Here is a 54,961-nt window from a genome sequence, read left to right as displayed (position 1 = left end):
GCGTCTTGTAGATCGTCCTCAGCTCGTCGCGCGTGGTGAGGATCTCCATGCCCCGATCTCCGTGTTACTTGCCGGCGTTCTCTTCCTTGGCTTTTTCCTCCAGCGAATGGCGCATGATCAGCGGCATCTGGCTGAAGGTGAAGAGAAGCGTGATCGGCATGATGCCCCAGACCTTGAAGGTAACCCAGGCGTCGGTGGAAAAATTCCGCCACACCACCTCGTTGACGAGGGCCAGGAAGAGGAAGAACAGGCCCCAGCGGAAGGTCAGCTTTCTCCAGCCTTCGGCATCGAGGCTGAACGCCGAGTCAAAAACATAGCCGAGCAGCGACTTGCCGAAAAAAAGGCCGCCGAGCAGCACGCAGCCGAACAGCGTGTTGACGATGGTCGGCTTCATCTTGATGAAGATGTCGTCCTGCAGATAGAGCGTCAGCGCGCCGAAGATAAGGACGACGACGCCCGACACCAGCGGCATGATCGGCAAGGTGCGGGTGAGCAGCCAGGAGGCGATCAGCGCGATCGCGGTCGCGGCCATGAACAGGCCGGTGGCGACGAAGATCGGGCCGCCGAGCTCGCCCAGCGCCGGAAACTTCTGCGTCAGCCATTCGCCGCGCGCATTGGCGAAGAAGAAGACCAGCAGCGGGCCGAGTTCCAGCACCAGCTTGAGCAGCGGATTGACGCCTTCCTTCTTCTGTTTCTGCGGGTCGGACGGGTCGCGTTCGAGGATGTTCATGAAAGTCCTTGTTGTCCCGAAAGTCGGCGCTTTTGGGATCGTTCAAGCCACGCCGGCGATCGCCCGGGCGAATTCGCTGGCTGAAAAGGGTTCCAGGTCGTCGACCTGCTCGCCGACGCCGATGAAATAGACCGGCAGTCTGTGCTTGGCCGCGATCGCCACCAGAATACCGCCGCGTGCCGTGCCGTCCAGCTTGGTCATGACCAGGCCGTTGACGCCGGCGACGTTGCGGAAGATCTCGACCTGGTTGAGCGCATTCTGGCCGGTGGTGGCATCGACGGTCTGCAGCACGGTATGCGGCGCTTCCGGATCGAGCTTGCCCAGCACGCGCACGATTTTTTCCAGCTCCGCCATCAGTTCGGTCTTGTTCTGCAGGCGGCCGGCCGTGTCGATGATCAGCACGTCGGAGCCTGCCTCCTTCGCCCTCTCGAAGGCATCATAGGCAAGACCGGCGGCGTCGGCGCCAAGCTTAGATGCGATCACCGGCGATTTCGTGCGCTCGCCCCAGATCTTCAACTGCTCGATCGCAGCCGCGCGGAACGTGTCGCCGGCGGCGAGCATCACCGAAAGCCCGCCTTCGGTCAGCTTGGCGGCCAGCTTGCCGATGGTCGTCGTCTTGCCGGTGCCGTTGACGCCGACGACCAGGATGACATGCGGCTTGTGGCTGAGGTCGAGCTCCAACGGTTTTGCGACCGGCGTCAAAACCTTCTCGACCTCCGCCGCCATCACGGCGCGAACTTCGGAATCGGAAACGTCCTTGCCGTAACGGCTGGAGGCGAGCGAATCGGTGACGCGCAGCGCCGTCTCGACGCCGAGATCGGCGCGGATCAGCACGTCCTCCAGGTCCTGCAGCGTGTCTTCGTCCAGCTTGCGCTTGGTGAAGACGCCGGCGATGTTGCCGGTGAGCTCGCGCGAAGAACGGGCAAGCCCGTCCCGCATGCGCTGGAACCAGGAGCGCCGCGGCGCCGGCTCCGGCGCCTTTTGCGGCTCGGCCTTCTGCTCGACCTTTTTCGCCACCGTCACTTTGGCGGCGGAGGGCTTTGGCTCGGGAGCGGGTTGTGGGACCGGCTGCGGTTCGGGCGCGACCTCGGCAGGGATCGGCTGGGTCGCGACCGGCGAAGGCTGGCGAATGGGTGGCGAGATTTCCGCCGACGAAGCAGGCTCCGGTTGCGCCAAATCCTGCGCAGGTTGGCGCTGCTCCTCACCCTCTCCCCGTCTACGTGGAGAGGAGGGCGTCGGCGTTGGAGCTTCCTCCTTCTCCCCGTCCCTGTACGGGGAGAAGGTCCCGGCAGGGGGATGAGGGACGGCGATGACCTCGGAGGTTGGTTGCGCCGGGGACGGAGTCGACGGCGGGATTTCGGGCGCCGGCGTCTCGGTCGGAACCTCGCTCGGCGGTATCGGCACCTCGACCGGCGCTGGCTCAGGTTGCGGTTCCGGCCGCGACGGCACGATATCCGGCTCGGCCGGCGCTGGCGGCGGCACTTCCTGCGGCTTCGGCCCGGGCGCTGGGCCCGGTACGGGCTCTGCCGGCGGCACCGGCACTTCTTCCGGCGCTGGCGGTTCGGGTGTCTTCGGCTCGGGCTGAGGTTCCTCTTCCGGCTTGGGCTCGGGCAGTGGTTCCGGCTCGGAAGGAATGACGGGCTCCGGCGCAGGCGGAATGGCCGGGGCAGGTTCCGGCTTGGGCTCTTCGGGCGCCGGTTGAGTTTCTGGTTCGGCCCCTGCAGGCGGAGGGACCGGCGTGGCTTCCGCAGCAGGTGGCGTTTCCCCGCGCTTCGGCGACTCTTCGGCCTCCGGCTTCAGCGCCTCGAGCGCGTCCCATTTGATCGGCGGCAGCGGCGCGGTCTCGTCGACGCGCTCCTCGACGACCTCTTTCCTGCCGAACGAAAATATCTTCTTGAAGAAACCAGCCATGCTTCTTGCTGTCTCAGGCGGCTTGGGCGGCGAGCGGTGCCGCGATCAGACGGGCGCCGTCATGGCCGGTGACAACCGCATCGACGATCTCGCCCGGCTGTCCGGCGGCAATGGCGGCGAGCGTGAAGCCTTCGGTGCGGCCAAGCCCGTCGCGCTCGACCAGGATCGACTGGCGCGTGCCGCCAAGGGACGCCAGATGACGGCGATAGGCGGCCTCGCCGGCGGCACGCAGCCTTGCGGCGCGCTGCTTGACCACCTCGCGGCGCACCTGCGGCATGCGCGCGGCGGGCGTGCCTTCGCGCGGGCTGAACGGGAAGACGTGGAGATGCGTCAGGCCGCATTCCTCGACGATTTTCTCCGAATTCTCGAACATCGCCTCGGTCTCGGTCGGGAAGCCGGCGATGATATCGGCGCCGAAGACGATGCCGGGGCGCAGCTTGCGCACGTCCTCGCAGAAGCGGATCGACTGGTCGCGCAAATGCCGGCGCTTCATGCGCTTCAGGATCATGTCGTCGCCCGACTGCAGCGACAAATGCAGATGCGGCATCAGCCTGGGTTCCGTGGCGATGGCGTCGAGCAGGTCGTCGTCGGCCTCGATGGAATCGATCGAGGACAGCCTGAGCCGCTTCACGTCGGGCACCTGGCGCAGGATCGTCTTCACCAGCTTGCCGAGCTTCGGGCTGCCGGGCAGGTCGGCGCCGAAGCTGGTCATGTCGACGCCGCTCAGCACGATCTCGGCGTAGCCGTTATTGCTGAGGCGCTTGACCTGCTCGACCACGGCGCCCATCGGCACCGAGCGCGAATTGCCGCGGCCGTAAGGGATGATGCAGAAGGTGCAGCGATGGTCGCAGCCGTTCTGCACCTGCACGAAGGCGCGCGCCCGCCCTTCGATGGCGTCGACCATGTGACTCGCCGTCTCGCGCACCGAGAAGATGTCGTTGACGCGCGCCTTCTCGGTGTCGTTGACGCCGAAATCGGGCAGCGCGCGGTAGGAGTTCGCCTTGAGCTTCTCCTCATTGCCGAGCACGAGATCGACCTCGTCCATGGCGACGAAATTCTGCGGTTCGGTCTGCGCCGCGCAACCGGTGACGATGATGCGCGCCTCAGGGTTCTCGCGGCGCGCCTTGCGGATCGCCTGCTTGGCCTGGCGCACCGCCTCGGCGGTGACGGCGCAGGTGTTGAAGATGACGGCGCCGCCTTCCAGTGTGCCGAGGCCGGCGCTTTCGGCCTCGCGGCGCATCACCTCGGATTCATAGGTGTTGAGGCGGCAGCCGAACGTGACGACGTCGACACCCTTTTGAAGAGCGGACATCAGGCGGCGCTTTCGGTATCGCGGGCCCAGGCGCCGGTCGATGGGTCGAAGCTGCCGGAAAACTCCCATTCGGCAGCGCCCGTCAGGATGACGTGGTCGTCGTCGCGCCACTCGACATGCAGCTCGCCGCCGCCGGGCGTGAGCAGCGACACGCTGCGGCCGGTGCGCTTGGTGCGGGCGGCAGCAACTACAGAGGCGCAAGCGGCCGAGCCGCAGGCCTTGGTCAGGCCGGCGCCGCGCTCCCAGGTGCGGATCACCATGGTTTGCGGCGAGGTGACCTGAGCGATGGTGATGTTGGCGCGCTCGGGGAAGATTGGATGGTTCTCGAGCAGCGGGCCGAAACGGTCGAGCTCATAGGACCAGACGTCGCGGTCGACCCAGAAGATGGCGTGCGGATTGCCCATCGACACAACAGAGGGCGAGTGCAGCACCGGCGCGTCGATCGGGCCGATCTGCAGTTCGATCATGCGCGTGTCGCGGAATTCCTCGGCGAGCGGGATTTCCTGCCAGCCGAAGCGCGGCTTGCCCATGTCGACCGAGATCGTGCCGTCGGCATGTTCCTTTGCGTTGAGGATGCCGGCGCGGGTCTCGAAGGTGAAAATCTTCTGGCCCGTCTCGGCGGCCAAAGCCTGCACCACGCAGCGCATGCCGTTGCCGCAGGCCTGCGCCCCGGAGCCGTCGGAATTCAATATGTCGACATAGTAGGCGGTGCCCGCCGTCCTCGCGTCATGGATCGCCATGATCTGGTCGAACTTCGTCGCGGCATCGGCATTGAGCGCGATCGCGGCGGCCGCCGTCACCCTGTCGGCACGCCCGCGCATGTCGGCGACGATGATCTCGTTGCCGATGCCGTTCATCTTGGCGAAGGGGGCGGTGCCTGCCATCGATCCCGTCATTTCCGTGTCCGTTTGGCGCTATATGGCGGAAACGGGCAGGAATTACCAGTCCGGCGCGGCCTGACGGCGAAGGCGCCGGACCTACGGCGAAGACGCCGAGCCTAGGTTACCGCGAAGACGCCGAGCACGAGCAGCAGGAACAGGATCAGCACGATGCCGATCAAGACGCGCGCGCCCAGGGCGGCGGCACCGGCCAGCGCCGGCATGCCGAGCAGGCTCGCGGCGGCTGCGACAATCAGAAGGATGATGATCCACTTGATCATGAGACGGGCTCCCTGCCGAATTGTGTCAAGAAAGCAACGCAGCCATGCGCTTCGGGTTCCGCTGCCTGGCGGGCTAGGCGGACGGCACATCCCACACTTCGCCCGGGCGCATGGCGCGAAAACGCTCGCGGGAAATGCCTTCGGCGGCCAATGCCTCGGCCAGCTTTTGCTCCGGCTCCTCGATCGGCTCGTCGGTGAGCTGGAAGGTGCCCCAGTGGCAGCCGGCGGCATGGGCGGCGTTGCTCAGCTTCATGCCCTGCACGGCTTCCTCCGGGTTCTGGTGCTGCGGCGCCATGAACCAGCGCGGCTCATAGGCGCCGATCGGCAGGATGGCCAGCCGAAAACCGCCATGCTTTTCCGCCATCTGGCGGTAGTTGGCGCCGCCATGGAAGCCGGTGTCGCCGGCGAAATAGACCTTGCCGCCAGGTGTCTCGATAACGAAGCCCGCCCACAGTGCCATGCGGCGGTCGCGCGCGGCGCGCGCCGACCAGTGGTGCGTCGGCTCGATGTGGATGGCGGCGCCGTTGCCGACTTCGATCCTGTCGCCCCAATCATGCGCCGACGTTCGCATGCCGGGCACGGCGGCGCCGATGATTGCGTCGTTGCCGAGCGGCATGAGCACCCGCGGGTCGTGGCTTTGCTTCAGCCGCTTGAGCGTCGCGAGGTCGAGGTGGTCGTAGTGATTGTGGCTGACCAGCACCAGGTCGATCGGCGGCAAGTCGGAGAAGGCGATGCCAGGCACATTGACCCGCTTCGGCCCGGCGAAGGCGAAGGGCGAAGCGCGCTCCGACCAGACCGGGTCGGTCAGGATGTTCAGCCCGGCCGTCTGGATGAGCAGCGAGGCGTGACCGACCATGGTGAGCCGAAGCGCCGTGCCTTCGGTCCTCTTGTCGGGTTTTGCTTGCGGAAAAGGGCTTGGAAAGGCCGCCGGCCATTTCGATCGTCCGCCGCTCAACTGCCATTTCAAGAGGTCGGCGAAACGCCCGGGCGGCCTGCCGTCGGGATTGAAAAAGAGTGTGCCGTCGAAGTGATCGCTGGGCGGGCCGCTGTAATAGCGGTTGGCTGCTCTTGTTCTTGCGGCCATCGTTCTCCGCCACTCTTCGTCCCTCGCCCTGAGATAAGGACGCCACCGCCTGGCGCAAGCATTTTGCTGGCGAATGCCAAGGGCTAAAGGGCGGCTTCGACTAGGATCGGCATGTGGAGGACACCACCGTGGCAAAGAAGCGGACCAAGACACCGTGGATGAAGGCCGAGGATTTCGGCCGCTCGCTGCCGAGTGGGCTGGGCGTCAACCTTCTGGTCACCGACATGGCGGCGATGGAAGCCTTCTGCCGCGACGTGCTCGACGCCCGTATCATCTACGCCGACGAGGATTTTGCGGCGATCGAGCTGCTGGGCTCGACCTTCATGCTGCATGCCGACCACTCTTATCTCGACAATCCTATGACCGGCGTGACTACAGGCGCCGAAACGCGCGGCGCTGGTATCGAGCTACGTCTCTATGGCACCGATCCGGATGCGGTCGAGAAAAGGGCTGCAGCACTCGGCCACATCGTGCTGGCGGGCTCCATCGACAAGCCGCATGGCTTGCGCGAATGCTATATCGTCGGTCCGGACGGTTATGTCTTCGTGCCCAGCGCGCGGCTGCAAGCCTGAGATTTCAAGAGGTTACGGTCCAGCTTCTCGACCCGACCTGGGTGAGGAAGATGGTTGCGATAAATTTGCAACAGCGGCTCCGAAAACCCTATTTTAACCATATCGGGTTGAAATTCTGCCACCTTCGCCATCTTGGTGAAGCAGGTATTTACGCGGACGGCGCCCCCCACCGGATCCGACGGAGGTTGGAATGACTTTTTCGAAGACTGGCCTTTTGGCCATATCGCTGGCCGCGCTCGTTGCGAGCGGCTGCTCGACCTCGCGCTTCTCGTCGATGGATGACCAGCAGCCGGCGCCGCTCACGCCGGCGCCTTCCGGCACGGTGACGCAGAATCAGCTGCCGCCGCCGGCCGCGCCCGGCACCACCGACCCGTCGCAATTCCCGACCGCGCCGAAGAACAGCCAAGTCGCATCGCTGCCGCCGGACGGCACGGCGCCCGCGGGTGCCGCGGACCTGACCGCGGCCGCCGTCGCCGGCGTCTGGAACGTCAACGTCTCCGGCCAGAGCTGCAAGGTGGCGACGCCGCAGACCAAGTTCGGCGCCGGCTATCGCGCCGGGCCGCTGCATTGCCCGGCTCCGATCGACGGCATCAAGTCGTGGAACGTCGCCGGCAAGCAGCTGACGCTGTACGATGAAAACGGCGGCACGCTGGCCAGGCTCTATTCGTCCGGCGGCGAAAAGTTCGACGGCCAGACTTCCAACGGGCAACCGATCTCGCTTACAAGGTAGGGCGGACCCTTCCTCATTGTTTACGCAGTTCCGGGAAGCCGCTTTTCCCGGAATTGCCCGAGAACGACGTGACCTATGCATCTGCGTGACGGCCTCCAGACCCATGTGACCGTCAGGCAGCGCTACGATCATCTGGTCGAGACGGGCGTGGTCGAACGCGATCCGGCGCAGGAGCGCGTCGTCACCGCGCTCGACCGGCTGACCGACGAGATCTCGGCAAAAAGGCTGGCGCAGAAATCCAGCGCGCTGGGCTGGCTGTTCGCGCGCAGCAGGCAGCCGCGCGAGCAGGTCAAGGGCCTTTATATCCATGGTGGTGTCGGGCGCGGCAAGACCATGCTGATGGACATGTTCTTCGAGCTCTTGCCTGTCAGGCGCAAGCGGCGCGTCCATTTCAACGACTTCATGGCCGACGTGCAGGACCGCATCCAGAAGCATCGGGCGGCGCGCAAGAACGGCGATACCAAGGAAGACGATCCGATCCCGCCCGTGGCGCGAGCGCTGGCCGAGGAAGCCTGGGTGCTGTGCTTCGACGAGTTTTCGGTCACCGACATCGCCGATGCTATGATCCTGTCGCGCCTGTTCTCGGCGCTGTTTGCCAACGGCGTCGTGCTTGTCGCCACCTCCAACGTCGCCCCGCAAGACCTTTATCGCGACGGGCTGAACCGGCAGCTCTTCCTGCCCTTCATCAGCCTGCTCGAGCGCAATACGCATGTGCTGACGCTGGATGCCGAAAAGGACTATCGGCAGGAAAAGCTCAACCGCCGGCCGGTCTATGTCACGCCGGCCGACGCGGCGGCCGACCGCGCGCTCGACGAGGCCTGGAAGACGATGACGCATGGCAGGCCGGCGGAGGCGGTGACGCTGACGCTGAAAGGGCGCCAGATCATCGTGCCCCGCGCCGCCGGCGATGCCGCGCGATTCTCCTTCGCCGATCTTTGCGAAAAGCCGCTCGGCGCGCGCGACTACCTGGCAATCGCCGGCCGCTTCTCGACCATCTTCGTCGACCATGTGCCGGTGCTCGGCGAAGGCAGGCGCAACGAGGCCAAGCGCTTCATCCTTTTGATCGACACGCTCTACGACCAGCGCATGCGGCTGGTGATGAGCGCCGCTGCGCCGCCTGAAGGGCTTTACACCGCCAGGCGCGGCACGGAAGTCTTCGAATTCGAGCGCACCGCCTCACGGCTGGTCGAAATGCAGAGCCGCGACTGGCTGGAAGGCTGGGCGGAGCGGCGGGAGGGTGAGGCCGCGGAGGCGAGGCAGGCGCAGGCGTAAGTCTCTACGCGAAAAAGGCCGATTCATAGCGTTCCGTCACACCCCCCTCTGTCCCTCCGACGCCAATAGGTCTCGAACGTGGTAACGTCCTAAAGCTTATACACATACATCACGAAATCCTCCGTCGGCCCATGCTCCTCCTGCCGCGTTTCATAAAGCGCGCGCGCCGGTGCGTTGTCCGGCTCGGTCCCCACCCAGGCCTCCACGCAACCCTCCTCCCGGCCGATCTCGAACATGGCGTCGAGCATTTTCCGGGCGATGCCCTGCCGCTGGAAAGGCGTCGCCACGCCGACTTCGTCGATGTAGAACTCGCTCACCTTGTCGAGATGGCGGTGGATGACCGCGGCGCACTGGCCAACCACGATTTCGTCAACTATCGCCACGATCATGACATGGCCGGGCGAGGCGAGATAGGCGGCGAGGCGGTCGGGCCGGACCGGCTCGTCGAACACCTCGTCGGCCACTTGCATCACAAGGGCGTCATCGCCGGGATGAAGCCTTCTGATTTCGACGTTCATTGTGTAAATTCTCCCCAGTCGGCTCATGAATTTTGACGTTTACGTAATTCCCAAACCATCTAACCGATTGAAAATGCTAGCTCCAAAATAATCGTTTGAATTTCTTACGCGCCGGAGCTATTGGGTGCGGCGAAATCTCGCGGGTCCTCGCAGCATTCCAGCCTCCTCGACGCCGTCATCAAGTCTGCAAGGATTTGGAGCACGGTCACACACAAGGGAAAACATCCTGACATGGCACGCAACAAGATAGCGCTCATCGGCTCGGGCATGATCGGCGGCACGCTCGCCCATATGATCGGCCTCAAGGATCTCGGCGACGTGGTGCTGTTCGATATCGCCGAGGGCATCCCTCAGGGCAAGGGTCTCGACATCGCCCAGTCGTCGCCGGTCGACGGGTTCGACGCCAGGCTGACCGGCGTCAACGACTATGCCGGCATCGAGGGCGCGGATGTGTGCATCGTCACCGCCGGCGTGCCGCGCAAGCCCGGCATGAGCCGCGACGATCTTCTCGGCATCAATCTCAAGGTCATGGAACAGGTCGGCGCCGGCCTGAAGAAATACGCGCCGAAAGCTTTCGTCATCTGCATCACCAACCCGCTCGACGCCATGGTGTGGGCGCTGCAGAAGTTCTCGGGCCTGCCGACCAGCCATGTCGTCGGCATGGCCGGCGTGCTCGACAGCGCCCGCTTCCGCTACTTCCTGGCGGAAGAGTTCAAGGTCTCGGTCGAGGACGTCACCGCCTTCGTGCTCGGCGGCCACGGCGATTCGATGGTGCCGATGATCCGCTATTCGACCGTGTCGGGCATTCCGCTGCCGGACCTCGTCAAGATGGGCTGGACCTCGAAGGAGAAGCTCGACCAGATCGTGCAGCGCACCCGCGACGGCGGCGCCGAGATCGTCGGCCTGTTGAAGACCGGCTCGGCCTATTACGCCCCGGCGGCTTCGGCCATCGCCATGGCCGAATCCTACCTCAAGGACAAGAAGCGCGTGCTGCCCTGTGCTGCGCATCTGTCCGGCCAATACGGCGTCAAGGGAACCTATGTCGGCGTTCCGGTGGTGATCGGCGCCGGCGGCGTCGAGCGCGTCATCGAGATCGACCTCGCCAAGGCCGAGCAGAAGATGTTCGACAATTCGGTGGCGGCGGTGCAGGGGCTCACCGAGGCCTGCACCAAGATCGCCCCGCATCTCGCCGGCAAGTAATCGTCCCTCTCCGGAGACCAAGCGCATGAACATCCATGAATATCAGGCCAAGGCGCTGCTGAAGTCGTTCGGCGCACCGGTTGCGGACGGCGTTCCGGTGTTCAAGGCAAGCGAGGCGGAAGCCGCCGCCAAGGCGCTGCCCGGCCCGCTCTATGTGGTGAAGAGCCAGATTCACGCTGGCGGCCGCGGCAAAGGCAAGTTCAAGGAACTCAGCCCGGACGCCAAGGGCGGCGTGCGGCTGGCGAAGTCGGCGGCCGAAGTGGTCGCCAATGCCAACGAGATGCTCGGCCACACGCTGGTCACCAAGCAGACCGGGCCGGCCGGCAAGCAGGTCAACCGCCTCTATATCGAGGACGGCGCCGACATCGAGCGCGAGCTCTACCTGTCGATCCTGGTCGACCGCTCGGTCGGCCGCATCGCCTTCGTTGTATCGACCGAGGGCGGCATGGACATCGAGGCGGTCGCGCATGACACGCCGGAAAAGATCCTCACCGTCGCCATCGACCCGGAAAAGGGCGTGACGGCGGATGACGTTAACAAGCTCAACGCGGCGCTGAAGCTCGACGGCGATGCGGCCAAGGACGGCGGCACGCTGTTCCCGATCCTCTACAAGGCCTTCCTCGAGAAGGATATGAGCCTGCTCGAGGTCAACCCGCTGATCGTCATGAAGAACGGGCACCTGCGCGTCCTCGACGCGAAAGTGTCGTTCGACAACAATGCTCTCTTCCGCCATCCGGACGTGATGGAGCTGCGCGACACCACCGAAGAGGACGAGAAGGAGATCGAGGCGTCGAAATACGACCTCGCCTATGTCGCGCTCGACGGCAATATCGGCTGCATGGTCAACGGCGCCGGGCTTGCCATGGCGACGATGGATATCATCAAGCTCTATGGTGCCGAGCCGGCCAACTTCCTCGATGTCGGCGGCGGCGCATCGAAGGACAAGGTGACGGCGGCGTTCAAGATCATCACCAAGGACCCGGCCGTCGAAGGCATTTTGATCAACATCTTCGGCGGCATCATGAAGTGCGATGTCATCGCCGAGGGCGTGATCGCCGCGGTCAAGGAAGTGGGCCTGAAGGTGCCGCTGGTCGTGCGCCTCGAAGGCACCAACGCCGAGCTCGGCAAGAAGATCATCAACGACAGCGGTCTGAATGTCGTGTCGGCGGACGACCTCGACGACGCGGCCAAGAAGATCGTCAAGGCGGTGAAGGGCTGAGCGGATGATTTCGCCCCGCCTTCTGTGTGCGATTTGGTTCGGCAGTGTCGCCGTGCAGGCGCATGCGGAAGAGACTTCGGACGCGATGGTTCTATACAAGGCTATCTGTATCGCATCAAAAGGCGATTTGATGAAAGCCGAGCAATTGACGATCGAAAATGGGTTTTCGATCGACTCTGACGACCATGGCAGAAAGACGTTTGATCGAACTTATACCGGGACGCTCTCGGCACCTTTTGTAACGCTCAAACCTTCGGGATCAAACGGGAACGAGTCTTCACTCGACATCTGTGAGATTTTTGGAACGACCGCTCATATGGCCGACTTTGAAGGTTACGCTCACTCGCAAAGTTTGGTCGAGGTGCCGAAGGACGAGGTTTTTGGCGATCTGGCTGACCAAAACTACATCCGGATTTACGCGAGCAAGGAATGCCGGGCCGATCTGGCCAACAGCACGGGCTGTATTGTTATTGAGACCATCGGCGACAAGCCGACGGGTGACAGTTTTAGTGGGGTCCTTCGTTTCGGAGTTCCTCGGACCCAATCGGGGACTCGTCTGTGACATATCCCCAATCCAAAAGCGAAAAGGGCTGAGCGGATGCCTCCGCGCAAGATAAACCTGGTCGAGGCGGCGGATCGGACGATCACCAAGGTCTTCGATCCGCATATCGCCGGCGATGTCAATGACAGCCAGGCCAAGGTCGCCAAGTTTGGCGAGGTCTTCGACTGGCATGCGCATGACCATGAGGACGAAGCCTTCCTCGTGCTGCGCGGCAGGATCGCCATCGATTTCCGCGACGGGCCGGTCGAGCTCGGCGAGGGCGACTTCATCGTCGTTCCGCGCGGCGTCGAGCACCGGCCGCGCTCGCTGACCAAGGAGCCGGTGGTGCTGATGTTCGAGCCGGCGACGACGCTCAACACCGGCAATGCCAAGAGCGACCTCACCGTCACCGACCTCAAGCGGCTCTGACCCATGAACGCGGCGCCTTTCTCCTCACTCTCGACCGGTCACCAGAGCCTGCAGGCGCTGGTCGGCGCGTGGCGTGGCGAGGAAGAGGTTGCGGCGACGCAATGGACCGATGCCGGCACGGCGACTTCCGAAGTGCTGGCGGAGGCGCAGTTTGGCGGCCTGTTCGTGGTGCAGCGCTATCGCCAGCGCCGCGATGGCACGATCTCTTTCGGTTCGCACAATGTGTTCGGCTTCGATCAGCAAAACGGCGTCGTCACCATGCACCAGTTCGACTCGATGGGGTTTGTCCCCGCTGCGCCGGCTACCGGCAAGCGGAACGGCAGCGAGCTGAGTCTCGAACGGTCGTCGCCACGCGGCGCCGCGCGTGTGAACTATAGTTTTGACGGCGCTGATACCTACCGCATGCGACTGCAGTTCAAGCCCGCCGGCAGCGATGCCTGGCAAGACATGGTAAGCGGCCTCTACCGGCGCGTTTTGCCTTCGGAGGAAGGCTGAACCAATGGAGATCGCGGGCAAGACGGTTGAAGGGCTACACATAATCGCACATATTACCCTGTGTGTTTATGTGGAGACGGGCGATGAAGAACGTCACGCTGGCTATGGATGAAGCTCTGCTCGAAAAGGCGCGCGGCCTCGCCGGGCGTCGCAAGACGACGCTCAACGCCCTTATCCGCTCGCTGCTTGAACATGAGGTCGAGCAGGAAGACAGGATTGCCTGGGCACGGGAGGGCATGCGCAGGCTGATGGCCGAAGCTCCACTCGACCTGGGCCCTGAATACAAATGGAGCCGGGACGATATCTATGCCGAACGAGAGGATAGAATGCTTTCTCGACTCGAACGTCCTCCTATACGCGGCTTCGGAGAGGACAAGTGATCCTCGCCGCCACGATGTCGCGCAACGGCTTGTGCTCGGGACTGTGTTCGGCGTCTCCGGCCAGACCTTGGCCGAGTTCGCAAATGTTGCAAGACGGAAGTCGGTCTTTGCGGATGCTGTGGTTGACCAGTGGCTGGTCTTTCTCGGCACGCTTCCGTTTGTCCCGGTGGACCAGGCCTATGTCATCGCGGGGCTTCGTCTCGCGCGCCGCTATCAACTCAAATATTACGACGCAACGTTGCTTGCGGCCGCAGAGCGGCTCGGCGCGCCGATTTTCTACACCGAAGATCTCAACCACAACCAGGTTTATGGCTCGGTCCGGGCCGTCAATCCTTTCTTGTAATCGCTGAATTCAGAGGCGTTCCCACCCATGTCCATTCTCGTTGACAAGAACACCAAGGTGCTGGTCCAAGGCCTGACCGGCAAGACCGGCACGTTCCATACCGAGCAGGCGCTGGCCTATCATGGCACCAAGATGGTTGGCGGCATCCATCCGAAGAAGGGCGGCGAGACCTGGACCGGCGCCAAGGGCGAGAGCCTGCCGATCTTCGCCACCGTCGCCGAAGGCAAGGCAAAGACCGGCGCCAACGCCTCCGTCATCTATGTGCCGCCGGCGGGCGCGGGCGAGGCCATCATCGAGGCGATCGAGGCCGAGATCCCGCTGATCGTCTGCATAACCGAAGGCATACCGGTGATGGACATGGTCAAGGTCAAGGCGCGGCTCGACCGCTCCTCCTCGCGGCTGATCGGTCCGAACTGCCCGGGCGTGCTCACCCCCGACGAATGCAAGATCGGCATCATGCCCGGCAACATCTTCCGCAAGGGCTCGGTCGGCGTTGTTTCCCGCTCGGGAACGCTTACCTATGAGGCAGTCTTCCAGACCACCAATGTCGGCCTTGGCCAGACCACCGCGGTCGGCATCGGCGGCGATCCGGTCAAGGGCACCGAATTCATCGACGTGCTCGAGATGTTCCTTGCCGACGACGAGACCAAGTCGATCATCATGATCGGCGAGATCGGCGGCTCGGCCGAGGAAGACGCCGCGCAGTTCTTGAAGGACGAGGCCAAGCGCGGCCGCAAGAAACCGATGGCGGGCTTCATCGCCGGGCGCACGGCGCCGGCCGGCCGCACCATGGGCCATGCGGGCGCGGTGATCTCCGGCGGCAAGGGCGGCGCGGAAGACAAGATCGCGGCGATGGAATCGGCCGGCATCAAGGTTTCGCCGTCGCCGGCGCGGCTCGGCACGACGCTGGTCGAGGCGATTAAGGGTTGAAGTGAGTAACTAGTGAATGGTGAATAGTGGTGGCTAGAACGGACGAATAGTGGAGCACGGCCGGCAGGTCGCAACGCTGCCGGCGGCCATTCACTATTCACTACTCACCATTCACTCCAAAAAGGAGACGGAGCCAGGCTCCGCAAACGAAAATGGCACGACACGATCAGGCCAACGACCAATTCTCGCTCACCTCGTTCCTCTATGGCGGCAATGCCGACTATATCGACGCGCTCTATGCCGCCTATGAGGACGATCCTGCCTCCGTCGATCCCGAATGGCAGGATTTCTTCGCGGCGCTGAAGGACGATGCCGGCGACGTCCGCAAGAACGCCAAGGGCGCCTCCTGGGCGAAGCCCTCCTGGCCCATGCAGGCCAATGGCGAGCTGGTTTCGGCGCTCGACGGCAATTGGGGCCTGGTCGAGAAGCACATCGAAAAGAAGGTGAAGGAGAAGGCGGTCGTCAACGGCGCGGCGCTTTCGGACGCCGACGTGCACCAGGCGACGCGCGATTCCGTGCGCGCCATCATGATGATCCGTGCCTACCGCATGCGCGGCCATTTGCACGCCAAGCTCGATCCGCTGGGCATCGCCAATCCGCTCGAGGACTATAACGAGCTATCGCCGGAGAATTACGGCTTCACGGCAGCCGACTATGATCGGCCGATCTTCCTCGACAATGTGCTGGGGCTCGAGTTCGGCACCATCCGGCAGATGCTGGACATTCTCACCCGCACCTATTGCTCGACGCTGGGGGCTGGACATTCTCACCCGCACCTATTGCTCGACGCTGGGCGTCGAGTTCATGCACATCTCCGACCCCGAGGAGAAGGCCTGGATCCAGGCGCGTATCGAGGGCGCCGACAAAGAGATCACCTTCACCGCCACCGGCAAGAAGGCGATCCTGTCCAAGCTGATCGAGGCGGAGGGCTTCGAGCAGTATATCGACGTCAAGTACAAGGGCACCAAGCGCTTCGGCCTCGATGGCGGCGAGTCTCTGATCCCGGCGCTGGAGCAGATCCTCAAGCGCGGCGGCCAGCTCGGCCTGAAGGAGATCGTGCTCGGCATGGCCCATCGCGGCCGCCTCAACGTGCTCTCCCAGGTGATGGCGAAGCCCCACCGCGCCATCTTCCACGAGTTCAAGGGCGGCTCGGCCGCGCCAGACGAGGTCGAGGGCTCCGGCGACGTCAAGTACCATCTCGGCGCCTCGTCGGACCGCGAGTTCGACGGCAACAAGGTGCATCTGTCGCTGACCGCCAACCCCTCGCATCTGGAGATCGTCGACCCGGTGGTGATGGGCAAGGCGCGCGCCAAGCAGGACCAGTTCGCCGGGCGCGAGCGCGGCGAGATCGTGCCGCTGTCCGAGCGCGCCAAGGTGATGCCGCTGCTGCTGCACGGCGACGCGGCGTTTGCCGGCCAGGGCGTGATCGCCGAAATCCTTGGCCTGTCAGGCCTGCGCGGCCATCGCGTCGCCGGCACGCTGCATTTCATCATCAATAACCAGATCGGCTTCACCACCAATCCGCGCTTCTCGCGCTCGTCGCCCTATCCGTCGGATGTGGCCAAGATGATCGAGGCGCCGATCTTCCACGTCAACGGCGACGATCCGGAAGCGGTGGTGCATGCCGCCAAGGTTGCGACCGAATTCCGCATGAAGTTCCACAAGCCGGTGGTGGTGGACATGTTCTGCTACCGCCGCTTCGGCCACAACGAGGGCGACGAGCCGTCCTTCACCCAGCCGATCATGTACCGCAACATCCGCAGCCATAAGACGACGGTGCAGATCTATGCCGACCGGCTGATCGCCGAAGGCCACATCACCCAGGCCGAGGTCGACAAGATGCGGGCCGACTGGCGCGCGCATCTGGAGCAGGAGTGGGAAGTCGGCCAGGCCTACAAGCCGAACAAGGCCGACTGGCTGGACGGCGCCTGGTCCGGCCTGCGCACCGCCGACAACCAGGACGAACAGCGCCGCGGCAAGACCGCGGTGCCGGTCCGGACGCTCAAGGAAATCGGCAAGAAGCTGACCGAGGTGCCGAAGGATTTCGAGGCGCACAAGACGATCCTGCGCTTCCTCGAAAACCGCCGCCAGGCGATCGAATCCGGCGAAGGCATCGACTGGTCGACCGCCGAGGCGCTCGCCTTCGGCGCCATCCTGCTCGACGGCAATCCGATCCGCCTCTCCGGCCAGGATTCCGAGCGCGGCACCTTCTCGCAGCGCCATTCCGTGCTCTACGACCAGCGCGACGAGACCCGCTACATCCCGCTCAACAATCTGTCGGCGGCGCAGGCCGGCTACGAGGTCATCAACTCGATGCTCTCGGAAGAGGCGGTGCTCGGGTTCGAATATGGCTACAGCCTGGCCGAGCCTAAGGCGCTGACGCTCTGGGAAGCGCAGTTCGGCGATTTCGCCAACGGCGCCCAGGTGGTATTCGACCAGTTCATCTCGTCCGGCGAGCGCAAGTGGCTGAGAATGTCGGGCCTCGTCTGCCTCCTGCCGCACGGCTATGAGGGCCAGGGACCGGAGCACTCGTCGGCGCGCCTGGAGCGGTTCCTGCAGCTCTGCGCCGAAGACAACATGCAGGTGGCGAATGTCACCACGCCGGCTAACTATTTTCACATCCTGCGCCGGCAATTGAAGCGCGACTTCCGCAAGCCGCTGATCCTGATGACGCCGAAGTCGCTGCTGCGCCACAAGCGGGCGGTGTCGACGCTGTCGGAAATGGCGGGCGAAAGCTCCTTCCATCGGCTGTTGTGGGACGATGCGCAGCTGTTGCCCAACCAGCCGATCAAGCTGGTGAAGGATTCCAAGATCCGCCGTGTCGTGCTGTGCTCGGGCAAGGTCTATTACGACCTCTACGAGGAGCGCGAGAAGCGCGGCATCAACGACATCTACCTGCTGCGCGTCGAACAGCTCTATCCGTTCCCGGCCAAGGCGCTGATCACCGAACTGTCGCGCTTCCGCAACGCCGAGATGGTGTGGTGCCAGGAGGAGCCCAAGAACATGGGCGCCTGGTCGTTCATCGACCCCTATCTCGAATGGGTGCTGGCGCATATCGACGCCAAGCACCAGCGGGTGCGCTACACCGGCCGGCCGGCCTCGGCCTCGCCGGCGACCGGGTTGATGTCGAAGCATCTCAGCCAGCTCGCTGCCTTGCTCGACGACGCGCTCGGTGAGTAGCAGGCCGGAAGAAACAGACCTCAAGAAGAGAAGAGAACGGACAGGCACAATGGCTACCGAAATCCGCGTCCCCACTCTCGGCGAATCAGTCACCGAGGCGACCGTCGGCAAGTGGTTCAAGAAGGTCGGCGACGCGATCACCGCCGACGAGCCCTTGGTCGAGCTCGAAACCGACAAGGTGACGGTGGAGGTGCCTGCCGCGGGCGCCGGAACGCTCGCCGAAATCACCGTCAAGGAAGGCGAGACGGTCAATGTCGGCGCGCTGCTCGGCTCGATTTCGGCCGGCGGCGCGGCCGCCGCCCCCGCCGCTCCCACCACCAAGCCGCAAGCGGTGGCGCAGGCCTCGAGCCCGGACGCCGCGTCCACGGTCAAGCAGGCTGCGGCCGAAACCGCCAAGATGCCTCGATTTCGGCCGGCGGCGCGGCCGCCGCCCCCGCCGCTCCCACCACCAAGCCGCAAGCGGTGGCGCAGGCCTCGAGCCCGGACGCCGCGTCCACGGTCAAGCAGGCTGCGGCCGAAACCGCCAAGATGGCCGGCGATGGCGGCGCGATCGAGCCGCGCACCATGCCGCCGGCGCCGGCTGCGGCCAAGCTCATCGCCGAGCACAATCTCTCGGTCGACCAGTTGTCCGGCTCGGGCAAGCGCGGCCAGGTGCTGAAGGGCGATGTGCTCGACGCGATCGCCAAGGGCGCGCCTTCGCAGCCGACGGAGACGCCCAGGGCGGCCCCTGCGCCTGCGCCTGTCGCGGCCCGCGCGCCTTCCGCGCCCGACGATGCCTCGCGCGAGGAGCGCGTGCGCATGACAAAGCTCCGTCAAACCATCGCCCGCCGCCTCAAGGAAGCGCAGTCGACCGCCGCCATGCTCACCACCTTCAACGAGGTGGACATGAGCGCGGTGATGGCGCTCAGGGCCAAGTACAAGGACGTGTTCGAGAAGAAGCATGGCGTGAAGCTCGGCTTCATGGGCTTCTTCACCAAGGCGGTGACGCATGCGCTGAAGGAGATACCGGCGGTCAATGCCGAGATCGACGGCACCGACATCATCTACAAGAATTTTGCTCATGTCGGCGTCGCCGTCGGCACGGACAAGGGCCTGGTGGTGCCGGTGGTGCGCGACGCCGACCAGATGTCGATCGCCGAGATCGAGAAGGAAATCGGCCGGCTCGGGCTTGCGGCGCGCGACGGCAAGCTCTCGGTCGCGGACATGCAAGGCGGCACATTCACGATTTCCAACGGTGGCGTTTACGGCTCGCTGATGTCGACGCCGATCCTCAACGCGCCGCAGTCCGGCATCCTCGGCATGCACAAGATCCAGGATCGGCCGGTGGTGGTCGGCGGTCAGATTGTCATCCGTCCGATGATGTATCTGGCGCTGAGCTACGACCATCGCATCGTCGACGGCAAGGAAGCTGTGACCTTCCTGGTGCGCGTCAAGGAAAGCCTGGAGGATCCCGAGCGGCTGGTGCTCGATCTCTAAGGTTGGCGCGGTGGCTGAGACTGTCGAGCCAATCGATCTGTTCGAGCTTGTAACGACAGGCCGGGCGGGGCCCGTCGAACTCGGCAAAAGCAGCCGTGAGACGGTTCGAGGCTTAATCGACCCGGAGGATGTGCGGGCGGACAATCATTATCGCCACGAGGACGCCGAGTCAGCTTGGTGCATCTATGGTCGAAATTGCGAGTTCTTCTTCAGCCCCGATTTTCGCCTGCGGTCGATTAGCGTCGAACCTGTGTTCGGAAGATTGCAATCGAATGGAATGATGCCGACTTGGTACGGCCATCTGGACGTCAATGTGGGGCGGCATCCGGTAACTTTTGCAGGCAGAAAGCCGATAGAGATACATACTCTGCCCAAGGCTCTTCAGTTCCTGAACAAGAGCGAATTCAAGTGGGCAATCGGCGGCGGTCGTGAGCGCGACGTTTACATTGAGTTGGCGGAGAGTTCTCGCAACTTGACCCTCAAATACGAGGTGAACACCATTCCAGTCGACAGGAATGACAACGTTGCGTTCGAGATAGACTATTTCCTTTCGACGGTCTTCATCCTCGATCAAGCTGTTCAAGGCGGATAGCTGTGACGATCTGCTCTTTCTTGTCCGAAAGCCTGTTGACTGCATCGATAGCGGTCGGCGTGATGATGATCCCTGCGGCCGCGCAGGCCGCCTGCCCGATCCAGCTTGCCGTCTATGGCGAGGCGAAAAGCGGCGCCGAGATCGATTTCACTCCGACCGGCACCTCGGCAACGATCACCAACACGTTCCGCATGATCCTCGACAACAATGTCGTGCTCGACGGCATAGCCATGTGGACGGAGGGGAGCGCTGGGCGACCGCACGGCTCGCTGATGTACAAATGCCCGACCGGCGACGCCACCGGCGAGGAGCTTGCCGCCTGCACGGTTTGGGAAGGCGTGATCTACAGCGCCGATGAGAAGGGCACCATCGGGTTGTTCCCGGCCGAGGGCGCCGATGCGCCGAAGAGCCTCATCTTCCCCGATCTTGGGCCGTCGCTCGAAATGTCGGCCGCTTACGGTCCCGCCGGCTTTTCCAAGGTGCCGTGGGACGTCTTTGCCCTGAAAGGCTGCCAGGAATGAGCGCTGACAAGAAGACGCTGCTGGTCACCGGCGGCAGCCGCGGCATCGGCGCCGCCATCTGCCGGCAGGCCGTCCAGGCCGGCTTTCGGGTCGCGATCAACTACGTCTCCAACCAGGCGGTTGCCGAGATGTTGGTCGCCGAGCTCGAAGCCACCGGCGGTGAGGCAATCGCGGTCAAGGGCGATGTCGGCAACGAGGCCGATGTGGTGGCAATATTCGAGGCGGTGGACAAGGCCTTCGGCCGGCTCGACGCTTTCGTCAACAATGCCGGCATCGTCGACGTCAAGGCGCGCGTCGACGAGATGAGTGCGGCGCGGGTCGAGCGGATGATGCGCGTCAACGTCGTCGGCTCCTTCCTCTGCGCGCGCGAGGCGGTGAAGCGCATGTCGACCCGGCATGGCGGCAAGGGCGGCGCCATCGTCAATCTCTCTTCGGCGGCTGCCAGGCTGGGCTCGCCCGGCGAATATGTCGACTACGCCGCCTCCAAGGGCGCGATCGACACGCTGACGATCGGCCTGGCGCGCGAGGTGGTGCTGGAAGGCATCCGCGTCAATGCGGTCAGTCCCGGTATCACCGAAACCGATATCCATGCCTCCGGCGGCCAGCCCGATCGCGTGGCGCGGATGCAGGAGATGCTGCCGATGAAGCGCGCGGGCACGGCCGATGAGGTCGCAAGCGCGGTTCTCTATCTTCTGTCGGATGCGGCCTCCTATATAACGGGCGCGATCCTCAATGTGAGCGGCGGCCGCTAGAGCAATTCCAGGAAAAGTGCCCAGCGGTTTTCCGTTTCGGAATTGCGTACAAAGAAATATCGGAGCGGTTCGATCTCGAACCGCTCCAAGCCGGATAAGAAGGACAGCCTCATGGCTTATGACGTCGTAATCATCGGATCGGGACCGGGCGGCTATGTCTGCGCCATCAAGGCGGCGCAGCTCGGCCTGAAGACAGCGGTGGTCGAGAAGAACGCCACCTTCGGCGGCACCTGCCTCAACATCGGCTGCATCCCGTCGAAGGCGCTGCTCCACGCCTCCGAGATGTTCGCGGAAGCCGGTCATTCCTTCGATATGCTGGGCGTCGAGGTCGGCGCGCCGAAGCTCAATCTCAAGAAGATGCTGGCGCATAAGGATGCGACGGTGGCGTCGAACGTCAACGGCGTCGCCTTCCTCTTCAAGAAGAACAAGATCGACAGCTTCCGCGGCACCGGCAAGGTGATCGGCGCCGGCAAGGTGTCGGTGACCGGCGAGGACGGCAAGGTCGAGGAGCTCGAGACGAAGAACATCGTCATCGCCACCGGTTCCGACGTCGCCGGCATTCCGGGCGTCAAGGTCGACTTCGACGAGAAGGTGATCGTGTCCTCGACCGGCGCGCTGTCGCTGGCCAAGGTGCCGGCCAGCCTCGTGGTGGTGGGCGGCGGCGTCATCGGGCTGGAGCTCGGCTCGGTCTGGGCCAGGCTCGGCGCCAAGGTCACCGTCGTCGAGTTCCTCGACACCATCCTCGGCGGCATGGACGGCGAGGTCTCGAAACAGTTCCAGCGGCTGCTGTCCAAGCAGGGCTTCGAGTTCAAGCTCGGCGCCAAGGTCACCGGCGTCGCCAAATCAAAGAAGGGCGCCAGCGTGACGTTCGAGCCGGTCAAGGGTGGCGCGGCGGAAACCATCGAGGCGGATGTCGTGCTTGTCGCTACTGGACGTCGCCCCTATGCCGACAGCCTTGGTTTGAAGGAAGCGGGCGTCGAGATGGACGAGCGCGGCCAGGTCAAGACCGACGGGCATCTCATGACCAACGTGCCCGGCATCTATGCCATTGGCGACGTCATCGCCGGGCCGATGCTGGCGCACAAGGCCGAGGACGAGGGCGTGGCGGTGGCCGAGATGATCGCCGGCCAGGCCGGCCACGTGAATTACGACGTCATCCCGAGCGTCGTCTACACCAGCCCGGAAATCGCCTCCGTCGGCAAGACCGAGGAGGAGCTGAAGAAGGCCGGCATCGACTACAAGGTCGGAAAATTCCCGTTCAGCGCCAATGGCCGGGCGCGCGCCATGCTGCACACCGACGGCTTCGTGAAGATCCTGGCCGACAAGGCCAGCGACCGCGTGCTCGGCGTCCATATCGTCGGCTTCGGCGCCGGCGAGATGATCCATGAGGCGGCGGTGCTGATGGAGTTCGGCGGCTCCTCGGAAGACCTCGCCCGCACCTGCCATGCGCACCCGACCATGTCGGAAGCGGTCAAGGAAGCGGCGCTGGCCACGTTCTTCAAGCCGATCCACATTTAGCGGTGCGGCTCCGCCAGCCCGCTGCTTCGCGCGATGAGAGGAATACTTTCGGCGTCGCGCCGCCGGCGGCTGACAATGTCCGCGCGCCCACATTCATGAATGGATGCATCCAAAACAAACGGCCCGCCTTTCGGCGGGCCGTTCGTCGTGGATTGGGCCCGATTACTGAGCCGGGGCGGGTGCCGGAGCTGGGGCCGGAGCGGGTTCTGGGGCAGGCGCTGGTGCCGGAGCGGGAGCCGGCGTTGCAGGCGCTGGTTCGGCCGGAGCAGGCGCCGGGGCCGGCGTGGTGGCGGCCGGCGGCTCGGCGGGCGCCGGAGCCTTTTCGCCGCCGCTTCTGCCAAAAACATAATACGCAACAACGGCCAGGATAATGACAACAAGGGCGATCAACCACCCGCTGCCGCCACCACCCGACGAGGGAGGCGTGCTCGGAGGGGTGAAGGGGTCATTAGGGTTCGCCATGAAACGTGTCCTCCTTGGAATGAAAGGCTTCAATCAACAGCCATCAACGCGCGATTCCACAATCGGTTTCACGCGGGCGGGCGGAAAGCGCTGAAAAACCGGCATTTTCCGCTCCCCAGCCGCCAGACGACTCAGTTGACGGCGGTAACAATATACCCCGCCTTGCGGAAATCTTCGACCAGTCCGTCAGGGCCGGGCAGATGCAACGCGCCGACCGCCATGAAGGCGTTGCCCTTGGCCAGAATCGGCATGGCGTGGGCGACCATAACCTTGTTGCGGCTGGTGATCATGGTCTGCTCGAAGGCGGCATAGCCGGCCTGGTCGTCCGCGGCGTCGGGCAGCACGGTGCGGAACAGCGGCCAGAACATGCCGACCTCGCCGCGCTGGTAGAGGACGATCATGGTCTCGTTGACGTCGTTCACCCTGTCGCCGAGCTTCAGCGTCTCGACCAGCCCCTTCATGTGGTAGGCAAGCGGCAGCGAGGCCATGGCGCGCAACTGGTCGACGGCGGTTTCCAATCCCTCGACGTCCTTCCCGGACGCTTTGGCGTTCGAGGCCAGCTTGACGTCCAGCACCGGCGCGCCAGCGGCCTGGCGCGCCACCTCGCAGGCCGGCAGCGCCACCATGGCCGACAGGATCCACGGCTTCATCTTGGCGACCGTCAGGGGCGGGATGCCGCGTGCGTCGAGCCCCTTGTTCAGCACGGCCACGTCTTCTGGCGACAGCAGCGAGGACAGCGTCGTGTTGTCGGTGAACATCATCAGGCCAGGTTCGGCGGCCATGGCGGCCATCATCTTGGCCTTGTCGAGCGCGTCGGTGGTTTCGATGATGACGGTGTCGGCGCCGTCATAGGCTCTCTGCGCCATGGCCGGCAGCGTGATGACGCGCTGGTCGGTGATGTGCATGGTGCCGAACAGGAAGGACGGCCTTTCGCCCGGTTTCTCCAGCTTCCACAGCAGGCCCTTGCCGTTCGGAACGGCGGCGGCCTCGGTCTCAACCTTCTTGAAGGCGGCGGGATCGCTCTTTGAAAGACTTGCCAGCAGATCGCTGCCGCCACAGGCGGCCGCTTCGGCATGCGCCCTGCCGGCCAGCAGCACGACCACGAGGAACGACAGGAAAAACAGCACGTTGAGCGCTGCGAGCAGTCTCAGCGAGACGAGAGCCGCGCGGTCGGCGATGGCGATGACGCGTTTCATGGTGAGCTTCTTAAGCGGAAAAAGCGGCAAAACGGTTAATCCGCGGGCCGAAATGTTTTCGACCGGCTCCGACTTCCCGGCGCAGACGTTTGACGGGCGGCCCGCACCATCTCCAACTCATGCAATCCGCCAGTAGTTTCGATGCTCCCTGCAGTCGGAGCGGTCCAACCCGTTGCTTGATTTAACGGGAGCGATTGCGCCGAAAACGCCAATCCCCTAGATCATGCGACCCGAAAGCGTCCGGCAGGGGACCCGCGTGATCATCGACAGTGCTGCCTTCGAGCGCTACCGGCGCTCGCCGAACGAGAAAACCACCCCGTTCTGGCTCCTGCTGGGAACGGCGATCGTCGTTTTCTTCTGGCTCGCCATGACGCTTGTCGTGCTCGTCGCCGGCACCATCGCCTTCATCGTCTTGCGCCTCCCCGGCCCGGCGACCGGACAGCCGATCCAGGATTTCCTTGCCTCGCCCGTCGGCATCCTCACCGCGCTGGCGTCTTTTGCCGGCATCTGGATCGGTCTCTGGGTGGCGATGCGCTTCGTGCATGGCGAGCCGCTCTCGGCGCTGATCGGCGCAGACCGCCGCATCTCGCGCGGCGGTTTCCTCAAAGGCCTCGCCGCGGTTCTGATCACCTCCTTGTTCTCGGAGGTCCTACTCTATTGGCTGCAGCCGGAGATCACCCGCGGATCAATCGCCTTCTCGTCCTGGCTGCTCTTCCTCGTGCCGATCGTGCCGCTCGCCTTCCTGCAGACCTCGTCGGAGGAGGCTCTGTTCCGCGGCTATCTGCTGCGCGGCCTTGCCAGCCGGTTTGGCAGCCCGCTGATCTGGGCCGCGCTGCCGGCGCTTCTCTTCGCCGCGCTGCATTGGAGCTCGGCCTCGTCGTTTGCCATCAATGCCTGTGTGCTGGTCTCGATCGCCACCTTCGCGCTGCTGCTGACGCTGCTGGTCTATGTGACCGGCAATTTGGGCGCTGCCTTCGGCGCCCATCTCGGCAACAACCTGACCGGCTTCCTGCTCATCTCGCACCAGCAGGGCTACAATTCCTTCGCCCTGTTCACCGCCAAGCCGCTCGAAGGCCCCGGCTGGACGAGTTGGGACGCTGTTCTCATCGCCGCGATCGGCATCGCGAGCACGCTGCTGACGATGCTCTTGCTTCTGCATCGCCGCTCGCCCCTGAAGGTCGGGCCGGAGGGACCATGATCCAAAAAGGCGGAAACCGGATTCTGGACCGGATCATGGCCAGGCAGAAAACCGGCGGGCTCACCTGATGCGCATCACGCTGGTGGCGGAACGCGCCATTCCCTGCAAAGGCTATGGCGGCACCGAGCGGCAGGTCGACTGGCTGGCAAAAGAGTTTTCGCGCCTCGGCCACAAGGTGGTCCTGATTGCCGGTCGCGGCTCTAGCCATCCGCTATGCGAAGTGCGGCAGGCGTCTTCGGCCGCCGAATGCCGCGCCGCAATCCCGGCCGACGCCGACATCGTGCATTTCAATGGCTGGTACATCGAGACAGCGCGCCCGGCGCTCTACACGATGCACGGCTTTGACCCGGAATTTACGAAAAAGAGGCAGAACTGGAACTTCGTCAGCGCCAGCCATGCGCGCAACCACGGACGGGAAACCTTCGTCTACAATGGCTTTCCGATCGACGCCTATCGCCTGTCCGCCGGCAAGACGAGCCGGCTGCTGTTCCTGGCCGGCATCGCCCGCGCCGGCAAGAACCTCAACCGGGCCGTCGATCTCGCCAGGGCCTTCGATTTCCAGCTCGACATCGCCGGCGGCTCGCGCTGGCAGCTTCTGCAACGAACGAAAGTCCGCCGCCAGGGCGTCTTCTTCAAGAGCCTCAGCCGCCGCTTCCGCTACCACGGCACCGTCGACGGCGAAGAGAAGCTGCGCCTGCTGGGTGGGGCCAGGGCCTTTCTCAACCCGATTGCCTGGGAAGAGCCGTTCGGCATGGCGCCGGTCGAGGCGATGCTGTGCGGCACGCCGGTGCTGACGACGCCGCGCGGCGCGCTGCCGGAAATCGTCGACGATGCCACCGGACGCCTCTTCGATACCGATGCGGAGTTCGAGCAAGCCTTGGCTGACATCGCCGCGCTTTCGCCCGAACCGTGCCGTGAATCCGCCGCCGATCGGTTTCCCATTGCCCGGACGGCACAAGGATATCTCGATCTCTATACGCGCATCCTGGATGGCGAGGCGCTGGCTTGAACCGGCTGCTGACGGCCGCCAACTTCAAGCGATTGCGCAGGGCTTATCACCCGACACCTTGACTCTCGGGTCGTTTTCCTGTCTAGACGCGCACGAATTCCGCGACGAGTACACCTCCGCGAAAGCCGACCAGGACGCCGACGCCTCTTTGAGGCAAGAGCTGTAAACCGATCCTGGAGGCCAACACCCGGCAGCGCGATGCGCCCCCGGGTGCTTTTTGGCTTTGTGCTTTTGCTTGGCGGCCCGGCGCGAACGCACTACCTCTCGGGCATCATTCGGATGCCAGGGAAAGGAAAAGAATGTTTGAATCCCTTCAGGAGCGCCTTGGCTCCATTCTGAACGGCCTGACCGGCCGCGGCGCGCTGTCCGAGGCGGATGTCTCGGCAGCGCTGCGCGAGGTGCGACGCGCGCTGCTCGAGGCGGACGTCGCGCTGGAGGTGGTGCGTTCCTTCACCGACAAGGTGCACGAGAAGGCGGTCGGCGCCGCGGTGCTGAAGTCGATCAAGCCCGGGCAGATGGTCGTTAAGATCGTCCATGACGAGCTGGTCGACATGCTCGGCGCCGAAGGCGTCGCCGTCGACCTCAACGCGCCGGCGCCCGTCGTCGTCATGATGGTCGGCTTGCAGGGTTCCGGCAAGACGACGACCTCGGCCAAGATCGCCAAGCGCCTGACCGAGCGGCAGAACAAGAAGGTCCTGATGGCCTCGCTCGACACGCGGCGCCCCGCCGCGCAGGAGCAGCTGCGCCAGCTCGGAGAGCAGGTGAAGGTGGCGACGCTGCCGATCATCGCCGGCCAGAGCCCGGTCGATATCGCCAAGCGTGCCGTGCACGCGGCCAGGCTCGGCGGCCATGACGTCGTTATCCTCGACACCGCCGGGCGCACCCATATCGACGAGCCGCTGATGGTCGAGATGGCCGACATCAAGAAGGTGTCCTCGCCGCACGAGATCCTGCTGGTCGCCGACTCGCTGACCGGCCAGGACGCCGTCAACCTCGCCAAGAGCTTCGACGAGCGCGTCGGCATTACCGGCCTGGTGCTCACCCGCATGGACGGCGACGGCCGCGGCGGCGCGGCGCTTTCGATGCGCGCCGTCACCGGCAAGCCGATCAAGCTGATCGGCACCGGCGAAAAGATGGACGGGCTGGAGGAATTCCATCCCAAGCGCATCGCCGACCGCATTCTCGGGATGGGCGACATCGTCAGCCTTGTCGAGAAGGCCGCCGAGACCATCGACGCCGAGCAGGCGGCGGCGATGGCCAAGAAGATGCAGTCGGGCAAGTTCGACCTGAATGACCTTGCCGCGCAGCTTCAGCAGATGTCGAAGATGGGCGGCATGGGCGGCATCATGGGAATGATGCCCGGCATGGGCAAGATGAAGGACCAGCTTGCCGCCGCCGGTTTCGACGACAAGATGTTCCGCCGCCAGCTCGCCATCATCTCCTCGATGACCAAGGCGGAGCGCTCCAACCCCGACATCCTGAAGCACTCGCGCAAGAAGCGTATCGCCGCCGGCTCCGGCACGGATGCTGCCGAGATCAACAAGCTATTGAAGATGCATCGCGGCATGGCCGACATGATGAAGGCGATGGGCGGCAAGGGCAAAGGCGGCGGCCTGATGCGCGGCATGATGGGCGGCCTTGCCTCGAAGATGGGCCTTGGCGGCATGATGCCGGGCGGCGGCATGCCGGACCTCTCCAAGATGGATCCCAAGCAGCTCGAGGCCCTGCAGAAGCAGGCCCAGGCTGCCGGCCTCGGCAAAGGCCTGCCGGGCGGGATGCCCGGCGGGCTTCCCGGTGGTGGGTTGCCGGGCCTGCCCGGCGGCATGAAGTTGCCGGGCCTTCCGGGCCTCGGCGGCGGTGGGCTGCCCGGCCTTGGGAAGAAGAAGTGAGGGGGCGATGAACGAGGAGAAGGACATGGCCGACGCACGCGCCGTTCTGGCGGGCTACCGCGCTTCGATCGACAATATCGACGCCGCCCTCATCCATATGCTGGCCGAGCGCTTCCGCTGCACCAAGGCGGTCGGCGTGCTCAAGGCCGAGCATGGCCTGCCGCCTGCTGATCCGGCGCGCGAGCAGCAGCAGATCGCCCGCCTTCGCCAACTGGCGAAGGATGCGAACCTCGATCCGGATTTCGCGGAGAAATTCTTGAACTTCGTCATCCGCGAAGTGATCCGGCATCACGAACAGATCGCCGCCAACAACGGCGCTGCCAAAGCCGGCTAATCAAGTGCATGTCGCCCAAAACTGCGCAGCGGTTTTGGGACAACGACTTGCACAAAGCCAAAAACCCGATCAACGAAATCAGAGCTTTTAGGAGATAAAGAATGGCACTGAAGATCAGACTGGCCCGCGCGGGCTCGAAGAAGCGCCCCTACTACCACGTCGTCGTCGCCGACGCCCGTTCGCCCCGCGACGGCCGTTTCATCGAGGCGCTCGGCTCGTGGAATCCGCTGCTGCCGAAGGACGGCGAGCGCGTCAAGGTCGACGCGGACCGCGTCAAGCATTGGCTCTCGCATGGCGCCCAGCCGACCGACCGCGTGCTGCGCTTCCTCGACGAGGCCGGCATCGCCAAGCGCGAAGCCCGCTCGAACCCGAAGAAGGCCGAGCCCGGCAAGAAGGCGCAGGAACGCGCCACCCTGCTGAAGAAGGCGCAGGAAGACGCCGCTGCTGCCGTTGCCGCGGCGACCGCCGCGCCGGCCGAGGCCGAAGCCGCGACCGCCGAGTAATCCCGGCCTTTCTTCGCCAATGCATGTCGCCCCAAAGCGCGCAGCGGTTTGGGAGAACGACATGCATCAAAACAAAGGCTTAAAGCGCGTCGCTTGAATCCGCTTCAGTGCGACGCGCATTAACGGAAACGGCGGGCCCTTGCCCGCCGTTTTTCTTTGGCCTGATGCCTCAATAGCCTTGCGGGCAGCGCGCGATGTAGACGCGCCCGTAGCGATCGCGGTACCGGCACTGGCCGCTTTCGCTGGCGTGGCCGATCAGTGCGCCTGCCACCGCGCCGACGGCGCCGCCGACAACCGCTCCCTGTACCGGATCGTTGGCAACGGCGGCGCCGACAGCCGCGCCGCCCAGGCCGCCGATCGCGGCGCCTTTCTCGGTTTGCGAACACGCGCCGAGCGCCGTCGCCAACACCAGAATGACCATCGCTTTCTTCATTGTGGTTCCTCTCTCACGCGGATCGCCGTCCTCGCCGCCATGTCTTTAACTCGCAGACGGCTAATTTGATCCCGAAGGCAATGAAGATTGCCGGCGCAACCTGCGCCGGCGGCCTTTTATATACTTGAAACTATTAGATTTTATCGTTCGGCGAAGCGCTTCAGATTGTCGAGTCCAGCCTCGAAATCCTTGCCGATCAGCGCATCGAAATTCATGAATAGGCTCATCAGCTTGGCGATGAACGGCCGGCCGCCCCGCATTGTCCAGGTGACGGACGTGTTCCCGCCAGACGGCGACAAGGTGAAGTCGACGCTATTGCTGGCCCGGAACGGCTTTTCGAAATCGAGCCTCAACGAGACCAGGGATGACGGCACCGAGTTGACGATCTCCATGCGGCCCTTTCCGGCCTTGCTGTTGCCCTCCCAGGCGTAGGCGGCGCCTTTGCCGTTTTCGGCGCCTGAAAGCGTGCGTTTCATGTTCGGATCGAGCTTTTCGAAGGGCGACCAGCTCGGCCAGTGCTTGAAGTCGTTGATCAGCGGGAAGATCGTCTCGGCCGGCGCCTTGATGCTGGCGGAACGGCTGACGACGAAATCGTTCGGCCGTGACGCGGCAAGGATGAGCACGGCGGCGATGATGACGACGAGGATGATAAGGATGGTGACAAGCATCTTTTCTCCTCCTCTTATCGGCCGAACGGGATCAGCGCGCGCACTCTGGCATCACGCAGATAGAGCCCGCCCCACAGGATAATCCCGAGATAGACGCCGAACAGCGTGTGCGAGAACAGCGGGTTGCCGATGCGCACATGCGTGGAAATGGCGCCGCCCATATAGGCGGTGAGCAGGATGGCGCCGAGCACCGAGGTGCGCGGCAGCGCATAGAGCGCTGTCGAGATCAGCCCGATGATGCCGAGCAGCCGCGCGATGTTTTGATCGGCCGGCCAGCCAAGCTGCGTCATCGTCTCGGTTACTATGGCGAGCGGCGGCAGCTTGATGACGCCGTCGAAGATCATGAACAGGACGACGATGGCGCTGAGCACCCGCCCGGTCCACAAGGCGCCGTACGAAACCGGCGCGGCTTCTGAAATGCTCATTGGTGTTCCCTCCTGATGACTAGGCTTGGCTGTTTTGCCGGGTTCGAGCCAAGGACGGGGGATCACGCGGCGATCCTACAGGGGTCGGTGCGCTTTTTTCAGAAACCGCCGTGGGGAAGCGGGCCGCGACGCTTACGAGAAATAGAATTTGTCGGCCGGGATCATCTTTGGCGGCGTCTCGCCCAACGCCTCGAACACGGAAATCTCGCAGACGCGGCAGAGGCCGTCCAGCGCGAGATCGTTGGGCTGAGTGCCGAACGGATCCTCGAGCTCCTCCGACAGCGCGTCGAGGCCGAAGAAGGTGTAGGCAATCAGCGCCGTGAACAGCGGCGTCGCCCAGCCCGTGGCCGAGGCCAGCCCGAACGGCAGGAGCAGGCAGAAGACATAGGCCGTCCGCTGCAGGAGCAGCGTATAGGCGAAGGGCAGCGGCGTGCCCATGATGCGCTCGCAGCCGGCCTGGGCGGCGGCGATCTCCGACAGCCGCTCGTCGAGGATGCGGTAGCCGATCGTATCGATCGCGCCGCTCTTGCGTAGGGCCGCGACGCGTGCGCCCATCCGGCGCACCATGGCGTCGGGAGCGTTGGCGGCCTTCGTCACGGACTCGGCCTCGTTGCCGATGAAGCCCCGCGCCTCCGGCACGGCGTCCACCCGCCGCAGCAGGCCGCGCAGGTAATGGCAGAAGGCGATAGCGTCCATCAGCAGGCCGCGCAGCTCGCTGCGGTCCTCGATCAGCCCGGTCGAGGCGCGCGCCAGGTTGCGGATGTCGAAGACGAGCTGGCCCCACAGCTTACGCGCCTCCCACCAGCGGTCATAGGCGGCGTTGTTGCGGAAGCCGAGATAGATCGACAACGCGACGCCAAGCAAAGCGAAGGGCGCGGTGCCGGCATTGCCGAAATCGAACTTGAGGGCACGCACGATCAGCACCACCAGCGCGCCATAGGCGGCAAAGCCGAATATCTGCGGCAGGATGCGCGGCACCACGGAGCCGCGCATGATGAAGAACAGGTGCAGGAATCCTGGGCGCGGGCGGACGATCATCGAAACCCCTCAAAAGCATTTCCAGGAAACTGCACAGACCGCGCAAGAACCTCCGAGGGCACCGCGCCAGAGCCGGACGGCCCCGATCCCGTATATTGTGCTATTCACCATCCGCGCAAGCTCGACGGGCCGCGACATCGCGATGTCGTTTGAGTAGAGAGGAATTACCGGCGCCCAGCCGCGGTTAGTTCCGAGGAGCAGCCACCATCGCAGCGCCAGGCTGCTGGCACACCGCCGAAGGAGACAAGATGACCGGCGAGACCAATCTGCAAAGACTGCTGGCGTCGATGACGCCGCAACTGCTGCCGCGCATCTATGTCTTCGCGACGGTGGCGCCGGGTGTGGCCATGCCGGACGGACTCGATCCGGTCATGCAATTTCGCGAGCGGGAAGGCCTGACGCTGATCGTGACCGAGGACGAGGCGAAATCAGCCGGCCTTGCCGGCACGTTCCGCTGCCGGATGATCACGCTCGACATCCATTCCTCGCTGGAGGCGGTCGGCTTCCTGGCCGCCATCACGGCACGGCTGGCGGCTGCCGGCATGGGTGTCAATCCGGTCTCGGCTTTCTACCACGACCATCTGTTCGTGCCGGCGGAGCGGGCGGAAGAGGCAATGAAGCTGTTGCGGGAATTAGCTAGGCAATCATTCGCGACTAAGGATTTACAGCGCGAAGAAGTCGAGGCCATCGCAAGCGGCCACATGGCATCAGAGCACGACGATCTCAATTCTGTGCTGGATCCCAGGTAGAGCCCGCTATCCCGGCCGCTGGACTAGCAGCTGCGGACATAGAGAATATCGGGCAGGCCTTCTTCGTTGGTCGTGCCGTCGCCGAAAGCTTCGGCGCGAAATCCGTGGAGTTCGTAAAAGCGGCGGGCGCCGGTGTTGGCCTGGAAGCAATGCAGCTTGATCGATGGCAAACCGGCGGTCGCCTCCATGAGCAGCCGGCTGCCGATGCCTTGTCCAGTCCAGGCGGGATCGAGATAGAGCTGCTCGACCCAATCGCCGCTGACGGCGATGAAGCCGACGATCCGCTCGCCGGCCTCGGCAACCGCCACCTGCTGCCCGGGCAGGACGATGTCGCGGATGAAGGCGAAATCCTCCTCCGGCGTGTGCACCACCGGCATCCATTCGAAGGAACTGAGCGACGCCCGCATCACCTTCGCGATGGCGCCGGCCTCCGAACGACGGGCCGAACGTAGAATGATGTCAGCAGGCTGAGCACCGGTCATGCGGCAAGCCCTTCTGAAGCGGGGTGGCCAGCAAACGGCGTTTCGCTTGGCGCCGTCTCACTCCGTCCAGCACCCCTCATCCGTCTCGGCGCCGATAAGCAAAACCAACGGCCGAAGGCCGAGCCCGCGACTGCGGGCCGCCGGTCGTCCGGCGCCCCCGCGGAGGGCCAGCCGCGCCAGCGGCGGTGCGGCCCGTGAGCGAGAAATGAAGGGCCGTCAGGCCGCCTTCTTCTTCGGCTGTATCAGGCCCCGCTCGACCAGGAGCTCGGCGATCTGGACGGCGTTCAGCGCCGCACCCTTGCGCAGATTGTCGGAGACGACCCACATCGACAGGCCGTTGTCGACGGTCGAGTCCTCGCGGATGCGCGAGATGAAGGTGGCGTCCTCGCCGGCCGATTCGAGCGGCGTGATGTAGCCGCCGTTCTCGCGCTTGTCCAAGACCTGGCAGCCGGGCGCCTCGCGTAGAATCTCGCGCGCCTCGTCGGCCGTGATCGGCTTTTCGAACTCGATGTTGACCGCTTCCGAGTGGCCGATGAACACCGGCACGCGCACGCAGGTCGCCGTCAGCTTGATCTTGGGATCGAGCATCTTCTTGGTTTCGGCCACCATCTTCCATTCTTCCTTGGTGAAGCCGTCGTCGAGGAAGACGTCGATATGCGGGATGACGTTGAAGGCGATGCGCTTGGTGAACTTCTTGACGTCGACCTGATCGGCGACGAAAACCGCGCGGGTCTGGGTAAAGAGCTCGTCCATGCCTTCCTTGCCGGCGCCGGAAACCGACTGGTAGGTGGCGACGACGACGCGCTTGATGGTGGCGACGTCATGCAGCGGCTTCAGCGCAACGACGAGCTGCGCCGTCGAGCAGTTCGGGTTGGCGATGATGTTCTTGCGCGAGAACAGCTCGATCGCGTCCGGGTTCACTTCCGGCACGATCAGGGGCACGTCCGGGTCGTAGCGGAAAGCCGACGAGTTATCGATGACGACGCAGCCCTGCTTGCCGATCTTGGGCGACCATTCCTTGGAAACATTGCCGCCGGCCGACATGACGCAGATGTCGGTGTCGGAAAAATCATAGGTGTCGAGCGCCTTGACCTTCAGCGTGCGGTCGCCGAAGGACACCTCAGTGCCCTGGCTGCGCCGCGAGGCCAGCGCCACAACTTCGCTCACCGGGAAGCCGCGCTCGTCCAGAATGTTGAGCATTTCGCGGCCCACATTGCCCGTGGCGCCGACTACCGCAACCTTGAAACTCATCGAAATCTCCTGTCCCTCTCCGCTTGGTTGTTGGAGAAAACCCGCCGGCCTCATGCAGGTTCCGTCCCCCGGGCCGAACCCGGGAGAGGGTGGTTAAGCCAAGGGAATCACACCGTTTTGGTGGTGGTTTTGGCCATAGTTTTGCGGGAACGGACGGACGCGCCGAAGCGCCCGGCCCGATGCGCTGCATCGTGGCCGGAGGCACCGAATGCAAGAAGAGCCATCAGAAGGCCGCGCATCGAGGATGATCCCGTTCGGTGCCGGCTTTTACGCACTTTGCGTAAAGAGTCAATTGGCGCCTGCCTGTACATCGGTGGCGCGGCGAAGTAGGAACGCCGCAACCGTTCGGCTCATGCGGCGCATCTGCGCCCGCCGGCAAAAAGCCCGGTGTCGGGCTGCAGAAGATTCCGAATTTCGAAAGATAAAGATGTCCAGTTTCGAAACGATCGTGCCTGCGCTTGCAGAGGCGTTGCAAAATCGCGGCTATGTCGAGTTGACGGCGGTGCAGAAAGCGGTGCTGGCTCCAGAGCTCGGCGTGGCCGACGCGCTTGTTTCGGCCCAGACCGGCTCCGGCAAGACGGTCGCCTTCGGCCTTGCGCTGGCGCCGAGCCTGCTCGGCGGCGCGCAACGCTTCGCGGATGCCGGCGCGCCGCTGGGCCTGGCGGTGGCCCCGACGCGGGAACTCGCGTTGCAGGTGCGGCGCGAGCTGGAATGGCTCTATGAGCTGACCGGCGCAACGGTCGCCTCCTGCGTCGGCGGCATGGATATGCGCGGCGAGCGGCGCGCGCTGGAGCGCGGCGCCCACATCGTCGTCGGCACGCCTGGCCGGTTGCGTGACCACATCACCCGCGGCGCGCTCGACATGTCGGCGCTGAAGGCCGTGGTGCTGGACGAGGCCGACGAGATGCTCGATCTCGGCTTTCGCGAGGACCTCGAATTCATCCTCGAGGCCGCGCCCGCCGAGCGGCGCACGCTGATGTTTTCCGCCACCGTGCCGCGTTCCATCGCTACGCTTGCGAAAAGCTACCAGCGCGATGCGGTGCGCATCTCGGCCGCCGGCGAGGAGAGACAGCATCTCGACATCGATTACCGGGCGCTCTCCGTCGCGCCCGCCGATCGTGAGAACGCCATCATCAACGTGCTGCGCTACTACGAGGCCACCAATGCGATGGTGTTCTGCAACACCCGCGCCGCCGTCAACCATCTCACCGCGCGCTTCAACAACCGCAATTTCTCCGTCGTGGCGCTTTCCGGCGAGCTCAGCCAGAACGAGCGCAGCCACGCGCTGCAGGCCATGCGCGATGGCCGCGCCAGGGTCTGCATCGCCACTGACGTGGCGGCGCGCGGCATCGACCTGCCCAATCTCGACCTGGTCATCCATGCGGACCTGCCGACCAATCCCGAGACGCTGCTGCATCGCAGCGGCCGCACGGGACGCGCCGGACGAAAAGGGGTGAGCGCGCTGATCGTGCCGGGCAACGCCCGCCGGCGCACCGAGCGGCTGCTTGGCAATGCCGGCCTGACGGCGACATGGGCGAGCCCGCCCTCGGCCGACGAGGTGCTCAGGCGCGACGACGAGCGCATCCTGGCCGATCCGGCGTTCAGCGAGCCGGTGAAGGACGAGGAGCGCGAGTTCGCCACGGCACTTCTCGAGCGGCATGGCGCCGAACTGGTGGCCGCCGCTTTCGTGCGGCTCTGCCGCGGCAGCCGCTCGGCGCCCGAGGACCTGCTCGATGTCGAGCCGTTCGCGCGATCAAAAGAGACGTTCGCGCGCAGGGACGAAGCACCCGGCCGCCGCGACGATTTCGGCGACAGTGTCTGGTTCTCGCTGTCGGTCGGGCGCCGGCAGAATGCCGAGCCGCGCTGGCTGATCCCGATGCTGTGCCGCACCGGCAACATCTCCAAGCGCGAGATCGGCGCCATCAAGATGCAGCCGGAGGAAACCTTCGTGCAGATCGCGGCCGACTGGGCCGACCGGTTCCTCGCCGCGATCGGCCCCGACCGCAAACTGCAGGGCAGCATCGCCGTGAAGCGCCTGGAGGGCACGCCCGACCTGTCGCGGGCCGGCTACCAGCCGCCACGCTCCGACAAGAAGCCGCATCGCGGCAAGCGGCCCTTCGACCAGAATGCGCCGAAGCCGAAATTCGAGAAGCGTGTACAGCCGCAGGCCGAACACGGCGGCGCGACAGAGGCAAACCCGTGGGCGAAGAAGCCCGGCAAGCCGAAATTCGACAAGCCGGCAAAGCACAAGAAATCGAAGAAACGGCCCGGCTAGTTTGAAGCCGGCCTCCCGCGTGCCCCTTGCGGTCCGCCGCAACTTTGAACAGTCTGGGCAATGCGCGGCAACGGCGGACAGGGCAATGCGCGGCGAAGTTCTTCACTACGACCAGGAGCAGGGCTTCGGTTTCATCACCGGCGCCGACGGCAAGCGCTACAGCTTCGCGCGCGAGGACCTGCGCCGCGAGATGGCGCTTGCCAGGGGCGCCGAGGTCGAGTTCCAGCCGAATGGCGACCGGGCCAGCAATATCTTTTCGGTTCGCGCCCGCGTGGCCGGGCCGGCAGAAGGTGCCGCTCCAACCGCGGCGGCCGCCACTCCGCCACCGGGTGGCGCGCCCGTGGTGCCCGCGCATTTCGGCCGCAACGCCGAGAACGGGACAACGCAATCCACCGGCCTGTGGAGCTATTTCTGGCGCGGCCTGACGACGAACTACGTCAACTTTTCCGGCCGTGCCCGGCGCAAGGAGTTCTGGGGCTTTTGCCTGTTCTGGACGATCGGTCTCATCGTCGCCATCGGCGTTGGATTGTCCGTGGACTTGTCGCGGGGCGATATCGAGGGCGGCGGTGACGAACCGATCGTCATGCTTGGCCTTCTCGGTCTCTACATACTGCTGACGATCCTGCCGTGGATCGCGCTCATCGTGCGCCGCCTGCACGATCTCGGCCTGACCGGCTGGCTCGCGATCCTCTGCTTTGTCCCGTATCTCGGCGGACTGGCCACGCTGGTCTTCGCGCTGATCCCGACCCAGGCCAGCGACAACAAATGGGGACCGGTGCCGGCCGGCGTCAGGTTCTAGCGGCCGTCCTCAGCGCCTCGCCCGAAAGCCTGAGAAAGATCTTTTGCCCGTGGCGGTCGGCGCCGAGCCGGTCGTAGAAGCGCAGCGCACCCTCGTTCCAGTCTTCCGTGGTCAGGTCGATGCGGCCGATGCGCTTGTCCAGGCAATAGCCGGCGAGAAAGCCGATCAGTGCCTCACTCACTCCCGCGTTTCGAGCCTCTTCGCGCACGAACAGGTCTTTCAGGAACATGAGTCGCTCGAGGTCGATGCCGGGATGCGCGATCGCGACCGAGGCCAGGCCCGCAACCTCGCCCTTGACGAAAGCGAGCGCGAAATGCGGATAGGCCGGGCTTTCGTCGCCGAGCCACTGCCCTGCCGCAGCCATCGCCCGGCCGTGATCGAGCGGCGGCTGCCGATAGTGCGCCGCCATCTCGCAAAGCACGGTGGCGAGCGCCTCGGCATCGTCGGTCGTCGCCCAGCGGACGTCGACCGCCATGGGATCAGGCCAGGAACTTGGCGATGATGGCGTCACCCATCTCCGTGGTGCCGACTTCCTTCATGCCTTCCGACATGATGTCCTTGGTGCGCAGGCCATCGTCGAGCACGGCGGCGATTGCCGCTTCGAGCTTGTCCGCTTCCGCCACCATGCCGAAGGAATAGCGCAGGCACATGGCGAAGGAGGCGATCATCGCGATCGGGTTGGCGATGCCCTTGCCGGCGATATCGGGCGCCGAGCCGTGCACCGGCTCGTATAGCGCCTTGCGCTTCTTGGTCTTGACGTCCGGCGCGCCGAGCGAGGCCGAAGGCAGCATGCCGATCGAGCCGGTGAGCATGGCGGCGATGTCGGAGAGCACGTCGCCGAACAGATTGTCGGTGACGATGACGTCGAACTGTTTTGGCCAGCGCACCAGCTGCATGCCGCCGGCATCGGCCAGCATGTGGTCGAGCTTGACGTCGCTGTATCTGGTCTTGTGGGTCTGGGTGACCACCTCGTTCCACAAAACGCCGGACTTCATGACGTTGCGCTTTTCCATCGAGGTAACGTGGTTCTTGCGCGTCCGCGCCAGCTCGAATGCGACGCCCGAAATGCGCTCGATCTCGAACGTGTCGTAGACCTGGGTGTCGATGCCGCGCTTCTGGCCATTGCCGAGATCGATGATCTGCTTCGGCTCGCCGAAATAGACGCCGCCGGTGAGCTCGCGCACGATCAATATGTCGAGGCCTTCGACCACCTCCTGCTTGAGCGAGGAAGATGCCGCGAGCGCCGGATAGCAGATTGCCGGGCGAAGATTGGCGAACAGCTCCATGTCCTTGCGCAGGCGCAGCAGGCCGGCCTCGGGGCGCACCTCGTAAGGCACCTTGTCCCACTTCGGCCCGCCGACCGCGCCGAACAGCACGGCGTCCGCCGCCATCGCCTTTTCCATGTCGGCATCGGAGATCGCAGCGCCATGCGCGTCGTAGGCGCAACCGCCCACCAGCCCCTCGTCGGTGGCGAAGCCGCTGCCGAGCTTCGCGTTCATGGCCGCGATCAGCTTCTTCACCTCGGCCATGGCCTCGGGGCCGATGCCGTCGCCGGCGAGCAGGAAGAGATTTTTCGAAGCCATGGAGAACCGTCCCAATAGTATCTGGAGAAAACCGCGGCCTTGCTAAACGCCAAGCGGGCTGTGCGCAAGGGGACGAGCGCCGAGATCCTTCACACCCCCCTCTGCGCTGCCGGGCATCTCCCCCGCAAGGGGGAGATCAGCAGCTTCGGCGCCTCGCCTGTTCCTGCAGCGTTCGAGATTGGCGAAAGTGGTCGAGCGCTCAATCTCCCCCCTTGCGGGGGAGATGGCCGGCAGGCCAGAGGGGGGTGCTGTCCCGCCAGCGTCTCAAAAATGACCTATAGGCTCACCGATGCGAGAGAATATTGACCAGCCGGCCGAAGGGATCGCGCACATAGAAGCGCCGCACGCCCCAGGGCTCGTCGGCCGGGCCGTATTCGACGGCGAAGCCGGCTTTGCGCATGCGGTCGAGCGCGTCGTCGACGTCGTCGACCTCGATCGAGAGGTCCGGCACCGGAGTGCGCGAGCCGCCTTGAGTCATGAAGCTCATCTGCACCTGCATCGTTTCCTCGGAACCGTAGGTGACGATCCAGCCTTGATCCATGAGGACATCGAGGCCGAGCACGTCATGATAGAAGCGTCTCGCAGCTGCCGCGTCCTGTGTCTCGATATTGGCTACGATGCGCCGAACCTTCATGGTTTTGGCCTCGCGTTCCTCAAGCCGTTCGCCGAAGCGCCGTCACCTCGATCTCGATCTTCATTTCAGGCTTGTTGAGCTGGCAAACGATCATCGTTGCCGCCGGGCGGATATCGCCGAACGACTCGCCGAGGATCGGGAAGACAACGTCAACATAGGCCTGGTCGGTGATATAATAGTGGGCCCGCACCACATCGGCCATCTCGAAGCCGCCGTCACCAAGGGCCTTGGCTATTGTTGCTAGGCAATTGCGCGTCTGCGCCTCCACCGTCTCCGGCATGGTCATGGTGGCATAGTCGTAGCCGGTCGTTCCCGACACGAAGCACCAGTCGCCCTGCACCACCGCGCGCGAATAGCCGGCGGTCTTTTCAAAGGGCGATCCGGTGGAGATCAGCTTGCGCACGGGGAGCCTCGCATTTCGTGGGCGCGTGTTATCAGGAAAGGCGCAATCCTGTCGCGGCCCAAGGAGAATTGGCTGTTGTCACGTCGACATCCAAAGCATCTTGCAACACAATCATCTTGGCTCATCAAGAAGTCTCAATCTTTGAGCCGCCTCGCCGATTGCGGCGAGAAAAAGGTCAAGATCAATGCATATCTCTGCTATATTTTCTGTCTCGTAGAATCTCTCACGGCCGTTTGATATGAAAGAAAATACAGAGATGTCGATCTTATCGAACGATCTCTCCTGACTTAATATAAGACCGACCTCCTTCGACGTGAATTTCACCTTGGCAACCAAGTTTTCGTATGAATTATCTGATATAACTGAAATTTCGAACAGCTTTTCCTTTTCCATTTTTGTCCTACTCCGCTTTTATCGAGGCGGTGCTGCTGTGCATGATCCTGATCCACCGCGCCGCCCTCAGACGACGGTCATGGCATTGATCCTCAAGCAAGCCGGGTCAAGCCTGACGATGACGAAGCGAGGCGGCTGCCCGCGCGCCGCGCCGAAACGCCTAATTCCCCGACCCCTGCGCCTCGTCCAGCGCTTTCTTGATGTCGGCCGGCCAGTCCTTGAGCGGCGGCCAGGCATCCGGCTCGGGATTGTCGCCGCGGCGGGCGAAATAGACCTTGTGCTTCGCCGGGTCGACCGCCATGAAGCCGTCATTGCCGCCGCAGTCGTGCGGCACGCAGCCGCTGGCATAGAAGGCGCCGGAAGCCGTCTTTTCCGTACCACCGCCGACCAGCAGGCTGGTCGCCATGTCGGGCATGTCCTTGCCGAGCAAGGCCTCGGCCGCCTTGTAGACGGCCTCGTTGTGGAAGGCGTCGATGATGTTGTCGTATTTCGCCGGATCGACATCCTTCCAGTCGGTGCCGGGTTCCGGCGTATAGGTGAGCTCGCCCGAGGTCGTCAGCCCGGTGGTCGGCGACCACTGCAGCGCCGGCTTGGAATCGCCCGGCAGAAGATAGGGCACGAAATAGATGGCGTCGTCGGAAACCGCAGCCGGCGGCGCGCCGCATTCGTCCTGCTCGACCGTCGTCGTCTGGATCTCGCCGTCCGTCGGCTTCCAGACGATCACCTTCGCCGGCCCGCATTGATTGCCGCCGTCGCCGACATCGACCAGCGCCACGTTGACGTCGCCGATCTTGACCACCTTGTCGATGAAGACGTCGTAATTGCTGGCAAGCGGCTTGCCGTCATAGGACAGCACCTTCTCGCCGTCCTGCTCCGGCTGCGTGATGGTCAGCTGGCCGCCCTCGAACGGGATCGGCGCCTGCTTGTCGTCGTCGGCGGAAGCGGCGTCGGACGTGCCCGACGCGCCCTGATCGGCCGCCCCTTGATCGGTGGCGGGATCGGAAGCAGCGGGCGCCTGCGGCGCGGCCTGGGTCTGCGCGGCTGCGCCGGAGACCGCCAGAAGGATCACCGCCGAGGCACCGGCCAGAAGCGAGCGTGTCATGACTGTCCCTCCATTCAGCCGCCGCGAACCCGGCCGGCAATGGCCGGGTCTATCGATTTGACGCTGAGCCGCTCAGGCCCAGGGACGCAGCTCGGCGTTCTTCTTCTCGAAGGAAGCGATCGCGCCTGCCTTTTCCATGGTCAGCCCGATATCGTCGAGGCCGTTCAGCAGGCAGTGGCACTTGAAGTCGTCGAGATCGAACGTCACCACGCCGCCGTCCGGACCGCGGATTTCCTTCGCCTCGAGGTCGATCGACAGCGTCGCGTTGGAGCCGCGCGAGGCGTCGTCCATCAGCTTGTCGAGGTCTTCCGGGCTGACGGTGATCGGCAGGATGCCGTTCTTGAAGCAGTTGTTGTAGAAGATGTCGGCGAACGAGGTCGAGATGACGCAGCGAATGCCGAAATCGAGCAGCGCCCAGGGCGCATGCTCGCGGCTCGAGCCGCAGCCGAAATTGTCGCCGGCGACCAGGATCTGCGCCTTGCGATAGGCGGGCTTGTTGAGCACGAAATCCGGGTTCTCCGAACCATCGTCCTTGTAGCGCATCTCGGCGAACAGGCCGGTGCCAAGTCCGGTGCGCTTGATCGTCTTCAGGTAATCCTTCGGGATGATCATGTCGGTATCGACATTGACGATCGGCATGGGCGCGGCGACGCCGGTGAGCTTGGTGAATTTGTCCATGGTCCTTGCCCGTCTTCATCTCGCTGCGGGGATTTGCTGGCGCCGGTTTACACAAAGCGGCTGGCAAATGAAAGATAAGTGTTGGCAGTTGGCTTGGGCCATCGGACACAAGATCGGCATCGCCTGCTTTCAATACGGCGACCGATCTGGCACTGAGCGCATCGGCATGACGCGGATGCCCGACGCCTTCTGGTTCGGCCGCCAGCGCTGATCCCGCCTCTGCCTTCCGCGATCGGCTCACATCCAAGTGATCGCCCGCCCCTGTTGCAGCACTTGACATGCAACCAAATGGTTGCATATTAAAGCCATGAGCATGGATGCCGTCTTTCGCGCTTTGGCCGACCCGACCCGCCGGCAATTGTTGGACAGCCTCTATGCCAGGAACGGGCAGACGCTGAACGCGCTGTGCGAGCGGATGGACATGACGCGCCAGGCGGTGACCAAGCACCTGGCGATCCTCGAGGAGGCGAACCTCGTCACCACCATCCGCCGGGGCCGGGAGAAGGAGCACTACCTCAACCCCGTTCCGATCAACGAGATCGCCGAGCGCTGGATCGGCAAGTTCGAGCGCCATCGGCTGGATGCGTTGAGCGACATGAAGAAACGACTTGAAAGGGAAGAGCCGTGAGCGACAACACCTTCGTCTACGTCACCTACATCCGCACCACGCCCGAAAAGCTTTGGACGGCACTGACCGACCCGGAGTTCAACCGGCAGTTCTTCCTCTGCTCCTATCAGGAGAGCGACTGGAAAGTCGGCTCCAGCTGGAAGCTTATCTTCCCCGACGGCCGCGTCGCCGACTCGGGCGAAATCCTGGAGATCGATCCGCCCAGGCGCCTGGTCATCAAATGGCGCAACGAATGGATGCCCGAGGTGAAGGAGGACGGCTACACGCGCTGCACCTTCACCATCGAGCAGGATGGCGAGCTGATGAAGCTTGCCGTCACCCACGAGGCCGACGGCCCGCACAAGCTGATCGCAAACGTCGCCAAGGGCTGGCCGCTGGTGCTGTCGAGCCTGAAGAGCCTGCTCGAGACCGGCAAGGGTTATGAGCGCCCGCCATCAAAGGGTTGAACTTCGTTTCGATGCCGAACAGCCGCTGAGGAGGTTGCAATGATGCTGCCGCATAACTGGCCGCGAGCCATGGCGAACGGCGAGACGGGCATGGCTTCGGCCGAACTTCTCGCCGCACCGGAGCAGGTCATCGCAGCGCTCGTCACCAATGACGTCGAGTGCTGGTGGGGCTCGACCGACGCCTACCGGATGACCGGCTGGACCGCCGATCTTCGCGTCGGCGGAAGCTGGAGCGTCACCGTGCGAACGCCCGACGGCAGGCGCCTGCCCGCCGGCGGCACCTTCACCGAAATCGAGATGCCGCGCCGGATCGTCCAGACCCGGCGCTACGACTGGGACCATCCGACGCTCGGCCGCAAGGAAACGATGGTCGCCTATCTGCTGGAGCCGATCGCGGCCGGCACGCGGCTCACCATCTGCCATGGCGGGTTTGCTGGCTTTGCCGACGCGGCGTCCGAGCATGCGGAGGGGTGGGCCCGGGTGCTTGGGTGGTTGCAGGGATATTTTGGCGAAGGACGGCAGGCGGCCTAGCGCCTTCCCCTTCTCCCCTTGTGGGAGAAGGTGGATCGGCGCGCAGCGCCGAGACGGATGAGGGGTGTTCCAGCTTGACGATGGCTTTCGTCACCGAGGGCGCATCGTGGCAAATCGCCGACGCCTCACTCCGTCCAGCACCCCTCATCCGTCGCCTTCGGCGACACCTTCTCCCACAAGGGGAGAAGGAGAGGCGCGCCCTCAAATTACGTTCAGCTCCGGGAACGCCCGCTCCTCCGCCACGCGCCCATACCCGAACGCCGAGCAGTCGATCATCCGGTAGCCGCCGTGCACGATGAGCTCGGAGAGCGCCTTGCCGACCGCCGGCGCCTGCTGCAGCCCGTGGCCGGAGAAGCCGTTGGCGAAGAGGAAGTTTTCCACCTCCGGATGCGGCCCGATCACCGCGTTCTGGTCGAGCGTGTTGTAGTCGTAGTGCCCGACCCAGGCGCGCGTCGGCTTGATCGCCTCGAAGGCTGGGATGCGGGTGGCGAGCGTTGGCCAGATCACCTCCTCGAACAGCGGCCACTCGACCTCGAAATCCTTGGGATCGGGCGCATGGTCGCCTTCCTCCGGCTCGGCGCCGCCGGTGAGATAGACAGAGCCTTCAGGCCGCACATAGATGCCGGAGGGATCGACCAGCAGCGGCATGTCGGCGTATTTCTCGCGCGCCTCGAACACGAAGACGTTGCGCTTGCGCGGCTCGACCGGCAGCGCGAGCCCGGCCAACGCCGCCACCTTGCCGGCGTTCGGCCCGGCGGCGTTGACGACGATGCCGGCTTCAAGCGTCTCGCCATTGTCGAGGCTCACGCCGGTGACGCGGTTGCCCACCCGCGCGATGCCGGTGACCGAGGCGGTGATGAAATCGATCTTCTTCTCGCGCAGCGCCTTGCGGAACAGCATCAGCAGCGCATGCGCGTCAAACCAGCCTTCGCCGGTGCGGCCATAAGCGCCGGCGGAAATGCCTTCGGCCGACAGCCACGGGAAACGGCGCGTGAGCTGGTCGGCGTCCTCGAGGACGATGTCGGCACCCTCGGCGATCTGCGCCTCGTGATTGGCCTTCAGAATCGGCAGCCCGGCCTCGCCGGCAAGGATCAGGTAGCCGCCCTCGCGAAAGCCGATATCGGCGTCGGCGCCGAAGGTTTCCTTGAGCCGCCGAAAGAGTTTCAGCGTGAACTGCGACAGGCGGATGTTTTCAGGAATGGAAAATTGCTGGCGGATCGAGGCCAGCGACAGCGTCGTCGCCGCATGGGAGAATTGCGGATCGCGCTCGATCAGCGCGATGGAGCCCGTAAAACCCTCCTCGCGCAAATAATAGGCGACCGAGGACCCGACGATGGCCCCGCCGATGATGAAGATGTCGTAACGCACTCTTTCGGCTCTCCAGCTCAGAGCATGATCCAGAAAAGTGGGTACCGGTTTTCGGACAGGATCACGCTCAAACTCACACTCCCGGCAGATTGATCTCGAAGCGCGTGCCGCGCTCGGTGTCAACCAGCGTTATCGTGCCATCATGCGCTTTCAGGAGGGCCAGCACGATGCCGAGCCCCATGCCTGTGCCGCCGGCCTCGCGCCTTGTGGTGAAGAACGGCTCGAACACTTTTGCGCGGTTGCTGGCCGAAATGCCGTCGCCGTCGTCGCCGACATGGACAGCCGCCCTTTCGCCTGCTCTTTCGGCGCCGATCGAGACCTGCTTGGCGCCGTGCCGCGCGGAATTGTCGATGAGGTTGGCAAGCACGATCGCCAGATTCTCGCCCGAGATGCCGAGGCCGATCTCGCCGCCGGATTCGATGCGCGCCTCCAGCCTGGTGTCGACCGGCAGCAGCGCCAGTGCCGCGTTGAGCGTCGCGCTTGCACCGCTCGGCGCCAGGTTTTCGGCGCGTGCCAGTTCGAGCAGCCGGCGCACCAGCAAATTGAGCCGCCCGGCATCGGTGACGATGTTGTTGGAGAAACGCCGTCGCTCGGCCTCATCCATCGTCCCGCCGGAATCCCTGAGCAGCTCGGCCGCGCCCTGGATCGCCGTCAACGGCGATTTCAGCTCGTGCGACACATGCGTGGCGAAGGTCTGGATGCTGTCTGACCGCGCCTGCAGTTTTTGCGCCATTTCGAGGAAGGCGGCCGACAGCGCCGCCATCTCGCGCGTGCCGTGATGGTCGAGCGGTCGCATTGCATCGCGATCGCCGGCGGCGATGCGTTTCGTCCGCTCGATCAGCGCATAGATCGGCCGGCTGACGGTGCGGATGAACACCAGCGCGATCAGCAACGTGCCGCCAACGATGGCGATCGCCGCCAATGTCACCTTCCCGCGCTCGCCATAGAGATGCTTGACGATGTTGTTCGGCGTTCGCGAGAGATAGACCACGCCGGCGACCCTGCCTCCGACTTCGGCCGGCAGGGCGACGAACACGCGCACCTTGGTGCCGCGGCTCACCGAATAGAGCGGCGGCACCGGCTGGTCGGGAATCCTTAAGCGGAGCACGCTGGCATAAGAGCCCGCGACCGCCTGCCGCACTTCCTCGACCTGGCCGAGCGACAAGCCCACCTCACCGCCGCCGGCAATCACCACGCCATGCGGGTCGAGCAGCCGGAAGCCGGCGAGCGTCGTCTTCTGCGTCTCGTCGAGAATACCGTCGAGCCGCGCCCCGATGGCCGCGAAAGCCGGATTGGCCGCCGCGGGAAGACCCGCCGGGCGCGATGGCATGACATAGTCGGAGGCAAGGTCGAGCTGCGGCTCGATCGGCTCGTAAGGATAGTTGGTGCCGTCATGCATCGGGGGGATTTGCGCGCCGAGCTTTTCAGGCGAGATGCCGGCCGCGCGCACCGCATCGGCATAGACGGCGGCAACGACCGCGCCCTGCGCGATGAGCTCGCCCTCGGTCTGGCGGATCAGCTGGTTCTCATAGAGCCGGAAGAAGAACAGCCCGACCAGCGGGAGCGCCATCACCACGATCAGGATGGCGACCACGACGGTGGCGAGCCTGGGCCGCCATCTTTCCTTGCTCAACCACCGCATCGGCCGAGCCGGAAGCCGACGCCATGCACGGTCGCGATCGCGTCCAGGCAGCCGACGGCCGCCAGCTTGGCGCGGATGTTGCGGATATGGCTGTCGACGGTGCGTTCCGAGACATGGATGTTCGATTGGTAGGCATTGGCCATCACAGCGTCGCGGCCAAGCACATGAAGCGGGCGGGCGAGAAAACCTTTTATGATGGCGAATTCGATTGCCGTGAAGAGCAACGGCTTGCCGTCGAAGCTCGCGGCGTGGCTTGCCGGAACAAGCACGAGCTTGCCATGCGCGAACTGCCGGTCGTTCGCCTCTTCCTCGACCGCCGCCGCAGGACGCGCGCGCCGCAGGATGACGTTGACGCGGGCGACCAGCTCGCGCGGGCTGAACGGCTTCGTCACATAGTCGTCGCCGCCCATTTCGAGGCCAAGGATGCGGTCGATCTCTTCGTCCCGCGCCGACAGGAACAGCACCGGCACGTCGGAGCGCTGCCTGAGCCGCCGGCATACCTCCAGCCCGTCCATCTCCGGCATGCCGATGTCGAGCACGATGAGATCCGGCGCGCGGCGCTCGACGGCCAGCAGCGCGGCGGCGCCGTCGGCCACGGCGGCCGTCTTCATGCCGGCCTTTTCCAGCGCGAAGCAGATGATCTCGCGGATATGCGGGTCGTCGTCGGCGACGAGGATGTTGTGCGGCATGGAATCAGCGGCCCGGCGCGTAGGGTTCGGTGACGGCAGGATTAGCAAGCGGGCCGCGCTTGTCGAGAGCGCGCAGCAACCGCCAGTCGCGAAAGGTCCAGGCGCGCCAGTAGTTCAGGACTGCTCGATAGCTGCCTTCGCCGGCATGGCGCACCGCTACCAGTTGGCGAAAGTCCGGATTGTTGGCGACGCTCGCGCTTTGATGATCGATGAAGCGGTCGAGGGCCGGAAGTGCGCTCGCGCCGAGCGAGTTCACATACCAGCTGTCGAGGGGAACGCCCTGTCCGGTCATCTCGTAGGAATGGTCGACATTGTAGTTGGCGATCAGCGCGGCGAAGTTGACGAAGCAGCAGACATAAAGCGTCGCCGATAACGTCAGAAGATTGGCGGAGAATAGCCATTCGCTGGATTTTGCCAGTGCGATGCGGGCAATGATGAGCGCCAGCCCCGTCGCCACCAGCCCCATCCAGACGAAGGCGGCGATGCGCAGGTAGGTCAGCGCGTAAACATCGACATAAAGGTCCAGCCTCAATATCGAGGAGACGACCAGCACGATGTTCTGCGCCACCCAGAGATAGACCAGCCGGCGGATGAGCGGATCATGGGACGTTTCGCTGTCGGGCCTGAGCGCCGCGAGCACGAAACTGGCCGCAAGCAGCGCGGTGAGGACCAGCGGATAGGCGCCGCGATGCGCATAGGCGGCATAGGTCAGCCCGTCGGGCAGTGCTGCGCCGCCCCAGAGATAGGCGGCGTCGAGCACGGTCTGCACGGCAAACAGCGCGTTGAACACGATCAGCGCGCGCAGGATGGCGGCCTTGCCGAAAATGATGTCCTCGGCTGTGGTTCTTGGCGGCCTCGCCGCCGGCGCGGCTGTCGCGACCCGCTTGATGCGCGACGGGAAGCGCGGCAGGCGCGGCCGCAGAAAGGCCCAGACGCCGGCCAGCACGATCAGCCAGAAGACAAGCCGCCCGACCTCGACGCGTTCGAGCAGCGCATAGAGGTCGATCAGCGACAGCCAATGCTCGATGATCGGATTGGCGGCGCCGAACAGCGCGAGGAAGACGACGCCGAGGGTCAGCGGCATCACCCAGACGGCGATTGCCGCAAGCCGGATGCGTGGCCGCTCGAGTTGCCGCGCCACCTTGCGCCAGCGCAGGAAGTCGCGCGCGAACCGAAAGGGCGCGGCGAGCAGGAACACGCAAAGCTGGTTCGCGATCCGCGCCAGCCCGGCGCGCAGCAGCGCGGCCAGCGACAGCGCGAACACTGCCAGCGCAAGAACCGCGACCAGCACCGACAGCGGGCTGACGTTTTCGATAAGCGGCAACAGCGCGGCGAGGAGCGCAACAGGCTTCAGCCAGACCCGGCCATTGCTCAGCGCGGCCGGATGCATGGCGACGACGGCGGCCGCGAGTAGGACGGCGAACAGGAAGACCGTGATGCCGACTGGCTGGCCGTAGAAAAGGAAATCCGCCAGCGCCACCAGAAGGATGCCGGTGCCCATGCGGCGGCAATAACTTGGGGCAAGCGACGTCTTCATCGTCGGCGCCAGCATGGTCATTGTCGTCATTGCCGCGCCTTCCTGCCTGTTGCCATGCGACGGCTGTATGCCGGACGCGATTTCGGGGTGAAGGGAAGCACCGTTGCCGTGAAGCGCTGTCTTTGTGGCTCGGCGAGCCACCAGCCGTCGGTGCGCAGCCGGGAGGGCAGGGACCAGCGGAATTTGCGATGTGTTTGCATGGCAGGCTGTTTCGCTGGCGGACAAGGAAAGCTCGGGGCGGATCGCCCGAGAATTTCAGCAATGATTTGCAGATTTCGTGCAGGGGCCATTCTCGCAGAGTAGGCGCTGCCCCTCACCTGCCTGCCGGCATCCTCTCTCCGTATAGGGACGGGGAGAGGGGTGCTGTCATCGACGGTTTCGCCAATCTCCAACGTTGCAAGAAGGGAGCCGGCATTGCGGCCAGCCCCCTTCTCCCTGTCACTATACGGGGAGAAGGTTCCGGCAGGGGATGAGGGCGGTGCTTACCTCTGCAATTGGCCTTCCACGCCTTGCCTCACTCGCCGTCACCCGGCATAGATCGCTAATGACCGTTGACACCTACCGCCCGCGGCGCTCGGTGCTTTATGTGCCGGCCTCGAACGACAAGGCGCTCGCCAAGATCCCATCCTTGGCCTGCGACGCGGTCATCATCGATCTCGAGGATGGCGTTGCGCCCGCCGACAAGCTTTCCGCACGCGACAAGCTTGTGGGCATTCTGGCAGCGCGCCCCGAACGGCGCTGCGAGATGGTGGTGCGCGTCAACCCGCTCGCATCCGAATGGGGCATCGACGATTTGTTGACCGTCGCCAAGGCCGGGCCGGACGGCGTCCTTTTGCCCAAGGTTTCGACGCCGCGCGACATCCTCGAGGCCGGCGACCTGCTCGACGACAATTTCGCTCTCGGCACGGTGAAGCTGTGGGCGATGATCGAGACGCCGAAGGCGCTGCTCAACATCGGCGCCATTGCCGAGCTCGGCCGCGATCCAGCGTCCCGCCTGGCTTGTTTCGTTGCCGGAACGAATGACTTGGTGAAAGCAACGGGCATTCTGGCGACGCCCGACCGGCGCTATATCATGCCCTGGCTGCTGCAGCTGGTGCTCGCGGCCCGCGCGGGCGGCCTCGACGTGATCGACGGCGTCGCCAACGACTTTCGCGACCTGGACGCCCTGGCGCGGGAATGCGCCGAGGCGGCCGCCATGGGTTTTGACGGCAAGTCGCTGATTCACCCCGCCCAGATCGAGCCGGCGAACCGCGCCTTTGCGCCGGCGCCGGAGGCGCTGGCCAGGGCGCGCGCGATCAGAGAGGCGTTCGCACGGCCCGAAAATGCCGGCAAGGGCGTCATTGCGCTGGATGGCCGCATGGTCGAGCGGCTGCATCTGGCGGAAGCCGAGAAACTTCTGGCGAAGGCCGCAATCATCGGCGCATGATGCGCGGATATTCACGACAAGGTCGAAAAAATGAAGCTCTACCGCTTTCTGTCCGGTCCGGACGATTCCACGTTCTGCCACAAGGTGACGGCGGCCCTGAACAAAGGCTGGCACCTGTTCGGCTCGCCGACCTATGCCTATGACAAGACGACCAAGTCGATGCGCTGCGGCCAGGCCGTGGTGAAGGATGTCGAGGGCCGGGAATATACCCCGGACACCAAGCTCAGCGATTGGTAGATACAGCCGATCTTCCCCCCAAGTGGGCCAAGTGGCGGAGATGCCCGGCAGGGCAGAGGGGGGCGCGAAGGAACGAGGCGTCCTCCACAGAGCGGCGTAAAGCTCACCCCGCCGCCGCCTGCTCGGCCGCTTCCTCGATCCGCTCCATGTCGTCGTCGGAGAGGCCGAAATGGTGGCCGATCTCGTGGATCAGCACATGGGTGACGATGTCGCCCAGCGTCTCCTCGTTCTCGGCCCAGTAATCGAGGATGGCGCGGCGATAGAGCGTGACGCGGTTCGGCCCCTCGCCGGTCTGCGGGTTCCAGCGCTCGGCGATGCCGCGCCCCTCGAACAGGCCGAGCAGGTCGAAGGGCGTCTCCAGCGAAAGGTCGTCCATGATCTCGTCGGTCGGGAAGTCGGCGATCTGGATGATGATCTCGCCGGTGAGCTTGCGGAACTCTTCCGGCAGATGGGCGTAGGCCTCCAGCGCCAGAAGCTCCATCTCGTCCATCGACGGCGAGAGCTGGTCGTGCCAGGTGCGGGTCTTGTAGATGCGGGCCATGAGGTTTCCTTTGATCCCGGCATATAGGCTTTCGCGCCGATAGAGGCAAATGAGCCGGCTGGCGTGTCGCCTCCGGATGAAGAGCGAAGGAATAAATTCCTCATATTATACTTGACGTACCCACGGAAACGGATTAGGTTGATTCCATAAGGAGTTAGACCGATGTCCGTTCTTTCAGACCGCCATTTCCACGACGAGGCCGAAGCCTACAAGGTCGTTGAAGCCAGGATTTGGCCGAATGGTCCCGTTTGCCCGCATTGCGGCGGCTTCGAGCGCATCTCGAAGATGGAAGGCAAGAGCACCCGGATTGGCACCTATAAGTGCTACCAGTGTCGCAAGCCCTTTACGGTCAAGGTCGGCACCATCTTCGAGGCCAGCCACGTTCCGCTGCATTTCTGGTTGCAGGCGATCTTCCTTATTGCCTCGTCCAAGAAGGGCATTTCGAGCAACCAGCTTCACCGCACCCTTGGCGTGACCCTGAAAACCGCTTGGTTCATGTCGCATCGCATTCGTGAAGCCATGCGCGATGGTAGCCTTGGCCCGCTTGGTGGCAACGGTCTGATTGTCGAGGCCGACGAAACCTATTGGGGCAAGAAGGCCAATCCAGAGCCGTCTAAGCATCGTCGCGGCCGCCCCTACATCAAGAAGGGCAAGGCGGCTGAAAAGCGCGCCATCCTTGGCCTTATCGAGCGTGGCGGCAACGTGCGCACCTTCCACGTCGCGCAGGCGACCAAGGTCAACGTTTCCGAGTTGGTCGCGGCCAACATCGCTCACGAAAGCGTGCTCATGACCGACGAGAGCAACCTTTACCCGACCGTGGGCGCGACCTTTAGCAGCCACTGGACCGTCAAGCATTCGGCTGGCGAGTATGTGCGCGGCGGCGCTCACACCAACACCATCGAAAGCTATTTCAGCGTGTTCAAGCGCGGCATGAAGGGCACCTATCAGCATTGCGCAGAAAAGCACCTTCACCGCTACCTTGCCGAATTCGACTTCCGCCACAATCAGCGTATAGCCCTTGGCGTTGACGATGAGACCCGCGCCGAACGCATCCTTAGCGGTGTCGTCGGCAAGCGTCTTACCTATCGAACGACTAGTGCAGGGTGAAGCCCCATATGGCGTCTGGCGACCATCAAAGTACCGACCGAAAGCCACCCGGCAAAAAGGCTGGAAAGCTTAGTCAGAAAGAGCAATCCGAGCGGTTTAAGGAAACCGCTCGGGAGCTAGAGGCAGACGAAAGCGGGAAAGCTTTCGAGCGTGCCATGAGAGTGCTGATAAAGCCCAAATCAGGTCGTAGCGGCGACGGGAGTTAGCTTCCTCAGCATATTGCGGGTGTCCGTCTTCTCCGTCGCATAGTGGTATTTCTCCACCACCACGATTTCGGCATCGTACATTTTCCCCTTGGCGACAGTCACTTCGTCCAAGTGGAGGTCGGAATGAAACGTGCCCTTGTATGAATCGCCGTCCGGCACCACGAAATGAAACGACCGGCTTGGTAGGTCGGTACCGACAAGCATACCCTGCCGAACTATCGTGGTGGTGGTCTCGTCGGAAGTCGCGCCGATGATGTCGACGATGCGTTCCATATGCCGATGCTCGACTACTTGGCCCAATTGCCGCCCATCGGATCTATTCCACCGCACATCGGCAGAGAAACGCGCTTGAGCGTTCACCTTCGACCAGTCGAATACGCGCTTTACAACGGCCGGCCCCAGCGCGCCTGCAATATCTTTCACGCTGTCGTTGTCGCTAATGTCCATTACCTGGAATAGAGCCTCTATAGGCTTGTCCAGATTTCCTTCGAAGAAATCCGCCTCGCTTTGGGCAAGAAGCACAACACCCAGAGAGCCGCTGTAGGTATATCCGACTTCCATCATGCTTTCGTATTCGGCTTCCCGCTGTATAACGGTGCGCTCTTTTAGCTTTCCATTGCGGATCGCGTCATAAATCTGGCTGAAGAGATTTTGATAAGTCAAATAAGAGCGCGACACGAAAGGCAAAGCGTATCCAACGCCCTGTTCTGGAATTAGGCGGTAATTACAAATCTCGATACGGTTGCGAGCAGCCAGACTAAGCAATTCCGCTTGAGCTTGCTCGGCAAGCCGGCGCATAGCGGAGATATTAAGCAATAGGCTCTTGTCGGTAGGAGATTTCTCAAGCGCCTGCTCAAGTCTCGATACCGATGCGAAAGCTTTTCTGGCTCTTTCAGCTACGTAAGCGTAGTCCGACATTGTTTTCCATGAGCCTCAGAACAGCAATACCTTTCAACCACTGCTCACTATTTTCTAGGCCGTAGCCTCGTCCCCACTCGTAACCAACGTCTATCGGCGTTCCATAGTGTTCATGCCCGATACTATAAACGGTATAGACATGAGCGTCAACGTTTTCAGGCACATACCCTATGTTTATGTTGTACAATTCAAGGTCTTGTGCCTCATCTAATTTCTCATTTACTGACGACTCAATGAATACCATTACGTCTATATCGTCTGGATATGGCTTCTCAGTTAGAAAGCTGCCGTCAATCCAGAGTTCGCACGGTATCTTGAGCCGCAGAAGCCTTTGGACCAGTTCTTCCAAGCCCAGGAACAACTTCTCCCTATGCGCTTCGTTCCGAACGTCACGCACAAAGCGGTCATGGACATCCTGTAGTCTCATATGGTGCCTGCCGGGTGCCAATAAAGGCATGAAGTCCGGCTTCCTCCCAACCGCCATATATTCCCCGCGCCACCCCTTTTCGCGAAGCGCAATCCTGACAGGCTTTCCTTAACAAAGCCAGTAGTGGGTACGCGAAGTACAATATGCGGAATAAATTCCTTGCGACTCCGCTTGACTCTTCCGGAGCCCTCTGGAATCTATAAGAACATAACAGGAACAATTGCTGCCGGAAATGAACGTCATGGCGATGAGCGCCGTGGCGCGGGACACTGTTTTTGCCCTGCGCCGCCAGATCGCGAAGATCGAAGGAACGCTGCCCGAGCGCCTGGAAGCGCCGGCGCCCGGCGTGCCTGTCGATGTGGCCCGCTCGGACATCACCCCCGAAATCACAATCGTCCGGCGCGGCCTCGCCGTGGCTTCAGCGGATGCCTTTCTCCACACCGGCATCGAACGCCTCGACACCGCCCTTGGCGGCGGCCTGCCGAAGGCGGCGCTCAGCGAAATCCATGGGCTGGAGACCCGCGATGCCGGCGCAGTCGCCGGCTTTGCGCTCTCCCTCACCAGCCTGATCCTCAAGGAGAAGCATGGCCTGCCGGTGCTCTGGATCGGCACTGCGGAGATTTTCCGCGAGGCCGGCTTTCCCTATGCCAGGGGCCTCCACGCCCTCTTCGGCATCGGGCCCGAGCAATTGCTGTTTTCCGAAGCGCCAAAGCTGCTCGACGCGCTGTGGATCGCCGAGGAGGCCGCCCGCATGACGGCCTTCGCCGCCGTCATCCTCGAGATCCGCGGCAGCCCGCGGCTTCTCGACCTTACCGCGACGCGGCGGCTGCACGCCCGCGCCCAGAATGCCGGCCGCCCGGTGCTTTTGCTGCGCCAGGCCGGCGCTGCCG

General features: G+C 63.9%; 59 protein-coding genes and 3 pseudogenes (1 of these 62 cut by a window edge). 33 read left to right on the top strand and 29 right to left on the bottom strand.

Features of this window, described 5'->3' with window-relative positions; all coding sequences use genetic code 11:
• From AU465_RS10025 to AU465_RS09995, 7 genes are all read right to left on the bottom strand, one after another.
• On the bottom strand, positions 1-49 hold the 5' portion of the coding sequence (locus AU465_RS10025; RefSeq protein WP_192246426.1) for a pyridoxamine 5'-phosphate oxidase family protein. Its footprint begins 572 nt before the window's first position; the window shows 49 of its 621 coding nt (coding positions 1-49); its start codon is at positions 47-49; the stop codon falls past the left edge of the window.
• Positions 50-64: 15 nt separating this feature from the next.
• Positions 65-730 (bottom strand): septation protein A, encoded by a 666-nt coding sequence (locus AU465_RS10020; RefSeq protein WP_192246424.1) that lies wholly within the window; start codon positions 728-730, stop codon positions 65-67.
• 42 nt (positions 731-772) lie between these two features.
• Positions 773-2,641 carry a signal recognition particle-docking protein FtsY gene (gene ftsY, locus AU465_RS10015; RefSeq protein WP_192246422.1) on the bottom strand — a complete coding sequence of 623 codons (1,869 nt, stop codon included), beginning with the start codon at positions 2,639-2,641 and terminating at the stop codon, positions 773-775.
• Between the two features lie 13 nt (positions 2,642-2,654).
• Entirely contained in the window at positions 2,655-3,953 is a 1,299-nt protein-coding gene (gene mtaB / locus AU465_RS10010; protein ID WP_192246420.1) for a tRNA (N(6)-L-threonylcarbamoyladenosine(37)-C(2))-methylthiotransferase MtaB, read from the bottom strand.
• Positions 3,953-4,837, bottom strand: coding sequence for a diaminopimelate epimerase (gene dapF / locus AU465_RS10005; RefSeq protein ID WP_192246418.1), 885 nt, complete (start codon positions 4,835-4,837; stop codon positions 3,953-3,955). Before dapF ends, mtaB begins: the two co-directional genes overlap by 1 nt.
• 113 nt (positions 4,838-4,950) lie before the next feature.
• Positions 4,951-5,112: a DUF1328 domain-containing protein gene (locus tag AU465_RS10000; protein ID WP_192246416.1), complete on the bottom strand. Its 162-nt coding sequence runs from the start codon at positions 5,110-5,112 to the stop codon at positions 4,951-4,953.
• A gap of 73 nt (positions 5,113-5,185) precedes the next feature.
• Positions 5,186-6,196 (bottom strand): MBL fold metallo-hydrolase, encoded by a 1,011-nt coding sequence (locus AU465_RS09995; protein WP_192246414.1) that lies wholly within the window; start codon positions 6,194-6,196, stop codon positions 5,186-5,188.
• Positions 6,197-6,324: 128 nt separating this feature from the next.
• Between AU465_RS09995 and AU465_RS09990 the strand changes: the two genes are divergently transcribed.
• From AU465_RS09990 to zapE, 3 genes are all read left to right on the top strand, one after another.
• Positions 6,325-6,768, top strand: a complete 444-nt coding sequence (locus AU465_RS09990; protein WP_312891230.1) for a VOC family protein — start codon at positions 6,325-6,327, stop codon at positions 6,766-6,768.
• Between the two features lie 190 nt (positions 6,769-6,958).
• A complete protein-coding gene (locus AU465_RS09985; RefSeq protein ID WP_192246412.1) occupies positions 6,959-7,498 on the top strand; it encodes an AprI/Inh family metalloprotease inhibitor in 540 nt (179 codons plus the stop codon).
• Between the two features lie 75 nt (positions 7,499-7,573).
• On the top strand, positions 7,574-8,770 hold the full coding sequence (gene zapE / locus AU465_RS09980; RefSeq protein WP_192246410.1) for a cell division protein ZapE: 1,197 nt from the start codon (positions 7,574-7,576) through the stop codon (positions 8,768-8,770).
• A gap of 89 nt (positions 8,771-8,859) precedes the next feature.
• On the opposite strand, the gene AU465_RS09975 is transcribed toward zapE, so the two are convergent.
• On the bottom strand, positions 8,860-9,288 hold the full coding sequence (locus tag AU465_RS09975; RefSeq protein ID WP_192246408.1) for a GNAT family N-acetyltransferase: 429 nt from the start codon (positions 9,286-9,288) through the stop codon (positions 8,860-8,862).
• A 231-nt stretch (positions 9,289-9,519) separates the two neighbouring features.
• On the opposite strand from AU465_RS09975, the gene mdh reads away from it, so the two are divergent.
• The 14 genes and pseudogenes from mdh (at position 9,520) to lpdA (ending at position 22,864) form a co-directional block, all read left to right on the top strand.
• A complete protein-coding gene (gene mdh / locus AU465_RS09970; protein WP_126086843.1) occupies positions 9,520-10,488 on the top strand; it encodes a malate dehydrogenase in 969 nt (322 codons plus the stop codon).
• A gap of 25 nt (positions 10,489-10,513) precedes the next feature.
• Complete coding sequence (gene sucC / locus AU465_RS09965) at positions 10,514-11,707, top strand: ADP-forming succinate--CoA ligase subunit beta (RefSeq protein ID WP_192246406.1); 1,194 nt, start codon at positions 10,514-10,516, stop codon at positions 11,705-11,707.
• Positions 11,708-11,711: 4 nt separating this feature from the next.
• Positions 11,712-12,269, top strand: a complete 558-nt coding sequence (locus AU465_RS09960) for a hypothetical protein (RefSeq protein ID WP_192246404.1) — start codon at positions 11,712-11,714, stop codon at positions 12,267-12,269.
• Positions 12,270-12,305: 36 nt separating this feature from the next.
• Complete coding sequence (locus tag AU465_RS09955; RefSeq protein ID WP_192246402.1) at positions 12,306-12,677, top strand: cupin domain-containing protein; 372 nt, start codon at positions 12,306-12,308, stop codon at positions 12,675-12,677.
• Positions 12,678-12,680: 3 nt separating this feature from the next.
• Positions 12,681-13,172 carry a DUF1579 family protein gene (locus AU465_RS09950; protein ID WP_192246400.1) on the top strand — a complete coding sequence of 164 codons (492 nt, stop codon included), beginning with the start codon at positions 12,681-12,683 and terminating at the stop codon, positions 13,170-13,172.
• 83 nt (positions 13,173-13,255) lie between these two features.
• Positions 13,256-13,552 (top strand): hypothetical protein, encoded by a 297-nt coding sequence (locus AU465_RS09945; protein ID WP_192246398.1) that lies wholly within the window; start codon positions 13,256-13,258, stop codon positions 13,550-13,552.
• Positions 13,479-13,895 carry a PIN domain-containing protein gene (locus AU465_RS09940; protein ID WP_192246396.1) on the top strand — a complete coding sequence of 139 codons (417 nt, stop codon included), beginning with the start codon at positions 13,479-13,481 and terminating at the stop codon, positions 13,893-13,895. The genes AU465_RS09945 and AU465_RS09940 overlap by 74 nt, the downstream gene beginning before the upstream one ends.
• Positions 13,896-13,922: 27 nt before the next feature.
• A complete protein-coding gene (gene sucD / locus AU465_RS09935; RefSeq protein WP_192246394.1) occupies positions 13,923-14,825 on the top strand; it encodes a succinate--CoA ligase subunit alpha in 903 nt (300 codons plus the stop codon).
• Between the two features lie 152 nt (positions 14,826-14,977).
• Positions 14,978-18,005: pseudogene (locus AU465_RS09930) on the top strand (2-oxoglutarate dehydrogenase E1 component).
• 49 nt (positions 18,006-18,054) lie between these two features.
• Positions 18,055-19,481: pseudogene (gene odhB / locus AU465_RS09920) on the top strand (2-oxoglutarate dehydrogenase complex dihydrolipoyllysine-residue succinyltransferase).
• 10 nt (positions 19,482-19,491) lie between these two features.
• A complete protein-coding gene (locus AU465_RS09915) occupies positions 19,492-20,073 on the top strand; it encodes a hypothetical protein (RefSeq protein ID WP_192246392.1) in 582 nt (193 codons plus the stop codon).
• Positions 20,074-20,138: 65 nt separating this feature from the next.
• Complete coding sequence (locus AU465_RS09910) at positions 20,139-20,594, top strand: hypothetical protein (protein WP_192246487.1); 456 nt, start codon at positions 20,139-20,141, stop codon at positions 20,592-20,594.
• The gene (locus AU465_RS09905; RefSeq protein ID WP_192246390.1) at positions 20,591-21,346 is read left to right on the top strand and encodes an SDR family oxidoreductase; all 756 of its coding nucleotides are present in this window, start codon (positions 20,591-20,593) and stop codon (positions 21,344-21,346) included. Before AU465_RS09910 ends, AU465_RS09905 begins: the two co-directional genes overlap by 4 nt.
• 111 nt (positions 21,347-21,457) lie before the next feature.
• Entirely contained in the window at positions 21,458-22,864 is a 1,407-nt protein-coding gene (gene lpdA / locus AU465_RS09900; RefSeq protein WP_192246388.1) for a dihydrolipoyl dehydrogenase, read from the top strand.
• A 593-nt stretch (positions 22,865-23,457) separates the two neighbouring features.
• Here lpdA and AU465_RS09895 read toward each other — a convergent pair.
• A complete protein-coding gene (locus tag AU465_RS09895; protein ID WP_192246386.1) occupies positions 23,458-24,522 on the bottom strand; it encodes a TraB/GumN family protein in 1,065 nt (354 codons plus the stop codon).
• Positions 24,523-24,778: 256 nt separating this feature from the next.
• Between AU465_RS09895 and AU465_RS09890 the strand changes: the two genes are divergently transcribed.
• The 5 genes from AU465_RS09890 to rpsP all read left to right on the top strand — a co-directional run bounded on the left by AU465_RS09890 (position 24,779) and on the right by rpsP (position 29,455).
• Positions 24,779-25,720, top strand: a complete 942-nt coding sequence (locus tag AU465_RS09890; RefSeq protein WP_192246384.1) for a CPBP family glutamic-type intramembrane protease — start codon at positions 24,779-24,781, stop codon at positions 25,718-25,720.
• A 67-nt stretch (positions 25,721-25,787) separates the two neighbouring features.
• A complete protein-coding gene (locus AU465_RS09885; protein WP_192246382.1) occupies positions 25,788-26,729 on the top strand; it encodes a glycosyltransferase in 942 nt (313 codons plus the stop codon).
• 299 nt (positions 26,730-27,028) lie between these two features.
• Positions 27,029-28,618, top strand: a complete 1,590-nt coding sequence (gene ffh, locus AU465_RS09880) for a signal recognition particle protein (RefSeq protein ID WP_192246380.1) — start codon at positions 27,029-27,031, stop codon at positions 28,616-28,618.
• Between the two features lie 7 nt (positions 28,619-28,625).
• The gene (locus AU465_RS09875; protein ID WP_192246378.1) at positions 28,626-28,952 is read left to right on the top strand and encodes a chorismate mutase; all 327 of its coding nucleotides are present in this window, start codon (positions 28,626-28,628) and stop codon (positions 28,950-28,952) included.
• 101 nt (positions 28,953-29,053) lie between these two features.
• Entirely contained in the window at positions 29,054-29,455 is a 402-nt protein-coding gene (gene rpsP, locus AU465_RS09870) for a 30S ribosomal protein S16 (protein WP_192246377.1), read from the top strand.
• Positions 29,456-29,624: 169 nt separating this feature from the next.
• On the opposite strand, the gene AU465_RS09865 is transcribed toward rpsP, so the two are convergent.
• The 4 genes from AU465_RS09865 to AU465_RS09850 form a co-directional block, all read right to left on the bottom strand.
• Complete coding sequence (locus tag AU465_RS09865) at positions 29,625-29,888, bottom strand: YMGG-like glycine zipper-containing protein (RefSeq protein ID WP_192246375.1); 264 nt, start codon at positions 29,886-29,888, stop codon at positions 29,625-29,627.
• Positions 29,889-30,028: 140 nt separating this feature from the next.
• Positions 30,029-30,556, bottom strand: coding sequence for an SRPBCC family protein (locus AU465_RS09860; RefSeq protein ID WP_192246373.1), 528 nt, complete (start codon positions 30,554-30,556; stop codon positions 30,029-30,031).
• 14 nt (positions 30,557-30,570) lie between these two features.
• Positions 30,571-30,981 carry a DoxX family protein gene (locus tag AU465_RS09855; RefSeq protein WP_192246371.1) on the bottom strand — a complete coding sequence of 137 codons (411 nt, stop codon included), beginning with the start codon at positions 30,979-30,981 and terminating at the stop codon, positions 30,571-30,573.
• Positions 30,982-31,113: 132 nt separating this feature from the next.
• A complete protein-coding gene (locus AU465_RS09850) occupies positions 31,114-32,019 on the bottom strand; it encodes a bestrophin family protein (RefSeq protein ID WP_192246369.1) in 906 nt (301 codons plus the stop codon).
• Positions 32,020-32,267: 248 nt separating this feature from the next.
• Between AU465_RS09850 and AU465_RS09845 the strand changes: the two are divergent.
• Positions 32,268-32,666 (top strand): annotated as a pseudogene (locus AU465_RS09845) (ACT domain-containing protein); the annotation flags it as partial.
• 125 nt (positions 32,667-32,791) lie between these two features.
• Here AU465_RS09845 and AU465_RS09840 read toward each other — a convergent pair.
• Together AU465_RS09840 and AU465_RS09835 are read right to left on the bottom strand one after the other, a co-directional pair.
• Positions 32,792-33,250: a GNAT family N-acetyltransferase gene (locus AU465_RS09840; RefSeq protein WP_192246365.1), complete on the bottom strand. Its 459-nt coding sequence runs from the start codon at positions 33,248-33,250 to the stop codon at positions 32,792-32,794.
• Between the two features lie 216 nt (positions 33,251-33,466).
• Complete coding sequence (locus AU465_RS09835; RefSeq protein ID WP_192246363.1) at positions 33,467-34,501, bottom strand: aspartate-semialdehyde dehydrogenase; 1,035 nt, start codon at positions 34,499-34,501, stop codon at positions 33,467-33,469.
• 427 nt (positions 34,502-34,928) lie between these two features.
• Between AU465_RS09835 and AU465_RS09830 the strand changes: the two genes are divergently transcribed.
• Positions 34,929-36,776 carry a DEAD/DEAH box helicase gene (locus tag AU465_RS09830; protein WP_192246355.1) on the top strand — a complete coding sequence of 616 codons (1,848 nt, stop codon included), beginning with the start codon at positions 34,929-34,931 and terminating at the stop codon, positions 36,774-36,776.
• Between the two features lie 85 nt (positions 36,777-36,861).
• On the top strand, positions 36,862-37,575 hold the full coding sequence (locus AU465_RS09825) for a DUF805 domain-containing protein (protein ID WP_192246353.1): 714 nt from the start codon (positions 36,862-36,864) through the stop codon (positions 37,573-37,575).
• Here the strand turns inward: AU465_RS09825 and AU465_RS09820 are convergent.
• The 7 genes from AU465_RS09820 to leuD form a co-directional block, all read right to left on the bottom strand.
• The gene (locus tag AU465_RS09820) at positions 37,565-38,050 is read right to left on the bottom strand and encodes a GNAT family N-acetyltransferase (RefSeq protein ID WP_192246351.1); all 486 of its coding nucleotides are present in this window, start codon (positions 38,048-38,050) and stop codon (positions 37,565-37,567) included. The two genes, AU465_RS09825 and AU465_RS09820, sit on opposite strands and share 11 nt — an antisense overlap.
• Positions 38,051-38,054: 4 nt before the next feature.
• Positions 38,055-39,158, bottom strand: coding sequence for a 3-isopropylmalate dehydrogenase (leuB, locus tag AU465_RS09815; RefSeq protein ID WP_192246350.1), 1,104 nt, complete (start codon positions 39,156-39,158; stop codon positions 38,055-38,057).
• A gap of 283 nt (positions 39,159-39,441) precedes the next feature.
• Entirely contained in the window at positions 39,442-39,792 is a 351-nt protein-coding gene (locus tag AU465_RS09810) for a VOC family protein (RefSeq protein ID WP_192246347.1), read from the bottom strand.
• Between the two features lie 19 nt (positions 39,793-39,811).
• Positions 39,812-40,195: a RidA family protein gene (locus tag AU465_RS09805; RefSeq protein WP_192246345.1), complete on the bottom strand. Its 384-nt coding sequence runs from the start codon at positions 40,193-40,195 to the stop codon at positions 39,812-39,814.
• Between the two features lie 111 nt (positions 40,196-40,306).
• Positions 40,307-40,588, bottom strand: a complete 282-nt coding sequence (locus tag AU465_RS09800) for a hypothetical protein (protein WP_192246343.1) — start codon at positions 40,586-40,588, stop codon at positions 40,307-40,309.
• 160 nt (positions 40,589-40,748) lie between these two features.
• The gene (locus tag AU465_RS09795; RefSeq protein ID WP_192246341.1) at positions 40,749-41,690 is read right to left on the bottom strand and encodes an Ivy family c-type lysozyme inhibitor; all 942 of its coding nucleotides are present in this window, start codon (positions 41,688-41,690) and stop codon (positions 40,749-40,751) included.
• Between the two features lie 72 nt (positions 41,691-41,762).
• Positions 41,763-42,368 carry a 3-isopropylmalate dehydratase small subunit gene (leuD, locus tag AU465_RS09790; protein WP_192246339.1) on the bottom strand — a complete coding sequence of 202 codons (606 nt, stop codon included), beginning with the start codon at positions 42,366-42,368 and terminating at the stop codon, positions 41,763-41,765.
• On the opposite strand from leuD, the gene AU465_RS09785 reads away from it, so the two are divergent.
• The 4 genes from AU465_RS09785 (at position 42,367) to AU465_RS09770 (ending at position 43,973) form a co-directional block, all read left to right on the top strand.
• Positions 42,367-42,579: a hypothetical protein gene (locus AU465_RS09785; protein WP_192246337.1), complete on the top strand. Its 213-nt coding sequence runs from the start codon at positions 42,367-42,369 to the stop codon at positions 42,577-42,579. The two genes, leuD and AU465_RS09785, sit on opposite strands and share 2 nt — an antisense overlap.
• A gap of 96 nt (positions 42,580-42,675) precedes the next feature.
• Complete coding sequence (locus AU465_RS09780) at positions 42,676-42,996, top strand: ArsR/SmtB family transcription factor (RefSeq protein ID WP_192246335.1); 321 nt, start codon at positions 42,676-42,678, stop codon at positions 42,994-42,996.
• A complete protein-coding gene (locus AU465_RS09775) occupies positions 42,993-43,442 on the top strand; it encodes an SRPBCC family protein (RefSeq protein WP_192246333.1) in 450 nt (149 codons plus the stop codon). The genes AU465_RS09780 and AU465_RS09775 overlap by 4 nt, the downstream gene beginning before the upstream one ends.
• A gap of 39 nt (positions 43,443-43,481) precedes the next feature.
• Complete coding sequence (locus AU465_RS09770; RefSeq protein ID WP_246505948.1) at positions 43,482-43,973, top strand: SRPBCC family protein; 492 nt, start codon at positions 43,482-43,484, stop codon at positions 43,971-43,973.
• 201 nt (positions 43,974-44,174) lie between these two features.
• Here AU465_RS09770 and AU465_RS09765 read toward each other — a convergent pair whose 3' ends face one another.
• The 4 genes from AU465_RS09765 to AU465_RS09750 form a co-directional block, all read right to left on the bottom strand.
• Positions 44,175-45,341, bottom strand: a complete 1,167-nt coding sequence (locus AU465_RS09765) for an NAD(P)/FAD-dependent oxidoreductase (RefSeq protein ID WP_192246331.1) — start codon at positions 45,339-45,341, stop codon at positions 44,175-44,177.
• A 73-nt stretch (positions 45,342-45,414) separates the two neighbouring features.
• Positions 45,415-46,911 (bottom strand): HAMP domain-containing sensor histidine kinase, encoded by a 1,497-nt coding sequence (locus AU465_RS09760; protein ID WP_376774841.1) that lies wholly within the window; start codon positions 46,909-46,911, stop codon positions 45,415-45,417.
• 59 nt (positions 46,912-46,970) lie between these two features.
• Positions 46,971-47,672 carry a response regulator transcription factor gene (locus AU465_RS09755; protein WP_192246327.1) on the bottom strand — a complete coding sequence of 234 codons (702 nt, stop codon included), beginning with the start codon at positions 47,670-47,672 and terminating at the stop codon, positions 46,971-46,973.
• 4 nt (positions 47,673-47,676) lie between these two features.
• Positions 47,677-49,209 carry a DUF4153 domain-containing protein gene (locus tag AU465_RS09750; RefSeq protein ID WP_192246483.1) on the bottom strand — a complete coding sequence of 511 codons (1,533 nt, stop codon included), beginning with the start codon at positions 49,207-49,209 and terminating at the stop codon, positions 47,677-47,679.
• A gap of 544 nt (positions 49,210-49,753) precedes the next feature.
• Between AU465_RS09750 and AU465_RS09745 the strand changes: the two genes are divergently transcribed.
• Both AU465_RS09745 and AU465_RS09740 read left to right on the top strand, forming a co-directional pair.
• Positions 49,754-50,635 carry an HpcH/HpaI aldolase/citrate lyase family protein gene (locus AU465_RS09745; protein WP_192246325.1) on the top strand — a complete coding sequence of 294 codons (882 nt, stop codon included), beginning with the start codon at positions 49,754-49,756 and terminating at the stop codon, positions 50,633-50,635.
• Between the two features lie 30 nt (positions 50,636-50,665).
• The gene (locus AU465_RS09740; protein WP_192246323.1) at positions 50,666-50,872 is read left to right on the top strand and encodes a DUF1737 domain-containing protein; all 207 of its coding nucleotides are present in this window, start codon (positions 50,666-50,668) and stop codon (positions 50,870-50,872) included.
• A gap of 103 nt (positions 50,873-50,975) precedes the next feature.
• Here the strand turns inward: AU465_RS09740 and AU465_RS09735 are convergent, their stop codons facing one another.
• Entirely contained in the window at positions 50,976-51,413 is a 438-nt protein-coding gene (locus AU465_RS09735; RefSeq protein ID WP_192246321.1) for a metallopeptidase family protein, read from the bottom strand.
• A 162-nt stretch (positions 51,414-51,575) separates the two neighbouring features.
• On the opposite strand from AU465_RS09735, the gene AU465_RS09730 reads away from it, so the two are divergent.
• A complete protein-coding gene (locus AU465_RS09730; protein WP_192246319.1) occupies positions 51,576-52,520 on the top strand; it encodes an IS1595 family transposase in 945 nt (314 codons plus the stop codon).
• Positions 52,521-52,699: 179 nt separating this feature from the next.
• On the opposite strand, the gene AU465_RS09725 is transcribed toward AU465_RS09730, so the two are convergent.
• Positions 52,700-53,644: a hypothetical protein gene (locus AU465_RS09725; protein WP_192246317.1), complete on the bottom strand. Its 945-nt coding sequence runs from the start codon at positions 53,642-53,644 to the stop codon at positions 52,700-52,702.
• On the bottom strand, positions 53,619-54,128 hold the full coding sequence (locus AU465_RS09720; RefSeq protein ID WP_192246315.1) for a DUF6932 family protein: 510 nt from the start codon (positions 54,126-54,128) through the stop codon (positions 53,619-53,621). The genes AU465_RS09725 and AU465_RS09720 overlap by 26 nt, the downstream gene beginning before the upstream one ends.
• A 184-nt stretch (positions 54,129-54,312) precedes the next feature.
• On the opposite strand from AU465_RS09720, the gene AU465_RS09715 reads away from it, so the two are divergent.
• Positions 54,313-54,961 (top strand): ImuA family protein (locus AU465_RS09715; RefSeq protein WP_376774840.1); only part of this gene is annotated, 649 nt, incomplete at its 3' end.

The organism is Mesorhizobium silamurunense (assembly GCF_014843905.1).
GTDB lineage: Bacteria > Pseudomonadota > Alphaproteobacteria > Rhizobiales > Rhizobiaceae > Mesorhizobium > Mesorhizobium silamurunense.
The sequence above is the reverse complement of the archived record's forward strand: the minus strand, read 5'-3'. Positions and strand labels throughout refer to the sequence as shown.

Excerpts from the sequence above, each read along its gene's own strand:
- AU465_RS10020 (WP_192246424.1), bottom strand. The coding sequence starts at position 730 with ATGAACATCCTCGAACGCGACCCGTCCGACCCGCAGAAACAGAAGAAG.
- AU465_RS09760 (WP_376774841.1), bottom strand. The coding sequence starts at position 46,911 with ATGGCGCTCCCGCTGGTCGGGCTGTTCTTCTTCCGGCTCTATGAGAAC.
- AU465_RS09950 (WP_192246400.1), top strand. The coding sequence starts at position 12,681 with ATGAACGCGGCGCCTTTCTCCTCACTCTCGACCGGTCACCAGAGCCTG.
- AU465_RS09745 (WP_192246325.1), top strand. The coding sequence starts at position 49,754 with ATGACCGTTGACACCTACCGCCCGCGGCGCTCGGTGCTTTATGTGCCG.
- AU465_RS09785 (WP_192246337.1), top strand. The coding sequence starts at position 42,367 with ATGGTCCTTGCCCGTCTTCATCTCGCTGCGGGGATTTGCTGGCGCCGG.
- sucD (WP_192246394.1), top strand. The coding sequence starts at position 13,923 with ATGTCCATTCTCGTTGACAAGAACACCAAGGTGCTGGTCCAAGGCCTG.
- AU465_RS09895 (WP_192246386.1), bottom strand. The coding sequence starts at position 24,522 with ATGAAACGCGTCATCGCCATCGCCGACCGCGCGGCTCTCGTCTCGCTG.
- AU465_RS09840 (WP_192246365.1), bottom strand. The coding sequence starts at position 33,250 with ATGACCGGTGCTCAGCCTGCTGACATCATTCTACGTTCGGCCCGTCGT.
- AU465_RS09720 (WP_192246315.1), bottom strand. The coding sequence starts at position 54,128 with ATGGCGGTTGGGAGGAAGCCGGACTTCATGCCTTTATTGGCACCCGGC.
- AU465_RS09825 (WP_192246353.1), top strand. The coding sequence starts at position 36,862 with ATGCGCGGCGAAGTTCTTCACTACGACCAGGAGCAGGGCTTCGGTTTC.
- mdh (WP_126086843.1), top strand. The coding sequence starts at position 9,520 with ATGGCACGCAACAAGATAGCGCTCATCGGCTCGGGCATGATCGGCGGC.
- AU465_RS09940 (WP_192246396.1), top strand. The coding sequence starts at position 13,479 with ATGCCGAACGAGAGGATAGAATGCTTTCTCGACTCGAACGTCCTCCTA.
- AU465_RS09985 (WP_192246412.1), top strand. The coding sequence starts at position 6,959 with ATGACTTTTTCGAAGACTGGCCTTTTGGCCATATCGCTGGCCGCGCTC.
- AU465_RS09945 (WP_192246398.1), top strand. The coding sequence starts at position 13,256 with ATGAAGAACGTCACGCTGGCTATGGATGAAGCTCTGCTCGAAAAGGCG.
- AU465_RS09865 (WP_192246375.1), bottom strand. The coding sequence starts at position 29,888 with ATGAAGAAAGCGATGGTCATTCTGGTGTTGGCGACGGCGCTCGGCGCG.
- AU465_RS09735 (WP_192246321.1), bottom strand. The coding sequence starts at position 51,413 with ATGGCCCGCATCTACAAGACCCGCACCTGGCACGACCAGCTCTCGCCG.
- AU465_RS09995 (WP_192246414.1), bottom strand. The coding sequence starts at position 6,196 with ATGGCCGCAAGAACAAGAGCAGCCAACCGCTATTACAGCGGCCCGCCC.
- AU465_RS09810 (WP_192246347.1), bottom strand. The coding sequence starts at position 39,792 with ATGAAGGTTCGGCGCATCGTAGCCAATATCGAGACACAGGACGCGGCA.
- AU465_RS09750 (WP_192246483.1), bottom strand. The coding sequence starts at position 49,209 with ATGAAGACGTCGCTTGCCCCAAGTTATTGCCGCCGCATGGGCACCGGC.
- AU465_RS09960 (WP_192246404.1), top strand. The coding sequence starts at position 11,712 with ATGATTTCGCCCCGCCTTCTGTGTGCGATTTGGTTCGGCAGTGTCGCC.
- mtaB (WP_192246420.1), bottom strand. The coding sequence starts at position 3,953 with ATGTCCGCTCTTCAAAAGGGTGTCGACGTCGTCACGTTCGGCTGCCGC.
- AU465_RS09830 (WP_192246355.1), top strand. The coding sequence starts at position 34,929 with ATGTCCAGTTTCGAAACGATCGTGCCTGCGCTTGCAGAGGCGTTGCAA.
- lpdA (WP_192246388.1), top strand. The coding sequence starts at position 21,458 with ATGGCTTATGACGTCGTAATCATCGGATCGGGACCGGGCGGCTATGTC.
- sucC (WP_192246406.1), top strand. The coding sequence starts at position 10,514 with ATGAACATCCATGAATATCAGGCCAAGGCGCTGCTGAAGTCGTTCGGC.
- AU465_RS09800 (WP_192246343.1), bottom strand. The coding sequence starts at position 40,588 with ATGGAAAAGGAAAAGCTGTTCGAAATTTCAGTTATATCAGATAATTCA.
- AU465_RS09885 (WP_192246382.1), top strand. The coding sequence starts at position 25,788 with ATGCGCATCACGCTGGTGGCGGAACGCGCCATTCCCTGCAAAGGCTAT.
- AU465_RS09780 (WP_192246335.1), top strand. The coding sequence starts at position 42,676 with ATGAGCATGGATGCCGTCTTTCGCGCTTTGGCCGACCCGACCCGCCGG.
- AU465_RS09725 (WP_192246317.1), bottom strand. The coding sequence starts at position 53,644 with ATGTCGGACTACGCTTACGTAGCTGAAAGAGCCAGAAAAGCTTTCGCA.
- AU465_RS09850 (WP_192246369.1), bottom strand. The coding sequence starts at position 32,019 with ATGATCGTCCGCCCGCGCCCAGGATTCCTGCACCTGTTCTTCATCATG.
- AU465_RS09820 (WP_192246351.1), bottom strand. The coding sequence starts at position 38,050 with ATGGCGGTCGACGTCCGCTGGGCGACGACCGACGATGCCGAGGCGCTC.
- AU465_RS09795 (WP_192246341.1), bottom strand. The coding sequence starts at position 41,690 with ATGACACGCTCGCTTCTGGCCGGTGCCTCGGCGGTGATCCTTCTGGCG.
- AU465_RS10000 (WP_192246416.1), bottom strand. The coding sequence starts at position 5,112 with ATGATCAAGTGGATCATCATCCTTCTGATTGTCGCAGCCGCCGCGAGC.
- zapE (WP_192246410.1), top strand. The coding sequence starts at position 7,574 with ATGCATCTGCGTGACGGCCTCCAGACCCATGTGACCGTCAGGCAGCGC.
- dapF (WP_192246418.1), bottom strand. The coding sequence starts at position 4,837 with ATGGCAGGCACCGCCCCCTTCGCCAAGATGAACGGCATCGGCAACGAG.
- AU465_RS09755 (WP_192246327.1), bottom strand. The coding sequence starts at position 47,672 with ATGCCGCACAACATCCTCGTCGCCGACGACGACCCGCATATCCGCGAG.
- AU465_RS09860 (WP_192246373.1), bottom strand. The coding sequence starts at position 30,556 with ATGCTTGTCACCATCCTTATCATCCTCGTCGTCATCATCGCCGCCGTG.
- leuD (WP_192246339.1), bottom strand. The coding sequence starts at position 42,368 with ATGGACAAATTCACCAAGCTCACCGGCGTCGCCGCGCCCATGCCGATC.
- AU465_RS09975 (WP_192246408.1), bottom strand. The coding sequence starts at position 9,288 with ATGAACGTCGAAATCAGAAGGCTTCATCCCGGCGATGACGCCCTTGTG.
- AU465_RS09955 (WP_192246402.1), top strand. The coding sequence starts at position 12,306 with ATGCCTCCGCGCAAGATAAACCTGGTCGAGGCGGCGGATCGGACGATC.
- rpsP (WP_192246377.1), top strand. The coding sequence starts at position 29,054 with ATGGCACTGAAGATCAGACTGGCCCGCGCGGGCTCGAAGAAGCGCCCC.
- AU465_RS09730 (WP_192246319.1), top strand. The coding sequence starts at position 51,576 with ATGTCCGTTCTTTCAGACCGCCATTTCCACGACGAGGCCGAAGCCTAC.
- AU465_RS09740 (WP_192246323.1), top strand. The coding sequence starts at position 50,666 with ATGAAGCTCTACCGCTTTCTGTCCGGTCCGGACGATTCCACGTTCTGC.
- AU465_RS09905 (WP_192246390.1), top strand. The coding sequence starts at position 20,591 with ATGAGCGCTGACAAGAAGACGCTGCTGGTCACCGGCGGCAGCCGCGGC.
- AU465_RS09770 (WP_246505948.1), top strand. The coding sequence starts at position 43,482 with ATGATGCTGCCGCATAACTGGCCGCGAGCCATGGCGAACGGCGAGACG.
- leuB (WP_192246350.1), bottom strand. The coding sequence starts at position 39,158 with ATGGCTTCGAAAAATCTCTTCCTGCTCGCCGGCGACGGCATCGGCCCC.
- AU465_RS09910 (WP_192246487.1), top strand. The coding sequence starts at position 20,139 with ATGATCCCTGCGGCCGCGCAGGCCGCCTGCCCGATCCAGCTTGCCGTC.
- AU465_RS09855 (WP_192246371.1), bottom strand. The coding sequence starts at position 30,981 with ATGAGCATTTCAGAAGCCGCGCCGGTTTCGTACGGCGCCTTGTGGACC.
- AU465_RS09835 (WP_192246363.1), bottom strand. The coding sequence starts at position 34,501 with ATGAGTTTCAAGGTTGCGGTAGTCGGCGCCACGGGCAATGTGGGCCGC.
- ffh (WP_192246380.1), top strand. The coding sequence starts at position 27,029 with ATGTTTGAATCCCTTCAGGAGCGCCTTGGCTCCATTCTGAACGGCCTG.
- ftsY (WP_192246422.1), bottom strand. The coding sequence starts at position 2,641 with ATGGCTGGTTTCTTCAAGAAGATATTTTCGTTCGGCAGGAAAGAGGTC.
- AU465_RS09875 (WP_192246378.1), top strand. The coding sequence starts at position 28,626 with ATGAACGAGGAGAAGGACATGGCCGACGCACGCGCCGTTCTGGCGGGC.